Genomic DNA, 56,248 nt, shown 5'->3' on the forward strand with positions numbered 1-56,248 from the left:
GTCGAGACGGGGCTGAAAAAGACGCCCCAGTTCCAGTGGTAAGACATGGGCAAGACTCCAGCAAAAAGAAACGGAAGAAGCGTGGCCTCTTCCGTTTCAATAGCGTCATTTCTGCATCAACGACCGCTTGGTCAGTCGAGCGCCTTGTCGTTCGGGTTCGCGTACAGCTTCTTCATCGACTCGGACAGCGGGAAGTTCAGGTTCAGCCCCTTCGGCGGGATCGGGCTCTCGAACCACTTCGCGTAGATCTTCGCGGCTTCGCCCGACTTCTCGACTTGCGAGATCGCGTCGTCGACGACCTTCTTGAAGTCCGCATCACCCTTGCGCATCATGCAGCCGTACGCCTCTTCCGATTGCGGCGTGCCGACGATCACCCACTCGCCCGGCTGCTTCGCCTTCGCGCGCTCGCCCGCGAGCAGCGCGTCGTCCATCATGAACGCGACCGCGCGGCCCGACTCGAGCGTGTTGAACGAGTCGCCGTGGTCCTTCGCGCTGATGATGTTCATGCCCATCTGCTTCTCGTTGTTCATCTTGCGCAGCAGGCGCTCGGACGTCGTGCCGGCGGTGGTCACGACCGTCTTGCCCTTCAGGTCGCCGAAGTCCTTCACGCCGGAATCCTTCTTCGTCATCAGGCGCGTGCCGATCACGAAGATCGTGTCGGAGAACGCGGCTTGCTGCTGACGCTCGGCGTTGTTGGTGGTCGAGCCGCACTCGATGTCGACCGTGCCGTTCTGCACGAGCGGGATGCGGTTCTGCGACGTGACCGGGATGTTCTTGACCTGCAGGTTCGGCAGGTTCAGCTTCTTCTTCACCGCGTCCACGACCTTCATCTGGAATTCGCGCGAGTAGCCGACCACCTGCTGGTTCTGGTCATAGTAGGAGAACGGGATCGACGATTCGCGGTGGCCCAGCGCGATCACGCCCGTGTCCTTGATCTTCTTCAGCGTGCCGGTCTCCTGGGCATGCGCGCCGCTTGCGAACGCGCACAGCGCCGCGACCATCAGGACTGCCTTGTGGTATTTCATTTTGGTCATCTCCTTGGCTTGAACCCGCGCCAGTGTATCAAAGTAATATTTTTGAAAGAACTGGTTGTTTACCGCACTACGAATTGCCCTGTGCGAAGCCGTCCTCCCGGCTTCGGGCACCCGTTGCCGCATATGAATGCGCACGCGGGCGGTGCCGGATTCGGCACCGCCCGCGAGGGTTCATGCACGCAATCGGGTGGATTGCGTCATGCTTTGATCGTAGTCAACCGAACGTGGATCGGCAATGACGGATCAGGGACGCCCGATCAGGGGTACAGGCCGCGCATTTCGCGCGCCATCAGGATGCGCTTGCACGCGACGATGAACGCCGCCGTACGCACCGATACCTTGTGCTCTTCCGCGACCGCCCACACGCCGGCGAACGCTTCGCGCATCACGCGCTCGAGACGGTGGTTGATCTCGTCTTCCGTCCAGAAGAAGCTCGAGAAGTCCTGCACCCACTCGAAGTACGACACGGTCACGCCACCCGCGTTCGCGATCACGTCGGGGATCACCAGCACGCCGTTCGCGCTCAGGATGTCGTCGGCCGCCGTCGTCGTCGGGCCGTTCGCGCCTTCGACAATGATCTTCGTGCGGATCTTCGCCGCGTTCTTCTCGGTGATCTGGTTTTCCAGTGCCGCCGGGATCAGGATGTCGGTCTCGACCGTCCAGAACTCGTCGTTCGGCATCGGTTCAGCGCCTTCGAAGCCCGCGACGCCGCCGGTGCGTGCCACGTGGTCGAGCAGCTTGCTCGAATCGAGGCCGGCCGGCTGGTAGATCGTGCCCGTGTGATCCTGCACCGCGATCACCTTCGAACCCGCTTCCTGGAACAGCTTCGCCGCGATGCCGCCGACGTTGCCGAAGCCCTGCACCGCGATGCGCGCGCCTTCGATTTCCAGGCCCTTCTTCTTCGCCGCTTCGGAGCCGACGACGAACACGCCGCGGCCCGTTGCTTCCTTGCGGCCGAGCGAACCGCCGAGCGCGATCGGCTTGCCGGTCACGACGCCGGTCGACGTCTGGCCCTGGTTCATCGAGTACGTGTCCATCATCCACGCCATCACCTGTTCGTTGGTGTTGACGTCCGGTGCCGGAATGTCGGTGTTCGGCCCGATGATGATGCCGATTTCGCTGGTGTAGCGGCGCGTCACGCGCTCGAGCTCACCACGCGACAGCTTGCGCGGGTCGACGCGGATGCCGCCCTTCGCACCGCCGTACGGCACGTTCACGGCCGCGTTCTTCACCGACATCCATGCGGACAGTGCCATCACTTCCGACAGCGTCACGTCCTGGTGGTAGCGCACGCCGCCCTTGCCCGGACCCCGCGACACGTTGTGCTGCACGCGATAGCCTTCGAAGTGCGCGACGGTGCCGTTGTCGAGTTCGATGGGGCAGTCGACGATCAGGATGCGCTTCGGACGCTTCAGCGTTTCCAGCCAGCGCGACAGCGAACCGAGGTACGGTGCGACGCGATCGACCTGCTGAAGGTAGTTGCCCCACGGGCCGAGATCGTCGGCGTGAAGGTAGGACGGGATGGACTGCAGTTGCGAAGACATGGATGCTCCAACGTTCAACGGATTGCGCACATTGTCGAAAAACCCGTTTTTTTTATCCAATGCCGTTTGCTTATTCGATTATGCGTTTCTTGCATGATCGGGATTTTTCGCAAATCTGCGGTCGATTTACGCAAGAACGCCCGCGATCGATCGTGCATCGCGTGCGGGAAAAATCGTCGGAGAAGGACATGGGCCGGCCGCCAGACAGGCATCCGACAGGCGTCGCAAGCTGGCCGTCAGCGGTTCGCGCGTGACGGCGCGGTTAACCGGCCACGGTTAACCGGTGGTTTCGCGCAATTCGTCGCGCACGACGTCCCACAGCGCGCGCACGAGCTTCTGGCGCGGATCCTCGCCCTGCAGCGCGAGCTTGTCGCAGTACAGGCGGATTTCCATCGTCAGCGTGAACGGATGCGTGCCGCCGCGCGCGGAGCGATCGAGCCGGATCAGGCGGCCGCTGGCCACCGCATCCTCGACCGCGCTGTGCGGCAGGAACGCGACGCCGTGGCCCGCCAGCGCCATCGCCTTCAGCCCCTCGGCCATGTCGGTTTCATACACGCGATCGAGGAACAGCGAGGTCGGTGCGTTCGCAACGATGACTTCGGTCATCCGGCCGAGATACGCGTTCGGCGTATACGACAGATACGGCACGCGCGCATCGGCCGTGCCCGGCAGCGTGTAGCGCGGCCGCCCCGCACGGCCCGGCGCCGAAAACGCGCTGATCGGCTCGCTGCCGAGCACCAGCATGTCGTAGCGGGCCGGATCGAGCGCGACCGGATGGCTCGGATGGTGATAGCCCATCACGAGATCGCAGCCGCCCTCGACGAGCGACAGCACGGCGTCGTGCACGTTCAGCGCGCGCAGCCGCGTGTGGACCTGCCCCATCTTCGCCTCGATCCGCTGCAGCCAGCGCGGGAAATACGTGAGCGACAGCGTGTGCGGGACCGCGAACTCGATCGTGGGCACCGGCGCGCCCACGTGGCCGCGCAACAGCGTGCGCGCCTCGTGCGCCTGCGACAGCATCGTCAGGGCCTGCTCGTAGAAGATCTGGCCGGCCTGCGTGAGCCGCGTCGGATAGACCGACCGATCGATCAGTTCGGTCGCGAGCCACGCCTCGAGTGCCTGGATGCGCCGCGAGAACGCCGGCTGCGACACGTGCCGCAGTTCGGCGGACCGGCTAAAGCTGCGCGTTTCCGCCAGCGAGACGAAGTCTTCGAGCCATTTCAGTTCCATGCGGGCGGGCGCGGCAGGCGGCGATCGGGTAGAAGCCTGCATTCTACCGGCGGGCGGGCCCCGCCGGCGGCGTGGCGGGCAGCCCGGCGCGCCGGCGCCCACGTCGGCAGGCAGCCCGGCCGACCGTCGGCGGGCCGCGCGGGCGCGCGGACGGGACGATTTCGACGCGCCGCGCGCGCGGTTTGTGCGCGGTTTGTCCGCGCCGGCGCCGGCCGGACCGGTTCGGCCGGGATCGGCCCGCGCCAATGGTAAAATGCCGGATTCTCCTCCCCCCTCGTTCGTCCGGCCCCAAGGCCCCGCCCGATCATGTCCGACACTCGTCCCGATACGCTTTTCGCCCTCACCGCGCTCTCGCCCATCGACGGCCGCTACGCCAGCAAGACCGAAGCGCTGCGCGACTGGCTCTCCGAAGCCGCCTTCATGCGCCACCGCGTCACCGTCGAGGTGCACTGGCTGATCGCGCTGTCGCGCGCCGGCTTCGCGGAAGTCCCGCGCTTCTCCGATGCGTCCGAACAATTCCTGCTGCAGCTCGCCGAGCGCTTCACCGCGCACGACGCCGCGCGCATCAAGGAAATCGAGCGCGTGACGAACCACGACGTGAAGGCCGTCGAATACTGGCTGAAGGAATCGGTGAAGGGTCAGGCCGAACTCGAGAAGGCCAGCGAATTCATCCACTTCGCGTGCACGTCCGAGGACATCAACAACACGTCGCACGGGATGATGCTCGCCGGCGCGCGCGAACACGTGATCGTGCCGGCGCTGCGCACCGTCCACCAGCGCCTCGTCGCGCTGTCGCACGCGCTCGCCGAGCAGCCGATGCTGTCGCGCACGCACGGCCAGCCGGCCAGCCCGACGACGCTCGGCAAGGAACTCGCGAACGTCGCCGCGCGTCTCGCCCGCGCAATCGCGCGCATCGAGAAGGTCGAGATCCTCGGCAAGATGAACGGCGCGGTCGGCAACTTCAATGCGCATCTGTCCGCGTATCCGGAATTCGACTGGGAAGCGTTCTCGCGCGACGTGATCGAAAACCGCCTGAAGCTGACGTTCAACCCGTACACGATCCAGATCGAACCGCACGACTACATGGCCGAACTGTTCGACGCGGTCGCACGCGCGAACACGATCCTGCTCGATCTCGACCGCGACGTGTGGGGCTACATCTCGGTCGGCTACTTCAAGCAGAAGACGAAGGCCGGCGAGATCGGCTCGTCGACGATGCCGCACAAGGTCAACCCGATCGACTTCGAGAACTCGGAAGGCAACCTCGGCCTCGCGAACGCGACGCTGCGCCACCTGGCCGACAAGCTGCCGGTGTCGCGCTGGCAGCGTGACCTGACCGACTCGACGGTACTGCGCAACATGGGCGTCGCGCTCGGCTACTCGCTGCTCGCGTACGACTCGCTGATCCGCGGCCTCGACAAGCTCGAAGTGAACCCGCAGCGCCTGAACGACGATCTCGACAACTGCTGGGAAGTGCTCGCGGAGCCGGTGCAGACGGTGATGCGCCGCTACGGCATCGAGAACCCGTACGAGCAGCTGAAGGAACTGACGCGCGGCAAGGGCATCACGCGCGAAGCGCTGCAGGAATTCGTCGGCACGCTGGCGATCCCGCAGGACGCGAAGGACCGCCTGCTCGCGATGACGCCTGCGTCGTACATCGGCAAGGCCGTCGAACTCGCGAAGCGGATCGCGTAAGCGCCGCCTTCGCCTGACGGAAAAAAGCCCGATGCGAAGCCATTCGCATCGGGCTTTTTGTTGCCTGCCGCAGTCCGGTCGGAACGAGATCATCCGCCCCGGATTCAGCGCACTCATCACGCTCAGCGCCGCCTTCGCCGCGGGAATCGCGATCGGCGACAGCTGCCGGCCGAGCGGAATCTCGCGATGGTCGATGCCGGCGTCCCGCGCCTGGCGCTGCCGTCCGTGTGCGTCGGCTGGCATGCGAGCGTGATCGGGCTGGCCGCCGCCGAGGCCGGCGGCCTCACGCGGCCCGCGAACGACGTCGGGCTCGCGGAAATGAACGCGCTGTCCGACACCGCGCACCCGCTCGTCAAATCGGCCGCCCCGCTCCATGCGCAACTCGATCCGGCCGCCGTACACGACACGATGCTCGACGTGCTGCTCGACGGCATCACGCAACATGCGCGCGCGGCCTGAGCAGCTCGCTCACCGCCGCCCATGAAAAAAGGCGCCCCGAAGAGCGCCCTTTCACTGTGGCATGACGATTGCCGCGAACCGCGCTCAGTGCTGCTGCGCGATGCCGATCTTCAGCATGACCTGATCGACGATCTGTTCGGGCGTCAGCTCGATGCTGACCTCGATCGCTTCGTCCGGGCCCGGCTCCTCGAGCGTGTCGAGCTGGCTCTTCAGCAGCGACGGATCGAAGAAGTGGCCGGTGCGGCTCTTCAGGCGCTCGTGCAACACCTCGAACGAACCCTTCAGATACACGAACCGCACGTCGGTATCGGTGCCGCGCAGCACGTCGCGGTACGAGCGCTTCAGCGACGAGCACGTGAACACGGCCGTCTGGCCCGCACGCTGCTTTTCCTCGATGGCCTCGCGAATCGTGCGCAGCCAGGGCCAGCGGTCATCGTCGTTCAGCGGAATGCCGCGGTGCATCTTTTCCTTGTTCGCCGCGCTGTGAAACGCGTCGCCATCGGTATAGGTGCACGACAGGCGTTCCGCCAGCATTTCGCCGATTCGCGACTTGCCCGCGCCCGACACGCCCATTGCGATCAGAATCATTGACTACCCCTTGTTACAAAACCATGCTCAGCAGCAACGTGAAACTGAGACCGAGCACCGAGATGATGGTTTCAAGCAGCGACCAGGTCTTGAACGTCTGACCGACCGTCATCCCGAAGTATTCCTTGATCAGCCAGAAACCGCCGTCGTTCACGTGCGAGAAGATCAGCGAACCCGAGCCGGTCGCGAGCACCAGCAGCTCCGGGCTGACCGTCGTGCCGGCGGCCGCCGCGATCGGTGCCACGATGCCGCAGGCCGTCGTCATCGCGACCGTCGCCGACCCCGTCGCGAGACGCATCAGCGCCGCGACGAACCAGCCGAGCAGCAGCGGCGACAGGTGCGCGTGCTTCGCGGTCTCGACGATCTGCTGCGAGATCCCGCTGTCGCGCAGGACGCCGCCGAAGCCGCCGCCCGCACCGACGATCAGCGTGATGCCGGCGATCGGCGCCAGACACTCGCCGCAGAACTTCTGGATCTGGTCGCGGTTGAAGCCCTGCAGCTTGCCGAACGTGAAGAAACTCACCAGCACGGCGATCAGCAGCGCGACGTCGGAGTTGCCGGCGAAGCGCAGCAGGTTGTTCGGCAGCGACTTCGGCGCGAACACCAGGTCGGCCCAGCTGCCGATGAGCATCAGCACGACGGGCAGCAGGATCGTGAACAGCGTGATGCCGAAGCTCGGCAGTTCGCGCTTGCCGCCTTCAACGTGCGACTCGACGAACTGCGCGGCGAGCGGGTTGTTGTTCGGCAGCTTCACGTACTTCGAGATCGTCAGCGCGAACAGCGGACCGGCGATGATCGCGGTCGGCACGCCGACGATCAGGCCGAACGCGATCGTCTTGCCGATATCGGCGCCGTATTGCTGGACGGCCAGCAGCGCGGCCGGGTGCGGCGGGATCAGCCCGTGCACCACGGACAGGCCGGCCACCATCGGCAGGCCGACGACGAGCAACGACTTGCCGGTGCGCTTCGCGACGTTGAACGCGATCGGGATCAGCAGCACGAAGCCGACTTCGAAGAACACCGGCAGGCCGACGATGATCGCGACGAACATCATCGCCCAGTGGATGTTCTTTTCACCGAACCAATCGATCAGCGTGGTCGCGATCCGTTCGGCGCCGCCCGATTCGGCCATCATCTTGCCGAGCATCGTGCCGAGACCGACGACGATCGCGATGTGGCCGAGCGTGCCGCCAGTGCCCGCTTCGAACGACTTGACGATCTTGTCCATCGGCATGCCGACGACGAGACCGAGGCCGAGCGAAACGATGATCAGCACCAGGAACGGGTAGATCTTGAAGCGCGCAATCATCAGGATCAGCGCGGCAATCGCGATCAGCGTGAATACGAGCAGCATGCTGCCTTGGACAGCCCCCATGTGGCACTCCTCCTTGGATTGTTCGAAACCGGGCGAGTGGTAGCGAGTATGCCCGGCTATGCAGGTCTCCGAAACACGGGGGGACCCACCCCGTCAGGACGCTGAATTTTACTTATCTTTGCGGCCGACGGATAGAACCGGTTCCATCAGCAAAAACCCTCGGTAAAACAAGCATCTAAGCACTTGTCTCCCGAGGGTCGGCCTGTCATTTCGTACAAGTCTTAACGGGGAAGCTGGCTCGCGGCTTGCGCGAGGCGCGTGACTTCGGCCCAGTCCTGCGCGGCGAGCGCGGCCTTCGGCGTGAGCCACGAGCCGCCGACGCACACGACGTTCGGCAGCTTGAGGAAATTCGGCGCGGTGTCGACCGTGATGCCGCCCGTCGGGCAGAACTTCAGCGCCGGGAACGGGCCGTGGAACGCCTGCAGCATCGGCACGCCGCCGGCCTGCTGCGCGGGGAAGAACTTGACGATCTCGTAGCCGAATTCGAGGGCCTGGATGATGTCGCTCGGCGTCATCACGCCCGGCAGCAGCGGCAGGCCCGCGTCGAGCGACGCGAGGTGCAGGTCCTTTGTCAGGCCCGGCGACACGCCGAACTTCGCGCCTGCGCGCTTCGCCTGCGCGCAGTGCTCGGGCTTCGTGATCGTACCGACGCCGACGACGATGTCGTCCGCGAGCTGGCTCGCGCGCTGGATCGCCTCCAGGCCCGCCGGCGTGCGCAGCGTGATCTCGAGCACCTTGACGCCGCCCGCGTGCAACGCGTGCGACACGTGTTCGCCCTGCTCGACCGAGTCGAATGCGAGCACCGGAATCACCGGGCCCAGCTTCACGATTTCAGCAATCGTCTTCATTGATTTGGCTCCTTGAAATTCATGCGGCGACGCGGACGGCCGCTTCGCCGACCAGCGTCCCGAAAACCGATGCGCCCTGCTCGGCCGGTGCGGCCGCCGCGCGGAACACGCCGAACAGTTCGCGCCCGAAACCCGTTTCGTTGTCGGCCTGGTGCAGCGGCTGCGCGACCGGACGCGCTTGCCATTCGGCGTCGTCGACCTCGATGTCGAGGATGCCGGCCTCCGCGTCGATCACGAGCGTGTCGCCCGTCTTCACCTTGCCGAGGGGGCCGGCCAGCAGCGCTTCCGGCGACACGTGGATCACCGCCGGCACCTTGCCCGACGCACCCGACATGCGGCCGTCGGTCACCAGCGCGACGTGGAAGCCCTGATCCTGCAGCACGCCGAGCAGCGGCGTCAAACGGTGCAGCTCGGGCATCCCGTTCGCGCGCGCGCCCTGGAAGCGCACGACCGCGACGAAATCGCGCTTCAGCTCGCCGCGATCGAAGGCCTCCTGCACGGCTTCCTGCGAATCGAACACGATCGCGGGCGCCGTCACCTTGCGGTGCTCGGGCGCGACCGCCGAAATCTTGATCACGCCGCGGCCGAGCCGGCCCTGCATCAGGCGCAGGCCGCCGTCCGGCTGGAACGGGTCGCGAATGCCGCGCAGCACCTTCGTGTCGTGGCTCTCGGCCGTACCGTCGACCCACGTCAGCTTGCCGTCGATCAGCTTCGGCTCCTGCGTGTAGTGCGACAGGCCGCGGCCCGCGACCGTCGTCACGTCTTCGTGCAGCAGCCCGCCCTCGAGCAGGTTGCGCACCAGGAACGCGACGCCGCCCGCCGCGTGGAAGTGGTTCACGTCGGCCTTGCCGTTCGGGTAGATCTTCGCGAGCAGCGGGACGACCGCCGACAGTTCGTCGAAGTCGTTCCAGTCGATCAGCACGCCGGCCGCGCGCGCGATCGCGACGAGGTGCAGCGTGTGGTTGGTCGAGCCGCCCGTCGCGAGCAGCGCGACGATCCCGTTGACGATCGCCTTCTCGTCGACCACATGGCCGATCGGCGTGTAGTGACCGCGCTCCACCGTCAGGTCGAGCACGCGGCGCGCGGCCTCGGCCGTCAGCGCGGTCCGCAGCGGCGTGTGCGGATGGACGAACGCCGAGCCCGGCAGGTGCAGGCCCATCAGTTCCATCAGCATCTGGTTGCTGTTCGCGGTGCCGTAGAACGTGCAGGTGCCGTGGCCGTGATACGCGGCCGATTCGGCTTCGAGCAGCGCGTCGCGGCCGACCTGGCCGGTCGCGAACTGCTGGCGGATCTTCGCCTTGTCGTCGTTCGACAGGCCGCTCGTCATCGGGCCGGCCGGCACGAAGATGGTCGGCAGGTGGCCGAACTGCAGCGCGCCGATCAGAAGGCCCGGCACGATCTTGTCGCAGATGCCGAGGCAGAGCGCCGCGTCGAACATGTTGTGGGTGAGCGCGATCGCCGTGCCCATCGCGATCGCCTCGCGCGAGAACAGCGACAGCTCCATCCCCGGGTTGCCCTGCGTGACGCCGTCGCACATCGCCGGCACGCCGCCCGCGAACTGCGCGACGCCGCCGTTCTCGCGCGCGGCGGCCTTGATGATGTCGGGGAAATCCTTGTACGGCGCGTGCGCGGACAGCATCTCGTTGTACGAGGACACGATGCCGATGTTCGGCTCGCGGATCGCCTTGATCTGGAACTTGTCGTTGCCTTCGAGACCCGCAAAGCCGTGCGCGAGGTTCGCGCACGACAGCGCGCCGCGCGCCGGGAACTTGCCTTGCGCGCCGTCGATGCGCTGCAGATAGGCGGAACGGGTCGATTGGCTGCGGGCGATCACGCGTTCGGTGACTTTCGCCAGAGTGGGGTGCAGCGACGTCATGCTGGGCGCTCCTGTATGCCGGACGACACCGGCGGTTGGAATCGTGGGGACGGTCGAGCTTCGTCGAACGAACGAAAGCAGTCTAGTAGAAAAACTACACGCATGCAATGCAGATCAACGTGCCCGCAACCCTTATTCCCGCCACCAGCAAGGAATTACCTAGTGAAAACCCTAGTCATCGCCCTTATCTGCCCTATGAATTATCGACAATTGAGCTAGCATTTTTATGTAGATTTTCTACAATTCGATTGCGATACACTCGCTCATCCGAACCCGATTTCCATTGGCCGTCCCATGCTGCCCCGCATTGAAGCGATCCGCGCCGAGTTGCGCCCGTCCGAGCGCAAGCTCGCCGACTACATCCTCGCCGCGCCGCGCGAGGTGCTTGACCTCGCGATGACTGAACTGTCGACCCGCGCGGGCGTCAGCCAGCCGACCATTGCGCGCTTCTGCCAGGCGCTCGGCTGCAGCGGCTTTCGCGAATTCAAGATCCGGCTCGCGCAGAGCGTCGCGCCGGGCGTGTCGTCGGTGTATCGCGACGTCGAGCCCGACGAGCCCGCGCCCGGCATCATCGGCAAGGTGTTCGACCGCACGATCGGCGCGCTGATCGAGGTGCGCAACAGCCTGTCGGCCGGCAGCGTCGCCGACGCGATCGCGCTGCTGTCGAACGCGTCGCGCATCGAGTTCTACGGCGCCGGCGGCTCGGGCATCGCCGCGCAGGACATCCAGCACAAGTTCTTCCGGCTCGGCGTGCCGAGCGTCGCGTACTCGGACCCGCACACGTTCTCGATGTCGTCCGCGCTGCTCGGGCCGCACGATGTCGTCGTCGCGATCTCGAACACCGGCCGCACGCGCGACATCGTCGATGCCGCGCGCTCCGCGCTCGCATGCGGCGCGAAAGTCGTCGCGATCACGCAGAGCCATTCGCCGCTCGCGAAGCTCGCGACGGTGAGCCTCGCGTCGAACGTGGCCGAGGAAACCGACGTGTTCTCGCCGATGACGTCGCGGATGTCGCATCTCGCGATCGGCGACATCCTCGCGGTCGGCGTCGCGCTGTCGCGTGGGCCGGCGCTGATGGAGCGCGTCGGCCGCGCGAAGGAAGCGATCACGCGCCGCCGGCTCGACGATCCGGCGAAGGAATGACGCGTACGACGCGCACATGAAAACGGCGCCCCGAGGGGCGCCGTTGCGCATCGATCGATCGCCGGCATGCTCGCCGACGGCGCCACCGGAAGGTTCAGAACGGCTTGATCACGACCAGCGCGACCGCCGCGAGCATGCCGAGCACCGGCAGCTCGTTGAACACGCGATACCACTTGTCGGTACGACGGTTCTCGCCGCGCTCGAACACCCGCAGCAGGTGCCCGCAATACGCGTGGTAGATGATCAGCAGCAGCACCACCGTCACCTTCGCGTGGATCCACCCCTGCCCCTGACCGATGCCGATCACGAGCCACAGCCACAGCCCGCATGCGAGCGCAGGCACCGCGATCATCGTCATGAAGCGGAACAGCTTGCGCGCCATCAGCAGCAGACGGCGCACCGCGGCCGGATCGGTCTCCATGGCCAGGTTCACGTAGATGCGCGGCAGGTAGAACAACCCGGCGAACCACGCGGCGATCAGCACGATATGGAACGTCTTGACCCAGAGCATTGCCATCGGTTGTGCGCCTCGCTTTACTGACGGCCTTCGCCGTGTCCGAGCACGACGTACTTCAGCGACGTCAGCCCTTCCAGGCCGACGGGGCCGCGCGCGTGCAGCTTGTCGTTCGAGATGCCGATTTCCGCGCCGAGGCCGAATTCGAAGCCGTCCGCGAAGCGGGTCGACGCATTGACCATCACGCTCGCCGAATCGACTTCGCGCAGAAAGCGCATCGCGCGGTCGTGATCTTCGGTGACGATCGCATCGGTGTGATGCGAGCCGTAGTGATTGATGTGCTCGATTGCCGCGTCGAGGCCGTCGACGACCTTGATCGCGAGCACCGGCGCGAGATACTCGGTGTGCCAGTCTTCCTCGGTTGCGTCGACCAGCGGACCGACACCCGCGCTGGCGAGCACCGCGCGCGCGGCCGCATCGACGCGCAGTTCGACCTGCTTGTCGCGATACAGCTTGCCGAGCGGCGGCAGCAGCGCCGCCGCGATGCCGCTCGACACGAGCAGCGTCTCCATCGTGTTGCAGGTGCCGTAGCGGTGCGTCTTCGCGTTGTCACACACGGTCAGCGCCTTCGCGACATCGGCGCGATCGTCGACGTACACGTGGCAGATGCCGTCGAGGTGCTTGATCATCGGCACACGCGCCTCGTTGATCAGGCGCTCGATCAGGCTCTTGCCGCCGCGCGGCACGATCACGTCGACGAATTCGGTCATCGTGATCAGCTTGCCGACCGCCGCGCGATCGGCGGTCGCGACGACCTGCACCGCGTCCTGCGGCAGGCCGGCCGCCTCGAGCCCCTCGCCGATCAGCTTCGCGAGCGCCGCGTTCGATTCGAGCGCCTCGGAACCGCCGCGCAGGATCGTCGCGTTGCCCGACTTCAGGCACAGCGCGGCCGCGTCGATCGTCACGTTCGGGCGCGACTCGTAGATGATGCCGATCACGCCGAGCGGCACGCGCATCTGGCCGACCTGAATCCCGCTCGGACGGTACTTGAGATTGCCGATCTCGCCGATCGGATCGGCCAGCGACGCGACCTGGCGCAGGCCTTCGACCATCGTCTTCAGCGCCGTGTCCGACAGCGTCAGGCGGTCGATGAACGCCGCATCGAGCCCCTTTTCGCGGGCACGGGCGACGTCGCGCGCGTTGGCATCCTTCAGCGCCTGCGCGTCGCGCTCGATCGCGCGGGCCACCGCGTCGAGCGCCGCATTCTTCGCGGCCGTGCTGGCGCGCGCCATCGCGCGGGAAGCGTGCCGGGCACGGCGGCCCAGGTCCGTCATGTACTGGTCGATATCCATCGTGTGACTCGAGAAGCGAGCCGCTTGGCGCGGCGTGAATTCGTGGGGAGGCGTACGGCGCGGCAGCAGGAAGGCCGCGCCGGTTATCCGATTATTGTAAGCGGGTTGCGATGCGTGCGCTGAAGGCCCGGACGGGGCTTAACGCCGCACGCGACCCGCGGTCGGCGGTCGCTCGCCGCGGGCGCCGGCGACCGTCATCGCGAGCTGGAACAGGCCGTCCCACGGATCGGGCGGCGGATCGTCGTGCGCGCGGCGGCCCGGCGTGACGGCCGACAGCCCTTTCACCTGCCGGTCGAGCTTCGCGGCAAACGCGAGCGCCTTCTCGAGCATGGGTTCCGACACGCGGCTCAGCGCGGGGCCGATCAGCCGTTCGCGCGGGCCCCACACGCGGTTCTCGCGCAGCAGCGTGGCCAGCGGCTTGCCGGCCGTCGCGCCGCGCTTGATCCGCAGCAGCGTGCGCAATTCCTCGACGACGGCCCACATCACGAGCACGATCGCCTCGCCCTCGCCCTTCAGCCCGTCGATCATCCGTGCGAGCCGGGCGGCGTCGCCCGCGAGCATCGCCTCGTTCAGCTTGAACACGTCGTAGCGCGCGACGTTCAGCACCGCGTCGTGCACCTGCTCGAACGTCAGCACGCCCTGCGGATAGAGCAGCCCGAGCTTCTGGATTTCCTGGTGCGCGGCGAGCAGGTTGCCCTCGACGCGCTCCGCGATGAACTGCAGCGCGCGCCGGCCGTCGTCGCCGGACGCGACGCGCTGGCCCTGCATCGAAAGACGCTGGCCGATCCAGTTGGGCAGTTGCGCGCGATCGACCGGATCGATCTTCAGCGCGACACCGCCGTTCTGCAGCGCGGTAAACCACACGGATTTCTGCGTGGCCGCGTCGAGGCGCGGCAACGTGACGAGCATCAGCGCATCGGGATTGGGCGTCGCCGCGAGGGTCTTGAGCGCGTCGGCGCCTTCCTTGCCGGGCTTGCCGGACGGAATGCGCAACTCGATCAGCTGGCGCTCGCCGAACAGCGACATCGCCTGGGTCGCGCCAAGCAGCACGCTCCAGTCGAAGCCGCGCTCGACCGTGTGCACCGAACGCTCGGTGAAACCGCCCGCGCGTGCGGCCGCACGAATGCGGTCGCACGCTTCCTGCGCGAGCAGCGGCTCGTCGCCGTAGACGGTGTAGAGCCCGGCCATCCCCTTCGCGAGGTGCGGCTCCAGCGCATCAAGTCGCAATTGCATCGGTACGTGCGCCGGCGATCAGAGCGGCGGCGGCGGCAGCGGCGCACGCGGCGCCACGCCCGGCACCACGTCTTCCGGCGCCGGCGTCAGCGAATGGACGATCGCGAGACGCCGCATCAGCTGGTCGACCGCGTCGTTCTGCATGTCGGCGTACAGGATGTCGGCTTCCTGCGCCTTCGCGTTGGTGTACTGGTCGCTGTACGTCATCGCGCGGTTCAGTGCGATCGCGCTCGGCGGGATCAGCACGGTGCCGTCCTTGCTCGTCAGCGTGTAGTTCAACGTGTAGTAGAGCGCATATTCCTGCGCCGAGCCGTACTTGTTGAGCGTCAGCGTGTTCTGCCCGCGCGATTCCCACATGCGCAGCACGGCGTCGGCGTCGTCCGCCAACTTGACGATCTTCGTGTCGCTGCCGGCCTCGACGAGGCGCGTCAGCCGTGCCGCGACAGCCGGCGGCGCACCCGCGATCATCAATTGCTTGAACGCGTAGTCCTGCCGGCCGCGCAGCTGGAAACCGCATGCCGACAGCGCAACCGCGCTGCCGACGGCGAGCATCAAAAACGATCTGCGGATCACCTTCGCTCCTTCTGTGTGCGCCCGACGGCCAACGGCCGTCAGACGACGATGTTCACGAGGCGGCCCGGCACGACGACGATCTTCTTCGCCGGCTTGCCGTCGCTGAACTTCGCGAACGCTTCGTCGGCCACCGCCGCGGCTTCGATCGCGTCGCGGCTCGCATCCTTCGCGACCTTCAGCGCGCCGCGCACCTTGCCGTTCACCTGCAGCACGAGTTCGATCTCGGCCTGCTCGAGCGCGGCCTCGTCGACCTTCGGCCACGGGGCGTCGAGCAGCGGACCGAATTCGTCCGCGTAGCCGAGCGCCTTCCACAGCTCGAACGTGACGTGCGGCACGACAGGGTACAGCACGCGCAGCAGCACGCCGTACGTCTCGCGCAGCACGCCGGGCGTCGCGCCCTTCGCGCCGTCGATCGCGTTCAGCATCTTCATCGCGGCCGACACGACCGTGTTGTACTGCAGGCGCTGGTAGTCGAAATCGGCCTGCTTCAGCACGCTGTAAATCTCGCGGCGCAGCGCCTTGTCGGCATCGCCGAGCGACGCGGCGTCGAAACCGGCGCGTGCGGCGAGCGCTTCGCGATTGCCGGCGCCGAAGCTCCACACGCGGCGCAGGAAGCGGCTCGCGCCTTCGACGCCCGCACCCGACCACTCGAGCTGCTGCTCGGGCGGCGCGGCGAACATCGTGAACAGGCGCGCGGTATCGGCACCGTACTGGTCGATCAGCAACTGCGGATCGACACCGTTGTTCTTCGACTTCGACATCTTCTCGATGCCGCCGAGCACGACCGGCTGGCCGTCCGCATTCAGCGTCGCGCCGACCGGGCGGCCCTTGTCGTCGTGCGTGACCGTCACGTCGAGCGGGTTGTACCAGGTCTTCTTGCCCGACGCGTCCTCGCGGTAGTACGTCTCGTTCAGCACCATCCCCTGCGTGAGCAGGTTCTTCGCCGGCTCGCCGAACTTCACGAGGCCGAGGTCACGCATCACCTTGGTCCAGAAGCGCGAATACAGCAGGTGCAGGATCGCGTGCTCGATGCCGCCGATGTACTGATCCATCGGCATCCAGTAATCGGTGCGCGCGTCGACCATCGTGTCGGCGTCCGGCGCCGTGTAGCGCGAGAAGTACCACGACGAATCGACGAAGGTGTCCATCGTGTCGGTTTCGCGCTTGGCCGCCGCGCCGCACTTCGGGCACGCGCAGTTCAGGAACGCTTCCGACTTCGCGAGCGGGTTGCCCGAGCCGTCCGGCACGAGATCTTCCGGCAGCACGACCGGCAGGTCCTGCTCCGGCACCGGCACGTCGCCGCACGACGGGCAGTGGATGATCGGGATCGGCGTGCCCCAGTAGCGCTGGCGCGATACGCCCCAGTCGCGCAGGCGCCACGTGACCTGCTTGTCGCCGAAGCCGCCGGCGTTCAGGTCGGCCGCGACCGCGTCGACGGCTTCCGCGTAGTGCAGGCCGTCGTACTTGCCGCTGTTCACGCAGACCGCGGTGTCCTTGTCGCCGTACCACTCCTGCCACGCGTCCAGCGAGTACGTCTGGCCTTCGCTCGCAATCACCTGCTTGATCGGCAGGTCGTACTTCTTCGCGAACGCGAAATCGCGCTCGTCGTGGCCCGGCACGCCCATCACCGCGCCTTCGCCATAGCTCATCAGCACGTAGTTGCCGATCCACACCTCGACCGGCTCGCCGGTCAGCGGGTGCGTGACCGAGAAGCCCGTCGCGACGCCCTTCTTCTCCATCGTCGCGACGTCGGCCTCGGCGACGCCGCCGCGCTTGCATTCGTCGATGAACGCCTGCAGCTCCGGCTTGCCCTGCGCGAGGCGCGTCGCGAGCGGATGCTCGGCCGCGATCGCGCAGAACGTGACGCCCATGATCGTGTCGGCACGGGTCGTGAACACGCGCAGCAGCTTCTTCTCGCCGTCGAGCTCGTACGGGAAGCCGAAGTTCACGCCGAAGCTCTTGCCGATCCAGTTCTGCTGCATGATCTTCACGCGCTCGGGCCAGCCGAGGCCGTCGAGGTCGTTCAGCAGCTCATCCGCGTACTGCGTGATCCGCAGGTAGTACATCGGGATCTCGCGCTTCTCGACGAGCGCGCCCGAACGCCAGCCGCGGCCGTCGATCACCTGCTCGTTCGCGAGCACGGTCTGGTCGACCGGGTCCCAGTTCACGGTGCCCGTCTTCTTGTACGCGATGCCCTTCTCGAGCATCTTCAGGAACAGCCACTGGTTCCACTTGTAGTAGTCGGGCTTGCACGTCGCGATTTCGCGCGACCAGTCGATCGCGAGGCCCATCGACTGCATCTGGCCCTTCATGTAGTCGATGTTGTCGTAGGTCCACTTCGCGGGCGGCACGCCGTTCGCCATCGCGGCGTTCTCGGCCGGCATCCCGAACGCATCCCAGCCCATCGGCATCAGCGTGTTGTAGCCGTTCATCCGCAGATAGCGATACATCACGTCGTTGATCGTGTAGTTGCGCACGTGACCCATGTGCAGCTTGCCGGACGGGTACGGCAGCATCGACACGCAGTAGAACTTCGGCTTCTGCGAGTCTTCCTTCGTCTTGTAGGCATCGGCTGCGCGCCAGTCGCCCTGGGCGGCGGCTTCGACGTCGGCGGGTACGTATCTCTCGTGCATGGTGTGGTTCGGACTAGGCTTTAAGCGGCGCGCCACGGGGCGTGGCACGCGGAAGTGAACGAAAAATCGGGCAGCCCGGCGGCGGGAGCAGGCTCACGGTTCTCGGGCCTGCCTGATGGTTTCCGGATATTCGCCGGGTAACCCGGAGAGTCTCCAGGTTACCCGGCGAAACCCTGCCGACCGGGCGGAAACGACGATTATACCGTCCGTGGCGGGCGGTACGGCCGGTCTCGCCGGTCGCGGCGCATTCTTGCCCGCACCGGGCGCGCGGGCGGCCGGCGCGTCAGCGTTTCGCGCCCGCGGCAACGCCCGCCGGCGGCACGTCGGTGACGAAGCCGATCCGCGTGAGCCCGGCGGCCTGCGCGGCGCCCATCACCTGCGCGATCACGTCGTAGCGGGTCGCACGCGACGCGCGCAGCCGCAACTCGGCCGGCGCGGCGCCCGCGGCGGCGGCCCGCAAGCGCGCGGGCAGCGCGTCGAGCGCGACCGGCGCGTCGTCCCAGTACAGCTTGCCGGCATCGTCGATCGACAGCGTGACCGATTGCGGCGTGTCGCGCGCGACGCTGGCCGCGACCTTCGGCAGGTCGAGCCGGATCGCGTGCGTCATCAGCGGCGCGGTGATGATGAAGATGACGAGCAGCACGAGCATCACGTCGATCAGCGGCGTCATGTTGATCTCCGCCATCGGCGCGGACGTCTTGTGGTGCTCCAGTCCGCCAAATGCCATGATCGTTCCTCCCGGCCGCGCGTCAGGCGCCCTGCGCGCACACGAATACGTGCAGGTCGCGCGCGAAGCCGTCGAGTTCCTCGGCGAGCTGGCGCACGAGCCGCCCGAGGATGTTGTAGGCGAGCACTGCGGGAATTGCGACGACGAGCCCGAACGCGGTCATGATCAGCGCCTCGCCGACCGGCCCCGCGACGTTCTCGATCTGCGCCTGCCCGCTCGCGGCGATACTGCCGAGCGCGTGATAGATGCCCCAGACCGTGCCGAGCAGCCCGACGAACGGCGCGGTGCTGCCGATCGACGCGAGCAGCACCTGGCCGAATTCGAGACGTCGCTGCGAGCGCAGCATCGCGTGACGCAGCGCGCGCAGCACGCGTTCGTTGCGTTCGACACGCGCGGCCAGCGCGGCCGGATCGTGTGCGTCGGCCGCATCGCGCGCGGCTTCGGCGAGCGGCACGAACACGCGCTCGCGATCGGCGCCGGCCAGCGCCGTGATGCCCGCGTCGAGCGATGCCGCACGCCAGAACGCGGCGAGCGCGCGCGGCCCCTGCCGCTTCGCGCGGACCAGGAGCCAGGCCTTCATCAGGAGGAAGCACCAGCTGGCGACGGACATCGCCAGCAGCACGTAGGCGACGGCGTGCGTGATCGCATCGCCGCTTTCGAGGTAGTGGACAACGCCGGTGGGAATGGCCATCGGAGTTTCCCCGTGAAGGTCAGCGCAGGCCGAGCACGTCCTGCATGTCGAACAGGCCGGCGTCGCGCGCCGACAGGAAGCGGACCGCACGCAGCGCGCCCTGCGCGTACGACACGCGGCTCGACGACTTGTGCGTGATCTCGATCCGCTCGCCGATCCCGGCGAACAGCACGGTGTGATCGCCGACGATGTCGCCGCCGCGCACGGCGGCAAAGCCGATCGTCGACGGATCGCGTTCGCCCGTCACGCCCTGGCGGCCGTACACCGCGCATTCGTCGAGCGAGCGCCCGAGCGCGCCAGCCACGGCTTCACCCATCATCAGCGCGGTGCCCGACGGCGCATCGACCTTGTGACGGTGGTGCGCCTCGATGATCTCGATGTCGTAGCCGTGCGAGAAATGCTTCGCCGCGAATTCGAGCAGCTTCAGCGTGACGTTCACGCCGACGCTCATGTTCGCCGCGAACACGATGCCGATCCTGCCTGCCGCGGCCTGCAACTCGGCCTTCTGTTCGGCGGTGAAACCGGTCGTGCCGATCACGAGCTTCACGCCGTGGCGCAGCGCGGCCGCGACGTGCGCGATCGTGCCTTCCGGCCGCGTGAAGTCGATCAGGTAGTCGGCCTGCGCGAACACGGCATCGAGGTCGTCGGTCAGCTTGATCCCGGTTTCCTTGCCGAGGAACGCACCGGCGTCCTGACCGAGGAACGGCGAATCGGTGCGGTCGAGCGCGCCGACGAGCTGCGCGTCGGCATCGTTGAGAACGGCTTCGATCAGCATCCGGCCCATACGGCCCGATGCACCGGCAATCGCAATCTTCATGGCTTTCTACACGACAAGTCTAAAGGCGGGCGGCGCATGCCGCCCTGCTTCCGCATGCCGGCCGCTTATTGCGACTGGGCCGGCGCGGTGAGCGGCTGGTTCTGCAGGTTGTCCGAGCCTTGCGGGCCAACGGGCGGCGGCGCCTCGTTCGACACGTTCGGCTGCGGCGGACGATGGAACTGGAACTGCGGCTGGATCGCCGGCGCGGCGCCCGGCGGCTGGCCGCCCGGCACCGGCGCGCCGCCCGAAGCCTGCGCGGACGGCGTGAAGCGGCGGGCGGCCGAACCCTGGCCCGGCACCTGGTTGGTCGCCCGGTTCGCCGCGCGTGCGGCCTGCGCGTTCGCATCCTGGTCGACCGCCGCGGCGGACGCCGGCTCGGCGGACGGGCTCGCGGCAGCAGTTGCCGCGGCAGCACTCGCGGCGGCGGCTTCGGACGCCTTCTTCGCCGCGGCGGCGGCCTTCGCCTTCTTGCCGCCGCGGTCGCCGTCGATGTCGGCCAGCAGGTCGAGTTCGGACGGCAGGTTGTCGGCGCCCGCCCAGCTCGCGAGGCGATCGCCCGAGAACGTCAGCACAAGATCGCGCTGCTGGACGACGGACGTCGAGCCGCGCTTGAAGTAGAAGAGGTAATCCCAGCGGTCGGCATGGAACATGTCCGACAGCAGCGGCGTGCCGAGCAGCGCGCGGACCTGCTCGCGCGTCATACCGGCCTGCAACTGCGCGGCCTTCTCCTGCGACACGAAGTTGCCCTGCACGACAGTGATCCGATAGGGCGTGATGCTCTGCGCGATGCGCTGCGTCACGCTGTCGTACGACGAACAACCAGCCAGCGCGGCAACGGCGGCGGCAGCGATGATGGCACTCCGCATGCGACTCCTCTGAAGGTGCGAAAGAAATTCCGGGAACATTTCCGTCACCGTGCTGGCCCGCGTCGCGAGCCGCGCGTGTTTCTGGAACGGCGAAAAGCCGGTAACATTGAAGCCCTGCATTGTACTCTAGGGATGCCTAGCCATGACCAATCCGACGGATCTCAAGAATATCGGGCTAAAGGCCACCCTACCGCGCCTCAAGATTCTCGAGATCTTCCAGCAAAGCCCGGTGCGTCACCTGACGGCCGAAGATGTCTACCGCAACCTGCTCAACGAGCAGCTCGACATCGGGCTCGCCACGGTTTACCGCGTGCTGACGCAGTTCGAGCAGGCCGGCCTGCTCACGCGCAGCAACTTCGAATCCGGCAAGGCCGTGTTCGAACTGAATGAAGGCTCGCACCACGATCATCTCGTCTGCCTCGATTGCGGCCGCGTCGAGGAGTTCTTCGATGCCGAGATCGAAGGCCGCCAGCAAGCGATCGCGAAGGAACGCGGCTTCCGGCTCCAGGAACACTCGCTCGCGATGTACGGCTCCTGCACGACCGAGAACTGCCCGCACCGCAAGCACTGATCCGCACCCTGCGCGCACGCGCGACGGCCCGGCCGGCATCTCGCCGCCCGGGCCGTGTCGTTTTCGGGACCAGAATGAAAACGGCCCGCACATCGCGTGCGGGCCGATTCAGGAACGTTTTCAATCGATCCCCGCGGCGGCGCGCGTTGCTGCCGCCGCGCGACGCCTGATCCGCCTGATCCGCCTGATCCGCCTGATCCGCTTGATCCGCCTGATACCCGACGCCTGATACCGCCCTCGCCGCGCGTCAGGCCGCGCTCGCGCAGGCCGGCTCGAACTCGAGCGCCCACGCGTGGTCGAGCGGGATCTCGTCGCAGTTCGGCTGCGAGCCGCCGCGGTCGACGATCACGAAGTCGCTGACCGCGTCGAGCGCGAGCAGTGGATGGTGCCAGACGCCCTTCGCATAGTTCACGCCCTGCCAGCCCTCGGCCAGGAACGCACGCATCGCGTCGGGGCGGAACTCGCCGGCCGGCGCGACGACGATCGCGTAGCGCGACACGGCCGCGAGCGGGATGAACGCCTGGCTGCCGTGCGGATGGCGCTCCATCAGCGTGATCGCGACCGGCAGCGCGCGCGGCTGCGCGCGGAACACGCTGACGAGCGGCCGGCCGCCGTCCGCGCAGACGTCGATCGTCGCGAGATCATGGAAGCGCTCGGTCGTGCCGCCGTTGATCGGGAAGTGCCGCGCGCCTTCGAGCGCGATCACGTCGCCGAACGGCGCGAACGCGTCGCGGGTCAGGCGCTCGACGCGCAGGATGTGGGGTCCGCTCATGCCGTTGCCTCCTTCAAGCCGGCTCGCCCCACAGACGCAGGCGCGACACGCCGCCGTCCGGGAAGATGTTGAAGCGCACGTGCGTGACGGGGCCGAGCGCCGCGAGCTGGTCGAACGTATGCACGTGGTCCATCTGCAGCTTCTGTTCGCCGAGCAGCTCGGCCCAGAACATCGCCTGCGTGACGAGCGAATCGTCGGTGCCGCCCGCCACCCGCGCGGCCTGCAGCGAACAGCGGTCGGGGAAGTTGCCCTTGAAGAACGCCGTATCGACCTCGACGCGGCGGATGATGCCCGGCCGCGCCAACGCGACGATCGCCCAGTCGTTGCCAGGCTCGCGGCGGCGCCGCGTTTCCCAGCCGTCGCCCATGTTCGCGCCGCGCCCCGGCATCAGCATCTGCGAGGCCGGACCAAAGTGCTGGTTGTTCGCCGCCACGAGATGGCCGCCGTTCTCGATCGCCGCGAGATCGACGAGCTCGCCGGCCGGCACATCGCGCCAGTCGCGCTGCGGCTGGCCGTACACGCGCAGCCGCGCGAGGCCGCCGTCCGGATACAGGTTCACGCGCAGGTGCGTGACCGGCTGCCCATCGTCGACACTCACGTAGTGATGCGAATTGCCCTGCAGCGTCGTCGCGGGGACGATCGTGCGCCACTCCGCGTCGTCCGGCGGCGAGTCGCCGTCCACCGCGCACGCCTCGATCGACGCGGCCGGCGGGAAGTTGCCGGTGAAATGGCTCGTATCGAGATCGACGCCGTGGATCACGCCCGGCCGCGCGAGCCGCACCACGCAGAAGTCGTGGCCGGTGGTGCGCTTGCGGCGCGTTTCCCAGCCGTCCATCCACTTGCCGTGGTCGTCGTATTTGCCGGGAATGAACACGGCCGGCTCGGGATTCAGCATGCGCTCCTTCGGTGCGAAGAATTCGTCGCTGGCGAAGAGCGCCTGCGCGCCCAGGCGCGGGTCGGCGAGGTTCATGTAGCGCCGCGTGAAGGCCGGCGCGTTCGGATCGAGGATGGGGGCTGCCATGTCGTCTCCACTATTTTGAGTAGCGCCGGCGCGTCGTCGCGCCGGCCGCGGGAAATTCGCTTCGCGCGAAGCGGTCGGTGAAACCGCTGCGCGCGGGGGTGCGCTCAGAGCGCGTGGGCCTGGTCACCGGCGATCGGTGCGGCGCTGCCCGGCGCATCGGCCACGTAGCGCAGTTCGCGGTTCAGCACGCGCTTCGCGCGAGCCCGGTCGATGTCGTTCTCCCACACCGCGACGACCACCGTCGCAACGCAGTTGCCGATCAGGTTGGTCACCGCGCGGGCGATGCCGACGAACCAGTCGACCGGCAGGATCAGCACGAGGCCGAGCACCGGAATCGCGGGAATCGCCGACAGCGTCGCCGCGAGGATCACGATCGCCGAGCCCGGAATCCCGTGCGCGCCCTTCGACGTGACGAGCGACACGAGCAGCACGACGATCAGGTCATGCGTGGACAGTGGCGTATTGGTGGCCTGCGCGATGAACAGCACCGCGAGCGTCAGGTAGATCGAGAAGCCGTCGAGGTTGAACGAATAGCCGGTCGGGATCACGAGGCCGACCGTCGAATCCTTGATGCCCATGTATTCGAGCTTGCTCATCACCTGCGGCAGCACCGCGTCCGACGACGCCGTGCCGAGCACGATCGACAGCTCCTCGCGCAGGTAGCGGATCAGCTTGAACACCGAGAAGCCCGCGAGCCGCATCACCGCGCCGAGCACGACCGTGACGAACACGAAGCAGCTCAGGTAGAACACCGCGACGAGGTAGCCGAGCTGCTTGAGCGACGCGACGCCGTACTTGCCGGTCGTGAACGCGATCGCGCCGAGCACGCCGAGCGGCGCGAGCTTGATGATGAAGCCGATGATCCGGAAGAACACGTGCGACAGTTCCTCGATCAGGCTGTTCACGCGCTGCGCCTTGTCGCCGAGCAGCGACAGCGCGGAACCGAACAGCACCGCGAACACGAGGATCTGCAGGATGTCGCCCTTCGCGAACGCGTCGATCGCGGTCTCGGGGATGATCTTCATCAGGTACCCGGCCGTGTCCTTCAGGCTTTCGGCGTTCTTCGCGTACGACGCGAGCGACGCCGCGTCGAGCGAGCGCAGGTCGATGTTCATCCCGACGCCCGGGCGTGTGAGCCACGCGAGCACGAGCCCGATGCCAAGCGCGATCGTCGTCATCACCTCGAAGTAGACGATCGCCTTCAGGCCGACCCGGCCGACCTTCTTCAGGTCGCCCGCATTGGCCATCCCGCTGACCACGACGCAGAACACGATCGGGCCGATGACCATCTTGATGAGTTTCAGGAAGCCGTCGCCGAGTGGTCGCAACGACTCGGCAAAATGCGGGAAGAACGCGCCGAGCGCGACCCCCAGGATCAATGCGACGACTACCCGGCCAAACAGCGAATTGAGGAATTTCGACACGGCGCTCTCCCGATCCAACGGTTGCAGTTTCGTCTGTTCATACTGGTAAGACCAGTGATGTTATGGTGGATAGTAGGAAGCCGATATAGTCGCGTCAAGGACAGATCAAATAGGGATTTCCCGCCCTTCCCCGCTCGCGTCGGACGCACCGGAAAGGGGCGGATCGTGGCTTTCCCGTAGGGCGGTCGTGCACCGCACGCGTGCGGATTACAATGCTGGTCAGACCGGCCATCGTTCACATCATGAAAAACGTTCCGCATACCGTGACCGACGCCGCCATCGCGACGATCCGCGACCGGATCGAAGCAGGCGTGTATCCGGTCGGCAGCCTGCTGCCGGCCCAGCGCCAGCTCTCCGAGGAGCTGGAGATCAGCCGCGCGTCGCTGCGCGAGGCGCTGTCGACGCTCGAGGCGCTCGGGATGCTGCGCATCCGCGCCGGCAAGGGCGTCTATGTCGAAAGCGCGCAGGCCACGGCCGCGCATCCGTGGCAGTTCGCCGAGCAGTCGTCGCCGCCCGACACGTACCAGATGCGCTACGCGCTCGAAGGGTTCGCCGCGCGGATGGCCGCGCACGTCGTCAGCGACGACGACATCGCGTGGTTCGAGGACAACCTCGCCGACCTGCACGTCGCGCTGACCGACAGCGCGCTCGACGAAGCGTCGCGGCTCGACTTCGACTTCCACATGCGGATCATCCATCTCGCGGGCAATGCGGCGATCGAGTCGGTGCTGCGCAGCAGCGCGGACATCATGAAGGAAAGCCAGCGCATGCCGTTCTACCGGCGCGAGCTGCTGCTGTCGACCTGGCACGAGCACCGTGCGATCGTCGACGCGCTGATCGCCCGCGATGCGGCCGCCGCGGGCACCGCGATCGAAACGCACATCGCGAACGCCGCGCAGCGCGCGGGCATCTTCTTTCCGACGCCGGGCGCCTGAGCGCCAACGCGCGCGGCCGCCGCGGCCACCGCTCCCCGGTCGTACCGGTCATCCCCCTGAAGGATCGCGATACGCGAGCGCGCGCTCGATGAACGCGCGCGCCGCGACGCTGCGGTACGCACCCTTGCGCGTGAGCAGCGCGGCCGTGCGCGTCGGCAGCGGCGGATCGAGCTCGAGCGCGCACAGGTCGCCGCTCTCGCGCGCGACCGCGTCCGGCAGCACCGTCGCGAGCCGCCCGCAGCGCACCAGCTCCAGCACCGCGCTGACCGTGTTCGTCTCGATCGCGATCTTCGGCTGCGCGCCCTGTTCGATGAAATAGCGGTCGATGCTTTCCCGCGTCGCGAACGCGCAGCTCAGCAGCACCAGCGGCTCGCCGGCAAGTTCGGTCGCGCTCAGCGCGCGGCGGCGGCGGGCGAGCCGGTGCGTGCGTCCCGTCACGAGCGCAAGCGGTTCCTCCCACAACGGCAGCGCGTCGATCTCCGGCGCGCGCGGCGGCACGAACGCGAAACCCGCGTCGAGCCGGTCGTCGGCGAGCAGCGCCTCGATGCGCTCCTGCGGCATCGCGTCGATCGTCAGCGCGACGTTCGGAAAATCCGCGTGGAATGCGTCGATCAGCGAGCCGCTCAGGTAGGCCGCGAAGGTCGGCATCATCGCGAGCCGCAGCGAACCGCTGCCGAGATCGGCGACGTCATGCAACGCACGCTGCCCGGTCTCGAGCTCGTGCAGCGCCGCGCGCGCATGGCGCGCATAAACCTCGCCGAATTCGGTGAGCCGCACCGTGCGGCCCGAGCGGTCGAACAACTGCACGCCGAGCAGGTCCTCCAGCTGGCGGACCTGCTGCGACAGCGTCGGCTGCGACACGTGCAGCGCGTCGGCCGCGCGCGTGAAGCTGCGCTGCTCGGCGACAGCCAGGAAATAGCGGATATGACGGAGAAGCATCGCGGCTCAGGTATTGGTGATGCCAATGGATACCATAATGATCCAGTCTTGGACGCTATGATTCGATTCCCGCATCATACGCACTTCCGCTCCCACACACGGCGCCTGGCCGCCGCACCGGAGCGGCACGCCCGGGCCGCCCTCCCCTCGCCCGCCGCACGACGCTCCGCCGCCGCCTCATCCAGGCGCCGGCCACGCTCCGCCCGGCGCGCACCGGTTCATCGCCGACTCGTTGACGCCGGCCCCGATTTCCGCCACCCCGCGCAGCCGGGCGCTCACGCCGCCGGCCGGCGCCGCTGCTTATTCGCGACCATGGAACCGCATCAAGACAACCATCCTCCGCTGACCCGCGCCATGACGCTGCTGTTCGCCTGCGCGTGCGGCATCGTCATCGGCAACATCTATTACGCACAGCCGCTGCTCGCGGCGATCGCGCACAGCTTCGGCCGCGCGCCCGCCGAACTCGGCTATCTCGTCACACTGACGCAGCTCGGCTATGCGGCGAGCCTGCTGCTGATCGTGCCGCTCGGCGACGCGGTCAACCGCCACACGCTGATCGTGCGGCTGCTCGTGCTCAACGTCGTCGCGCTGGTGGCGGTGGCATTCAGCACGAACTTCACGATGTTCGTCGCCGCGAACATCGCGCTCGGCTTCGTCACCTGCTCGACGCAGCTGCTCGTGCCGTTCGCCGCGTCGCTCGCCGATGCGCGCACGCGCGGCCGCGCGGTCGGCACCGTGATGAGCGGGCTGTTGCTCGGCATCCTGCTCGCGCGCGTCGCGGCCGGTGCGATCGCCGACGGGTTCGGCTGGCGCACGGTGTACGGCGTCGCCGCGGTGATGATCCTCGCGCTGACCAGCGTGCTCGCGCTCAAGCTGCCGAAGGATCGCCGCCACGCGCGGCTCGACTACGCGGCACTGATGAAGTCGCTCGTCGCGCTGCTGCGTGCGCAGCCGCTGATCGCGCTGCGCTCGGCCTACGGCGCGCTCGTGTTCGCGTGCTTCAGCCTGCTGTGGACCGGCCTCACGTTCCTGCTGAGCCAGCCACCGTACGGCTACTCCGAAGGGCAGATCGGCCTGTTCGGGATCGTCGGCGCGGTGGGCGCGCTCGCGGCCACGTCGGCCGGCAGGCTCGTCGATCGCGGCCACGGCAATGCGGCGACCGGGCTGTTCGCGGCCGCGGTGCTCGCGTCGTTCGCGCTGATCGCGACCGGCGCGCATTCGCTCGTCGCGCTGATCGCGGGCATCCTGCTGCTCGACGTCGGCGTGCAGGGCATGCACATCTCGAACCAGAGCGTGATCTATGCACTCGCCGGCAACGCACGCAGCCGCGTGACGACGATCTACCTGACGAGCTACTTCGTCGGCGGCGCCTTCGGGTCGTTCGCGGCGAGCGTTGCGTATGGCCTCGCCGGCTGGCGCGGCGTGTGCATCGCGGGGGCGGCGCTCTCGGGCGTGCTGATCGCGCTGTGGCTCGCGTCGCAACGCGTCGGCGCAAGGCAAGTCACGCAGTAGGCGGCTTGCGCGCGCCGGCCAATGAAAAAGCCCGGCCGGAAAAACCCGGCCGGGCTCGTTCGCCGTGCAGGCCGCCTTGCGGCGGCCGCGCGACGTGCGGGATTACTTCGCGTTCGCGAATGCGACTGCCGTATCCAGCATGCGGTTCGAGAAACCCCACTCGTTGTCGTACCAGCTCGACACCTTGACGAGGCGGCCCGACACCTTGGTCAGCGTTGCGTCGAACGTCGACGAAGCCGGGTTGTGGTTGAAGTCGATCGACACCAGCGGTGCGTCGTTGTAGCCGAGGATGCCCTTCAGCGCGCCTTCCGATGCTTCCTTCATGATCGCGTTGACTTCCTCGACCGTCGTGTCGCGCTTCGCGATGAACGACAGGTCGACGACCGACACGTTGATCGTCGGCACGCGGATCGCGTAACCGTCGAGCTTGCCGTTCAGTTCCGGCAGCACGAGGCCCACGGCCGATGCAGCACCCGTCTTCGTCGGGATCTGGCTATGCGTAGCCGAACGCGCGCGGCGCAGGTCTTCGTGGTAGACGTCCGTCAGCACCTGGTCGTTCGTGTACGCGTGGATCGTCGTCATCAGGCCGGTTTCGAGGCCGATCTTGTCGTTCAGCGGCTTGACGAGCGGCGCGAGGCAGTTCGTCGTGCACGATGCGTTCGAGATGACGGTGTGCTCGGCCTTCAGCACGTTGTGGTTCACGCCGTAGACGATCGTTGCGTCGACGTCCTTGCCGCCCGGCGCCGAGATGATCACCTTCTTCGCGCCGCCCTTCAGGTGCGCGCTCGCCTTTTCCTTCGTCGTGAAGAAGCCCGTGCATTCCATCACGACGTCGACGCCGAGTTCGCCCCACGGCAGTTCAGCCGGGTTGCGGTTCGCCAGCACGCGGATCTTGTCGCCGTTCACGACGAGGTAGTCGCCGTCGACCGACACTTCGCCCGGGAACTTGCCGTGTGCGGTGTCGTACTGGGTCAGGTGCGCGTTGGTCTTCGCATCGCCCAGGTCGTTGATCGCGACGATCTCGAGATCGTGCTTCTTGCCGTTTTCATAAAACGCGCGCAGCGTGTTGCGGCCGATACGGCCGTAGCCGTTGATTGCGACGCGGATCGTCATGGTCTATCTCCTGATGGCTGAAAAAAATTCGTGTCGTGCAGCTTCACGGTGCGACGCGCGCGAGGGGTAGCGCGCGTCGCGAATGCTGTTAGGCCAGCACGGCCTTCGCGGTCTCGACGACGTGCTCGACGGTGAAGCCGAAGTACTTGAACAGCACGCCGGCCGGCGCCGATTCGCCGAACGTGTCGATCCCGACGACGCCGCCTTCGAGGCCGACGTACTTGTGCCAGAACGCGGTCACGCCCGCTTCGATCGCGACGCGGCGCACGCCGTGCGGCAGCACGCGTTCGCGGTATTCCGCATCCTGGCGGTCGAACACGTTGGTCGACGGCATCGACACGACGCGGGCCGCGATGCCTTGCTGGGCGAGCGGCTCGATCGCCTTCATCGCGAGTTCGACTTCCGAGCCCGTCGCGATCAGGATGATCTTGCGCGCGACGATCTCTTCGTCCCAGTCCTTCAGCACGTAGCCGCCCTTCTCGATGTTCGCGATCTGCGCGTCGGTACGCGGGTTGAACGCGAGGTTCTGGCGGCTGAAGATCAGGCTCGACGGACGGTCGGCGGCGATCGCGTGGGTCCAGGCAACGGCCGTCTCGACCGTGTCGGCCGGACGCCACACGTCGTGGTTCGGGATCAGGCGCAGGCTCGACACGTGCTCGATCGACTGGTGCGTCGGGCCGTCTTCGCCGAGGCCGATCGAATCGTGCGTGAACACGAAGATCGACGGGACCTTCATCAGCGATGCGACGCGCAGCGCGTTGCGGCTGTAGTCGGAGAACGTCAGGAACGTGCCGCCGAACGGCTTGTGGCCGCCGTGCAGCGCGAGGCCGTTGATCGCGGCGCTCATGCCGAATTCGCGCACGCCGTAGTTGATGTGGTTGCCGAGCAGCACGCCCGCGCCTTCCGGATTCGCGCGCACCGCCTTCGATGCCTTCCAGTTGGTCAGGTTCGAACCGGTCAGGTCGGCCGAGCCGCCGAGCAGTTCCGGCAGTGCGGCGGCGAGCCCTTCGATCGCCTGCTGCGACGCCTTGCGGGTTGCCACCGTCTCGCCGCGCTCATTGGCGCCGGCGATGATCGCCGCGGCCTTCTCGGTCCAGTCGGCCGGCAGCTTGTTGGCCATCCGGCGCTCGAATTCGGCGGCTTCTGCCGGGAATTTCGCGCGATAGGCGGCGAACGTCGCGTCCCATTCGGACTCGGCGCGCTTGCCGGCTTCCTTCGCGTCCCATGCCGCATAGACTTCCTGCGGAATCACGAACGGCTCCCAGGTCCAGCCGAGTGCCGCGCGCGTCTTCGCGATTTCTTCCGCGCCGAGCGCCGCGCCGTGCACGTCGTGGCCGCCGGCCTTGGTCGCCGCGCCCTTGCCGATCACCGTCTTGCAGCAGATCATCGTCGGCTTGTCCGACAGCTTCGCCTTCGCGATCGCCGCGTCGACCGCGTCGACGTCATGGCCGTTCACGTTCGGGATCACGTTCCAGCCGTAGGCCTCGAAGCGCTTCGGGGTATCGTCGTGGAACCAGTTCACGACGTCGCCGTCGATCGAGATGCCGTTGTCGTCGTACAGCGCGATCAGCTTGTTCAGCTTCAGCGTGCCGGCGAGCGAGCAGGCTTCGTGCGAGATGCCTTCCATCAGGCAGCCGTCGCCGAGGAACACGTACGTGTGGTGATCGACGATCTTCGCGCCGTCACGGTTGAACTCGTCGGCCATCAGCGCTTCGCCGAGCGCCATGCCGACCGCGTTCGCGAGACCCTGGCCGAGCGGGCCGGTGGTCGTCTCGACGCCCGGCGTGATGCCGTATTCCGGGTGGCCCGGCGTCTTCGAGTGCAGCTGGCGGAAGTTCTTCAGCTCTGCCATCGGCAGGTCGTAGCCGGTCAGGTGCAGCAGCGAGTACAGCAGCATCGAGCCATGGCCGTTCGACAGCACGAAGCGGTCGCGGTCTGCCCAGTGCGGGTTCGTCGGGTTGTGCTTCAGGTGGCGCGACCAGAGCGCGACGCCGATTTCGGCCATGCCCATCGGCATGCCGGGGTGGCCGGAGTTCGCTTGCTGAACGGCGTCCATCGCGAGCGCACGGATCGCGTTGGCCATCAGGGTGGTGGAGGCGGGAGACGAAGTCGTCATGTCGAGTCCGGAGAACGAGTCGAGGAAACGGGGGCACGGCGGCATCCGGAAGCTCGAGCGTCAATCGTTCCCGGCGCACGGTGCGGCGCCTGACGGACGCGAAGCGGACGGAGCCTACGGACGAGGCTGCAAAGCTCGACATTTTAACAGATGGGCTGACATTTCCCTTGTCGGCGCGTGGTGTTCCGGCACCCTTTTCCGCGAAACCGCACGCCTCCTATAATTCAGACGTCGGAACTGCCCGCCCCGAGTGGCCCCCGCCCTTGAGCACGACCCTTCTTTTCCATCCCACGCCCGACGCCGCGTACGGCTTCCCGAACGCTCGCCGGCTCGCGCACGTCGCGTCGCCGCACCAGCACATCGAGGTCTGGGAAACCCCGCAGCTCGGCCGTCTGTTTACGCTGGACGGCCGGCCGATGACGTCGGTCGGCGACGAATACGTGTACCACGAGTGCATGACGCACCCGGCCGCGCTCGCGCATCCGTGTCCGAAGAAGGCGCTCGTGCTCGGCGGCGGCGACGGCGGCGCCGCGCGCCAGTTGCTCAAGCACGCGTGCATCGAACGGATCGTCGTCGCCGAGCTCGACGACGAAGTGGTCGGCATGGCGCGTCGCTATCTCGATGACGTGCACCAGGGCGCGCTCGACAACCCGCGCGTCGAGGTCGTGATTGGCGACGCCGCACATTTCGTCACGTCGACCGTCGAGCATTTCGATCTCGTCGTGTTCGATCTCACGCCGCCCGATTCGCCGGCGGCCGGCCTCTATACGCGCGAGTTCTATGCGCGGCTCAAGCGGATCCTCACACCGTGCGGCGCGATCTCGATCCATCTCGGTTCGCCGGTGTTCCACGCGGCGCGCATCGCCGCGCTGCTGGCCGACCTGCGCGCCAGCTTCGCGGTCGTCGATCCGCTGTCCGCGCATGTGCCGCTGTACGGCTCGCAATGGCTGATGGCGATCGCGAGCGACACGCTCGATGCGGCCGCGCTGTTCGCGCATGACGTCGACGAACGTCTCGCCGCGCGCCGGGTGCAGGGCCTGCGCTACTACGATGCGCGGCTTCATGCGGCCCTCTTTGCCCTGCCGTGCGCGCTGCGCGATACACTGGGCGTTCGCCGCTGAGCTTCCGGGCACACGCATCGTTCCGCACGCCGGTCGCGATGTCGCGCGCGCCCGGCCCGCGACGCACCGGCCCGGAACGATTGGGGCACCCGCCGGCGTACCCGCTTGCCCGAGTTGCCCGGGGTGCCCATACCCGCCGAACCGCCATGCATGGAACCGGAGTAGCCGCTCAAGCGCCAACCGTGTTCAACAGGAGATTTTCATGACCGATCCACGTCCGGCCAACGTGCCTTGGTTGACGCCTTATCTGGCCGTGCACAACGCGCCCGCGGCCATCGAGTTCTTCAAGGCCGCATTCGGCTTCGAGCTGCGCGACGTCCTCGACGAGGACGGCGCGATCATGCACGTCGAGATGACCTACCGCGGGCAGCTGATCGTGATGTTCGCGCCGGAAGGCGCGTTCGGCTCGATCGCGCTCACGCCGAAGAGTGCGCACGCAACCGCTCCGCAGTCGTTCTATCTGTATGTCGACGACGTCGACGCGACCTGGCAGCGCGCGCTCGACGCGGGCGCGAAATCACTGAGCGCGCCGCAGGACCAGTTCTGGGGCGACCGCTTCGCGCAGATCGAGGATCTCGACGGCTACCGCTGGGCGCTCGGGTGCCGCCTGGACGCATGAACGGAGCCGCGATACAGATGAGTGAAGCCACCACCACCGCGGCCGTGCCGCGCTTTTTCGTCGAAGCGGCGCTGCGCGCCGATGCGACGCTCGCGTTGCCGGCCGACGTCGCGCGTCACGCGCAGGTGCTGCGACTGCAGCCCGGCGACGCGCTCGCGCTGTTCGACGGCAGCGGCGGCCAGTATCGCGCGCGCATCGTCGAGATCGACAAGCGCAGCGCACTCGCGCAGATCGAAACGTTCGACCCGGCGGAAGCCGAGCCGCCCTATCGCGTGACGCTTGCGCAAGGCATCGCCGGCGGCGACAAGATGGACTGGGTGATCGAGAAAGCCGTCGAGCTCGGCGTCGCGGCGGTCGTGCCGCTGTCGACCGCACGCGGCGTCGTGAAGCTGTCCGGCGAGCGCGCGGACAAACGCGTCGCGCACTGGCGCGGTGTCGTGCGCGCGTCGTGCGAACAATGCGGCCGCAACCGCGTGCCCGACGTCGCGCCGGTACGCGGCTTCGGCGCATGGCTCGACACGCTGCCGGCCGCACCGGCCGATGGCGAGTTGCGGCTGCTGCTGTCGCCGCGCGCGAGCATCCCGTTCGCCTCGCTGCCCGACGCGCCGCCCGCGGCGGCCGTCACGCTGCTGATCGGGCCGGAAGGTGGGCTGTCGCCGGACGAGGAAAACGCGGCCCGCGCATACGGGTTCACCGCGCTGTCGCTTGGGCCCCGCGTGCTGCGCACCGAGACGGCTGGCGCGGCCGTGCTCGCGGCGCTGGCCGCGCGCTGGGGCGGCTGGTGATGCGCTGAGCATGCCGGGCAGCGGCTCGGCTCCGGCACTGCCCGAGCCGGACCGCTGCCGGAGCGCGACGTCACGCGCGGGCCCGGATCGCCGCACGATGGTTTGTTTTGGTGCTCCGGCGCGGCGGTTGCCGCCGTCGGGCCGACCGAGATTGTCCCGAAAAACGGCGCCAGATGAAAGGCGAGTGTCAGAAAACGATGTCTGGCGCCGGCCGGCCTGCGCCGCGCGGACGCAAAAAAGCCCGCACGAGGCGGGCTTTTTTGCCAAACCGGCCGTAGCCGACGGATGCGCGGCTTACGCGAACGAATAGAACACGCGGAACGCGACCTTGCGCTCGCCCCAGAACTCGGCGGCTTCGCGGAACACGTCGAGCAGCGTCTCGCGCCCTTCCTTGTCGAACTTCTGCGCGATCGGCAGCCCTTCGAGGACGATCACGAAACCGGGCTGCGCACCGGCCTTCGCGACGAGATCGGTCAGGCAGTCGTACAGCGCGTCGTAGTTCTTCCCGAAATGTTTCGGAAACAGGAACGACGTCGCGATCGTCTCCATCACTTCCTGCTTCGACTGCGCGGCACCGCAATACGCGTACAGGAAATGCTGGCCGAGCCGACCGGCTTCGTCGGCGAGATCCTGCACGCGGAACGCGCGGATCGACTGCACGAGATTGGGTCGCACGGTCGTGAAAAGGCTCATAGGCTCCTCGTTCGATGAAAGCCCGGGTTCGGCTTCCTGTTGCTCCGGCGCGCCGCCGGCCTGTGCCGCCGCGTTCAGTTCGATCACGCGCTGAAACAGATTGCCGTCGCCGGCCGCGAACAGTTCCGCCGCCGCCGTATCGTGCGCGTAGATGGAGTCGCTCATGCCATTCGTCCCGAAGTCATTCAACAATACGTTTAAAACTGTTGTAGTGGTCGTCCGTGTAATAACAGTTGTCGACCCGGCGCAACGGCCCGCCACAGACGATCCGGCGCGCGCCGCGATTGCGTGCGCGTGGCGTCGGCACCGTGTACTCGTGGTAGAAGCCGCGCTTCGCCTTCGGCAGGATCCGCTCGCGGTTGCCGAAGACGACGCCGTCTTTCTCGTACGGATAGGGGCCACCGGCGCCGATCAGACCGAGCGTGGTCACGGCCTCGCGCGGCAGGCGGGCGGTCGGGATCGTATCGACCCCGCCGACGGCCAGGTCGGCCGAAACGGCCTGCCGTGCGTAAGCGGCGGAAACCAGACTGCCCGTCGGTGTGCCGACGATACCCATCGCGAACATCGCGAAGACGGACGCGAGCGCGCCGTTGCGGAGCCACTTGCGTGCCATGAACCAGGGTTCCCGCTGTTAAATCAAGTAGTTGACGACCATCCAAAGGCGTTAGCGTAGCGCTATTGTCCGCGCGAATCAATGTTCGTTTGGGAATCGAAAGGCTGACGCCGCACGGAATCGCGCATTTTTTACCGAAATAAGACTACATTTATCTTGCATGAGATAGAATACGGGCGGCATCTCTCGCATGGCAAGACCCTGCCTCCTTGCCGCGCTCACTACCCGGAGTGGAGAGATGCTGCTGTTGCTTATGGGAAGCGCGTGTGCGCCCTGCCCGACGGCGTGCCCATTGCGGGCACGCCTCTTTTTGCTTTTGTTTACAATTTCGCCCGCCGCGCGGCCCCGGTTCGACCGGTGCCGCGCGTTCGTCTTGCGCCCGGGGTTCAGCGCGTGGCGTTCACGTCGGCAACCAGCAGCGCCGCCATGTTGACGATGCGGCGAACGGTCGCCGATTCGGTCAGCACGTGCACCGGCTGAGCCGCGCCCAGCAGGATCGGCCCGATCGCGATGTTGTTGCCGGCGGCCGTCTTCAGCAGGTTGTACGCGATGTTCGCGGCGTCGATGTTCGGCAGGATCAGCAGGTTCGCTTCGCCTTCCAGCGTCGATTCCGGCAGGATTTCCTTGCGCAGCGCCGCGTCGAGCGCGACGTCGCCATGCATTTCGCCGTCCACCTTCAGCTCCGGCGCACGTTCCTGCAGGATCGCGAGCGTATCGCGCATCTTCTTCGCCGAAGGTGCGTTGCTCGTGCCGAAATTCGAGTGCGACAGCAGCGCGACCTTTGGCTCGATGCCGAACCGGCGCACTTCTTCCGCGGCCATGATCGTGATCTCCGCGAGCTGTTCCGGGGTCGGATCGACGTTCACGTGCGTGTCGACGAGGAAAATCTGGCGGCCCGGCAACACGAGGCCGTTCATCGCCGCGTACACGCTGCAGCCCGGGCGCTTGCCGATCACCTGGTCGATGAAGTGCAGGTGGCGGTGCGTGGTGCTGATCGTGCCGCAGATCATCCCGTCGGCTTCGCCCTTCTTCACCAGCATCGAGCCGATCAGCGTCGTGCGGCGGCGCATCTCGACGCGGGCAAGCTGCTCGCTGATGCCCTTGCGCGCCATCATCTTGTAGTACGTCTGCCAGAAATCGCGGTAGCGCTCGTCGTGCTCGGTGTTGACGACCGTGAAATCGGTGCCCGGCGTGAGGCGCAGGCCGTAGCGCTGAATACGGTGCTCGATCACCGACGGGCGGCCGATCAGGATCGGCTTCGCGAGTTTCTCGTCGACGATGATCTGAACGGCGCGCAACACGCGCTCTTCCTCGCCTTCCGCGAACACGACGCGCTTCTTCTCTTCCGGCGCGGCGCGCGCGATCTGGAAGATCGGCTTCATCGTCGTGCCGCTGTGGTACACGAACTGCTGGAGGTGAACGCGGTACGCCTCCATGTCCTCGATCGGGCGCGTCGCCACGCCGCCGTCCATCGCGGCCTGCGCGACGGCCGGCGCGATCTTGACGATCAGGCGCGGGTCGAACGGCTTCGGAATCAGGTATTCGGGCCCGAACGACAGATCCTGGATCCCGTACGCGGTCGCGACGATGTCGCTCTGCTCGTGCTGCGCGAGTTCGGCGATCGCGTTGACGGCCGCGATCTCCATTTCACGCGTGATCGTCGTCGCGCCGACGTCGAGCGCGCCACGGAAGATGAACGGGAAGCACAGGACGTTGTTGACCTGGTTCGGGTAGTCGGTGCGGCCGGTGGCCAGCACGGCGTCCGGGCGCACTTCGAGTGCGAGTTCCGGCAGGATTTCCGGCGTCGGGTTCGCGAGCGCGAGGATCAGCGGGCGCTCGGCCATGCCCTTCACCATCTCCTGCTTCAGCACGCCGGCGGCCGACAGGCCGAGGAAGATGTCCGCGCCGTCGATCACCTCGGCCAGCGTGCGGGCTTCGGTTTCGCGGGCGAAACGCTCCTTGTCCGGGTCCATCAGCTCGGCACGGCCCTTGTAGACCACGCCGGCCAGGTCGGTCACCGTGATGTTCTCGATCGGCAGGCCGATGTCGACCAGCAGGTCCAGGCATGCGAGTGCGGCCGCGCCCGCGCCCGACGCGACCAGCTTCACCTTCTTGATGTCCTTGTTGACGACCTTCAGGCCGTTCGTGACGGCCGCGGCCACGACGATCGCGGTGCCGTGCTGGTCGTCGTGGAACACCGGGATCTTCATCCGCTTGCGCGCTTCGCGCTCGACGATGAAGCAGTCGGGCGCCTTGATGTCTTCCAGGTTGATCCCGCCGAAGGTCGGCTCCAGCGCGGCGATCACGTCGACCAGCTTGTGCGGGTCCGACTCGTTCAGCTCGATGTCGAACACGTCGATGCCGGCGAACTTCTTGAACAGGACCGCCTTGCCTTCCATCACCGGCTTCGACGCGAGCGGGCCGATGTTGCCGAGCCCGAGCACCGCCGTGCCGTTCGTGACCACGCCGACCAGATTGCTGCGCGCGGTGAAGCGCGCGGCGTTCAGCGGGTTCTCGACGATCTCCTCGCACGCATACGCGACACCCGGCGAATACGCGAGCGCGAGGTCGCGCTGGTTGATCATCTGCTTGGTCGGAGCAATCGCGATCTTCCCGGGCGTCGGGAATTCGTGATAATCGAGAGCGGCTTCGCGAAGCTTGGCTTTGGAGGAGGCTTGGGTCGACATGTGTCTCTTGACGGGCGGATTAGAATAACTGTTCGACGGCATTGTAGCGCCAATCGAAGGCCGCCAGACCGGCGATTCGGGTGCAACAGCCGCGACAAAAATGGGCCGAACGGTGCGGGAACGGCGCCGTTCGCCTCGTACAATGCCGTTCCCTTCCACCGCTTTCCGGGTCCGTCCGCCGTGCCAGCCGCCTTGTCCGAGTTTTCGCTGATCGATCGCTTCTTCGCGCGCCGCGCAGCCCGGGGGGCGCGTGCGTCGACGCTCGGCATCGGGGACGACTGCGCGCTGGTCGCGCCGCGATCCGGGAAATTGCTGGCCATTTCGACCGACATGCTGGTCGAAGGCCGCCATTTCTTCCCCGATGTCGCGCCCGACGCGCTCGGCCACAAGACCCTCGCGGTCAACCTGTCGGATCTCGCCGCGATGGGCGCCGAGCCGCGCGCGTTCACGCTCGCGTGCGCGCTGCCGCGCGCCGACGCCGCCTGGCTCGAGGCGTTCAGCAACGGCCTGTTCGCGCTCGCCGAGCGGTTCGGCTGCGAGCTGATCGGCGGCGACACGACGAGCGGGCCGCTGAACCTGTGCGTGACCGTGTTCGGCGAAGTCGCGCCCGATGCGGCGCTGCGACGCGATGCCGCGCGCGACGGCGACGACGTATGGATCTCCGGCACGCTCGGCGATGCCCGCGCGGGGCTCGGGCTCGCGCGCGGCGAATGGACCGCCGGCGCGGCCGAAGCCGCCGCGTTCCAGCAGGCGCTCGAGCGTCCGGAGCCGCGCATCGCGCTCGGTCTCGCGCTCGCGGGCGTCGCGCATGCGGCGCTCGACCTCTCAGACGGCCTCGCCGGCGACCTGCAACACATCCTGACCCGCTCGAACGTGCGCGCCGACATCGATGCCGACGCGGTGCCGCGCTCGGCCGCGCTCGCGACGCTGCCGCCCGACGTGCAGCGCCGCTGCACGCTGGCCGGCGGCGACGACTACGAACTGTGCTTCACCGCACCGGCCGCGGCCCGCGCGGCGGTCGATGCGGCGGGCGCGAGCGCCGGCGTCCGAGTCACGCGAGTCGGTACAATACATGCGTTGTCCTCGCCGTCGGAACAGCCCGCGATCGCGTGGCGCGACGCCGTCGGCGCGCCCCTGACTCTCACGTTGCACGGTTTCGACCACTTCCATGCAGACTGACCCGACGACCGCGCCCCCCGCGGCCACGCCCGGCGCCGAACGGAACGTGCCGCGGCGCGCCACCGCGCGCTTCATGCTGTCGCACCCGGCGCACATCGTGTCGCTCGGCTTCGGCAGCGGGCTCGCGCCGTTCATGCCCGGCACGTTCGGCTCGCTGTTCGGCTGGCTGTCGTTCGTCGTGCTCAACCGCTACCTGACGGTGCCCGAATGGTGGGCGCTGATCGCGGCCGGGTTCGTCGCCGGCACGTGGATCACCGGCTTCACCGCGCGCAGGATGGGCACGACCGATCCGGGCCCCGTCGTCTGGGACGAAATCGTCGCGATCTGGCTCGTGATGCTGTTCGTCACGCCCGCGACCTTCGTCGGCCAGCTGTGGGCGTTCGTCGTGTTCCGCTGCTTCGACATGCTCAAGCCGCCGCCGATCCGCTATTTCGACCGGCGTGTGAAAGGCGGCCTGGGCATCATGGTCGACGACCTGATCGCCGCGTTCATGACGTTGCTCGTGATCGCGCTCTGGCGCTCCGTCGTCGGCTGACCGATTTCCCGACTCCCGTTTCCCGACGCGCATGCCAACCGATTCCGTCGTCCATCAGCTTGCGATCCGCGCAGGCAACAAGCTGCGTGACGAGCACCTGTCGCTCGCCACCGCCGAATCCTGCACGGGCGGCATGATCGCCGCCGCGATCACCGACATCTCCGGCAGCAGCCAGTGGTTCGAGCGCGGCTTCGTCACCTACTCGAATCAGGCCAAGATCGACATGATCGGCGTGCCGCACGACCTGATCGACAAGCACGGCGCCGTCAGCGAACCGGTCGCGCGCGCGATGGCCGAGGGCGCGCTGCGCAACAGCCGCGCGCAGGTCGCGCTGTCCGTCACCGGCATCGCCGGCCCGGCGGGCGGCAGCGAGAAGAAGCCGGTCGGCACCGTGTCATTCGCGTGGAGCAACCGGCTGCATACCGACGTCGAAACCCGGGTGTTCAAGGGCGACCGCGAGCAGATCCGCACGCAGGCGGCCGCGCATGCGCTGCGCGGGCTGCTGACGCTGCTCGACGAACGCGAAGGCTGAACCGCCCACGCAACCGGCGGGGCGGCCAGCGCCCCGCCCCGCTTACTGGATCGCGTCGGGCTTCACGACGATCCAGTTCCGGTCCGCCGTGACCGGCAGGCCGAGCGCCTTCTGCCGTGCGGCCGATTCGTCCGACCACGCGCGGATCTGCGCCATCTGCTTGTCCTTCTTGTTCACCCACACGCGCACGCCGCCGCGCGCGACGTCGGTCGCATTCAGCAGCATGTAGCCGTCGGACGCCGGTGTGTCGCCCGCGACCAGCACCGGCTTCTTCCACTGGTCGATCCAGCCGACGATCGAGCCGAGCTTGCCTTCGTACCACGTCATCGGGTTCATCAGGAACGGCGTGATCACGAGGTTGCGGTTCGCCGCCTCGTCGTACTTGCCGGCCTTGATCTGCAGCCGCGACGTGGTCAGCGCGCCCGTCGCCGGATTGCGCAGCAGCGTCGTCACGCCGATCACGTTCTGCGGCTTCACGTTGTAGCCGTACTTCGGATCGGCCAGCACGAGCCGCGCGAGCTCCTCGTGCGCGGCCGTCATCACGTAGACCTCGATCCCGTTCTCGCGCAGCGCGTTGTACAGCTCCTGCATCCCGCGGAAGAAGCGCGGCGGGTTCGCGGTACCGTCGACGACCTTGTCGCCCTGCCAGTAACGGATCGGCACCGGCTTGCCGTCGGCGAGCATCGCGTCGACGTGGCGCTTCAGGTCCGCCAGCGACAGCCCCGCGAACGCCTGCGCGATCCACGGGTAGCAGACCAGGTCGTCGATCTCGCAGAGCCGGTAGTAGTAGCTCGTCAGCGACTCTTTGTAGTCAGCGGAATCCTTGAACGGAATCAGCTTCAGCGACGGATCGAGCGAGTCGCGCGTGAGCACGCCATGGTTCTCGAGATACGGCAGCAGCGATTCCTCGAGGTCGTAGCGATAGGTCGTGTTGTCGGCGTCGAACACCGCGTAGTCGCCGCGATGCGCATGCTCGGCAATCATCGCGTTCAGCGCCTTCGCGCTCTCGGCCGGCCAGTGCGACAGGTCCGCCGCGTGGGCGAACGACATGCACAACGACGCGGCAAGCGCGCTCAGGAGATGGCGGGACAGCTTGGGCATGGCGTCGCTCCCTTTCTTGACATTTTGGTTACGGATCGATGACAAACGGCAGCATCGCGCGAACAAATTGCCGACATGCGGTACGGAAGCGACGGGAAGTTGTCGGCGCGCGCCAGCGCGGGGAGGCCAAGCGAGGGAACGGGAGGAGACAGCGCCAGCCCGCGTGCGCGGGGCCGGTGCCAACCGCCCGGCCAGGCGGCCGGGCGGCGTGATGCGATACGGTGTCGTGCGATTCGATCAGCGATACGCGTTGATCGTGTCGCGCGTCTTCTGCGCGGCGAGCGCCGCGGCTTCGGCGAAATCCTCGCCCTTGCTCGCGTACAGGATCGCGCGCGACGAGTTGATCATCATGCCGGTGCCGTCGGCGGTGCGGCCCGCGTTGACGGTCGCCCGCACGTCGCCGCCCTGCGCGCCGATGCCGGGGATCAACAGCGGCATGTCGCCGACGATCCCGCGCACAATCTCGATTTCGTTCGGGAACGTCGCGCCGACCACGAGACCGAGCTGGCCGCTCTTCGCGTTCCACTTGTTCGCCGCGAGGTCGGCAACGACCTGGTACAGCGGCCGGCCGTTCGTGTCGAGGAACTGCAGGTCCGAGCCGCCCGGGTTCGACGTGCGGCACAGCACGATCACGCCCTTGCCTTCATGCTCGAAGTAAGGCTCGACCGAGTCGTAGCCCATGTACGGGTTCACGGTGACCGCGTCCGCGCGATAGCGCTCGAACGCTTCGCGCGCGTACTGCTCGGCGGTGCTGCCGATGTCGCCGCGCTTCGCGTCGAGGATCACGGGCAGGCCCGGATGCTGAAGGTGGATGTGCGCGATCAGGCGCTCGAGCTGATCTTCGGCGCGGTGCGCAGCGAAGTACGCGATTTGCGGCTTGAACGCGCTCGCATACTCGGCGGTCGCGTCGACGATCTGCCGGCAGAATTCGAAGATCGCGTCGGGCTGGCCGTCGAACTGCACGGGAAAGCGCGACGGCTCGGGATCGAGGCCGACGCACAGCAGCGAATTCGTGCGCTGCCACGCGGCGCGCAGCGATTCGATGAAAGTAAGCGGGGAAGACATGGCGGAGACTCGCGGCAAACCGTTGGTAGACCGCGTATTTTACCCGCGTCGCCGGCGTCCCTCGCGCGCGACCGCATCGACGCGCGCATCGGCCCGCTCGACGGTGAACGCGAACCGCCGCGTGAGCCGCTCGCCCGGCGCGAGCAGCGTCATCCCGTGCGCGGCCGCGCCGCCCGGCAGGTTCACCGCATTGATCGGATGATCGACCGGCTCGAAGCAGAAGAAATCCTGGTCGGGCGGCGTGAACAACACGTACGCATCGGTGTCGGCCGCGACCGTCAGCGACAGCGCGCGGCGCGGCCAGCTCACCGTCGCGTGGCCGCCCCAGCCGGTGAACGCGTGATTCACGAGCGTCGACGGCAGCGGATACGCGACGCCGAACTGCCAGGCCGGCGGCACGCTCACATGCCGCATCGGCAGGAAATCGGCGCCCGACAGCCACAGGCCGCCCGCCGCCGCCGCCAGCTCGGTCGCGTCGTCGCGCACGAGGAACGGATGCAGCCCGAGCCCGAACGGCAGCCGCGCGCGGCCCGCGTTCTCGATCGTCAGCGCGATCGACAGCGTCGTGTCGTCGAGCGCGAACGACTGGATCGCGCGGAATGCATACGGCGCGCCGCGCGTGCGGTCGAGCGACAGCTGCAGCGCCGTATCGGTCGCGTCGTCCACGTGCCACGGCGCGAGCCAGCCGTCGCCGTGTATCGGCAGCGGCTCGTCGCGGCGATTGCGCGGCACCGCGATGCTGCGCCCGTCGCATTCGAAGCGGCCGTTGGCAATCCGGTTCGAGTACGGCAGCAGCGGATAGCACGCGAGCTGGTTCGGATCCGTCGCCGTTTCCGGGTGCTCGCAGCGGCGGAACACCGGCACCAGCGCACCGTGGTCGCCGCGCCAGTCGAAGCGCGCGATGCCGCCGCCGAGGTGCGGCAGCACGTCGAGCCGCAGCGACGCGTTCGACAGCGTGACGGCCGCCGCATGCGCGGCGCCGACACCCTGCGCGAACGCAGCGGTCTGCGGGCCGGCGCTGACCGGCTGCGCGGCGGCAGCCAGGCGCGCACGGCGCGACTGACTCGTGGACGACGATGCGCGCGAGGACGTGGCGGTCATGGTGAGCTCCTTTCCTTCGTCGATGAAACGATACGGGTCGTCGCGCGGCACCGCGCGAGCGCGAACTCCGGCAATCAGGCCCAGCCGCCGTCGACCACCACGTCCTGCGCGGTGATCATCCGGCTGTCGTCGGCCGCGAGAAACAGCGCCATGCGCGCGAGATCGTCCGGCAGCAGCTCGGCGTCGATGCACTGGCCGGCCTTGATTGCGGCACGACCCGCGTCGTCGAGCCACAACCTGCGCTGCTTGTCGGTCATCACCCAGCCGGGCACCAGCGAATTCACGCGAATCCCGAACGGGCCGAGATCGCGCGCGAGCCCGCGCGTGAGCCCCTGCACGGCCGCCTTCGCCATCACGTAGACGGGATAGCCGCCGTTCTTCAGCATCCAGCTGATCGAGCCCAGGTTGACGATCGCGCCGCCGCCGCGCTGCTTCATGTCGTCGATCACCGCCTGCGCGGCGAAGAACTGGTGGCGCAGGTTCACCGCGATGCCCGCGTCGAACGACGCGGGCGTCACGTCGCCGATCGCGTGGCGCGTGTCGTTCGCCGCGTTGTTCACGAGCACCGCGATCGCGCCGATCCGCGCGCGGATCGCGTCGATCGTCCGGCGCAGCGCGTCGATGTCGGTCAGGTCGCACGGGAGGAACAGCGGCGCATGGCGGACGCCCTGCTCACGCGCGAGGCGCTCCGCCAGCACGGTGCCCGCGTCCGCATCGAGGTCGACGAACGCGACGCGCGCGCCCTGCCGCGCGAAGTGCTCGACGAACGACGCGCCGATCCCGGTCGCGCCGCCCGTGATCAGCACCGCGCGATCCTCGAGGCTCGGGTAGCGCGCATAGCGCGTGTCGCTCGCCGCGGCGTGCGGAGCCTGCGCGGGTGTTTCGAAGGTCATGCGAATCGTCTCCGTGGAATCGGTCAGTCGCGTACGCCGCGGTTCTTCAGCTGGTCGAGCAGCACGGCCGCGAGCAGGATCGCGCCGCGCACCAGGTACTGATAGAACGCGTCGATGTTCAGCAGGTTCATCACGTTCTCGACGGTGCCCATGATCAGCACGCCGATCACGACGCCCGAGATCGTCGCGCGGCCGCCCATCAGCGACACGCCGCCGAGCACGCACGCGGAGATCACGTTCAGTTCGAAGCCCTGCGCGGCGTTCGGCTGGCCCGACGTGATGCGCGACGCGAGGATCACGCCGGCGAGCGCCGTCACCGCGCCCTGGATCAGGAAGATATACACGCGCGTGCGTTCGACGTTGATCCCCGCGAGGCGCGACGCCTCGGGGTTGCCGCCGATCGCGAGCGTGTTGCGGCCGTACACGGTCTGGTTCAGCAGCACGCCGAACACGATGAAGCACAGCAGCGTGACCCAGATCGGCAGCGATACGCCGAAGAGCGACAGCCCGCCGAGCGCGATGAACGTATCCGACGACACGCCGACCGCCTGCCCCTTCGACACGATGAAACCGAGCCCGCGCACGATTTCCATCGTCGCGAGCGTCGTGATCAGCGCGTTGATGCGCAGGTACGCGATCACCGCGCCGTTCACGAAGCCGATCGCCGCGCCGGCCGCGACCGCCGCGATGATCGCGACGAACGTGTTGTCGGTCGCGTTGAGCACCATCGCGCACAACACGCCGGAGAACGCGACGGTCGAGCCGATCGACAGGTCGAAGTCGCGCGACGCGAGACAGAACATCATCGTGCACGCGACCATCCCGATCTGCGAGATCGACAGCGCGAGGCCGAGCATGTTGTCGATCGAGAAGAAGTGATCGACGGTGAGCGACATCGTGATGAACATCACCGCGAAGATCGCGATCAGGCTGTATTCGGTGAGGTGCTGCCACCACTTCTGGCGGTCGCCCTGCTGTGGAACCAGCGCGTCGGCCGATGGCTTCACGGTCGCGCTGGCGAGGTTTTCCCTGACTTGCATGGTTGTGTCTCCTGCTCCTGCATCGCGCGGCCCGCGCCGCGCGTGATCGATTCGATTCTCGTGTGTCGCCCGGGGCGACCCCAACCACCTCAAGCCGCTTCGACGACGCTCGTCTGCGGCAGCGCAAGGTTCAGCACCGCATGCTCGTTCGCCCGGTCGCGCGGCAGCTCGCCCGCGATCCGCCCTTCGCGCATCACGACGACGCGATCGGACACGCCGAGCACTTCCGGCAGTTCCGACGACACCATCACGATCGCGCAGCCGCGCTCCGCGAGCCGGTAGATCACGTCGTAGATCTCGTGCTTCGCGCCGACGTCGATACCGCGGGTCGGCTCGTCGAGGATCACGACCTTCAGGTCGGGCTCCGCGAGCCAGCGCGACAGGATCGCCTTCTGCTGGTTGCCGCCCGACAGGAAGCGGATCTTCTGCCGCCGGTTCGGCGTCTTGATCTTCAGCCGCTGGATGAAGCGGTCGGCCGTTTCGCTCTCGGTCTTGCGGTCGATGAAAAGCCCCGCGCGCAGCGAATGACGACGGCAACTGATGTTGATGTTCTCCGCGACCGACGCCATCGCGATGATCCCCTCCTCCTTGCGATCTTCCGGGCACAGCACGATGCCGTGACGGATCGCGTCGCCGGCGCGCTTCACGTCGATCCGCTTGCCGTCGAGCGTCAGCACGCCCGCGCGCCGGCGGTCCACGCCGTAGATCAGCCGCATCAACTCGCTGCGGCCCGCGCCGACCAGCCCGAAGAAGCCGACGATCTCGCCCGCGCGCACCGAGAAGCTCGCGGGTTCGCGCAGCGCCGGGCCGTCGACGCCTTCCGCGGAGAACCGCACGTCGCCGAGCGCGCGCGGCGCGTAGTGGTAGATATCCGAAATCTCGCGGCCGACCATCTCGGCGACCAGCCGCTCCCGCGGCACGTCGGCGAGCGCTTCGTGCGACGCGATCTTGCGCCCGTCGCGGAAGATCGTGCACGCATCGCACAACCGGTAGATCTCGTCCATCCGGTGCGAGATGTAGATCAGCGCGCGGCCCTGTGCACGCAGGTCGTCGACGAGCTTGAACAGCACCTCGGTCTCGCGATGCGACAGCGAGCTCGTCGGCTCGTCGAGCGCGATCACGCGGGCGTTGCGCATCAGCGCCTTGCAGATCTCGACCATCTGCCGCTGCGCGATCGACAGCCGCCCGAGCCTCGCGTCGGGATCGAGATCGACACCCATCGCGGCGAGCCGCTCGCGCACGTGGCGCTTCGCCTCGCCCTTCCTCACCCAGCCGAGCGCATTCGGCAGGCGGCCGAGCAGCAGGTTTTCCGCGACCGTCAGGTCGGGCACGTACTGCAACTCCTGGTGAATCACCGCAATGCCGGCCGCGATCGACGCAGCCGCACTCGAGAAATGCACGGGCTGGCCATCGACCAGCACGCTGCCCGCATCGGGCTGGTATTCGCCGCCGAGAATCTTCAGCAGCGTCGACTTGCCCGCGCCGTTCTCGCCCATCAGGCCATGCACCTCGCCCGCATGCACGTCGAACGAGATGCCGTCGAGTGCGCGCACGCCGGGAAATACCTTGCCGATATTGTCAAAACGCAGTGCCGCTGACACGTCGTCTCCCCACTTGCAGATCCATCGATCGCCGGCCGCCGCATCGCCGCGGCAGCCGGCAAGCCGCTTACTTCGATGCGAGCCCCATCTCCTCGCGCACCTTCGACACGTTGTCGCGCGTCGCGAGCATGCCCGTGGTCAGCGTCAGCGGCGGCGGTGCCTTGCCCTGCGTGATCCACGTGTACATCAGGTCCGAGGTTTCCTCGCCGTGGCGCTTCGGGCTGATGATCACGGTGCCGTAGAAGCCCGTCGGCTGCGGCTTCTTGAACTCGTTGAGCGCCGAATCGGAACCGCCGATGCCGATGCCGATCATGTTGTCCGCCTTGAAGCCGCGCCCTTCGGCCGCGCGCACCGCGCCGAGCACGGCCTCGTCGTTCAGGCCGTACGCGACCCAGTGCTTGAACTGCGGGTTCTTGGTGAGCGCGATGTTCGCCGCGTTGAACGCGTTCTCGGTGTCGGTCTTCGCCTGCGGCGCCGCGATCACGTTCGCCTTCGGGAAGCCGGCGGCGACCAGCGCGTCGGTCGCGCCGCTCGTGCGGTCATGCGCGGTCGGCAGCTGCTCGTACGTGATGTCGATCGCGCCGACGTCCTTCATGTTCCAGCCGCGCTTCTTGATCTCGGCCGCGATGCCGTCGCCGACCTGCTTGCCGATGTTGTACGCGGAAATCCCCATGTGCGGCACGGACTCGATCGGCTTGCCGGCGCCGTCGACGAGGCGGTCGTCGACCGTCATCATCTTCAGGTTGTGCGACTTCGCCTTCGCGACGATGCCCGGCCCGAGCTTCACGTCGGGCGTGCAGATGATGAAGCCCTGCGCCTTCTGGGCAGACAGGTTGTCGATCGCGCTCATCACCTTCTCGCCGGACGGCGCGCCGATCTTCACGAGCGTGAAGCCCTTCTCCTTCGCGGCCATTTCGGCGAACTTCCATTCGTCCTGGAACCATGGCTCTTCCGGCTGCTTCACGAGGAAGCCGATCTTGACCGGATCGGCCGCGTGCGCGACCGGGCTCCCCATCACCACCGCGGCCGCGGCGGCCAGCGTTACGAACGTTCTGCGTTTCATCTCCAGTGTCTCCTTGTCTTCATCGATCAGGATGCAGCCGCTTGTTGGTTTCGACGCAGCGTGCGCGCGGCCGTCGCACGTGCGGTCTTTCGAATCGTTGCGTCAGTCGTGGTACAGCGCCGCGCGCCCACCGTCGACGGTGATGCATGCGGCATTGATGAACGGCGCCTCGTCGGACGCGAGGAACACGGCCGTCATCGCGACCTCCTCCGGTTGGCCGATCCGCTTCATCGGCTGCAGGGCGAGCGTCTCGGCGCGCGCGGTAACCGGGTCGGCCTGCGCGTCCCACCAGTCGCGCGTGAGCTGCGTCTCGATGTAGCCGGGCGCGATGGCGTTCACGCGCACGTTGCGCGCCGCGTATTCGATGCCGAGCGCACGCGTGAGGCCGAGCACGCCGTGTTTCGCGACCGGGTACGGAAAGCAGCCCGGGATGATGCGGAACGCATGCGTCGACGCGATGTTCACGATGCTGCCCCGGCCGCGCTCGACCATCCCCTCCAGCGCCGCGCGGCAGCCGTGCCACACGCCGTCGAGGTCGACCGCGAAACAGCGGCGCCAGTCGTCGTCCGTCATCGTCAGCGGATCGGCGAACACGTTGATGCCCGCGTTGTTCACGAGCACGTCGAGCGGGCCGAACGCGGCTTCGGTCCGCGCGAGCGCATCGCGCACCGAGTCCTGCCGCGCGACGTCCGCATGCAGCGCCAGCGCGCGGGCGCCGTCGACGTCGGCGGCGAGCGCCGCGGCCGTGCGCTGCGCTTGCGGGAAGTCGAGGTCGACGAGCGCGACGGCCGCGCCTTCGCGCACGAACGCCAGCGCGATTGCGGCGCCGATCCCGCGGCCCGCGCCCGTCACCATCGCGACCTTGCCCGCGAGGCGTCCCATCATGCTGCTCCGCCGCGCGCCGCGCGCAGGCCGGCCTGGAACGCGCGCGCATTCGCCGCGGTCGCGTCCGCCGACTGGCCGGGCCGATACAGCGCCGAACCCAGGCCGAAACCATTGGCACCGGCCGCGAGGAACGGCTGCATGTTGTCCGGCGCAACACCGCCGACCGGAATCAGCGGCACCGCGCGGTCGATCACCGCGCGCCACGCCTTCACGACGGGCACGCCGAGCTGTTCGGCCGGAAACATCTTCAATACGTCGGCGCCGTTCGCGAGCGCGGCGAAGGCCTCGGTCGGCGTCGCGACGCCCGGCGCGCTCGCCAGCCCGCGCTCGCGCGCGCGGCGGATCACGGCCGCGTCGCTGTGCGGCATCACGATCAGCGTGCCGCCCGCGTCCTGCACGCGGTCGACGAACTCGGCGCGCAACACGGTGCCCGCGCCGACGACCATGTCGTCGGGCAAGGCGCGGCGCAGCACCGCGATGCTGTCGAATGGATCGGGCGAATTGAGCGGCACCTCGACGATCCGGAAGCCGGCTTCATGCAACGCAAGGCCGTGGTCGACCGCTTCGGCAGGCGTGATCCCGCGCATGATCGCGATCAGCGGGCACGCGTCGAAGGCACGCATCAGTGCGGCGTTCGGCGTGTACGGCGCGGGCAGCGTAAGGTCGGACGGCATCGGCAATTCCTCTTCAATCGGTTCGTTGATCGGCGCAGGCGGGTTCGCCGTCCGCGCGCACGAGCCCGGCGCGCGACGCGATCCACCACAAGCCGCGTTCGGTCGCCTGTGCGACGACGCGTGCGTGCGTGCAGCCGAACAGGTTCAGCGCGTCGACATAGCGCGCGCACAATCCGTCGTCGCCGATCAGCAGCAGCGGCTGGTTCGCGAGCGTCGCGCCGCGCTCCGCGAGCATCGCGTCGAGCGCATTGAGCTCATGGCCGATCAGCAGACCGGACAGGTAATCGCCCTGCGCATCGGCCGCGAGCCGGTCGGTCAGGCCGAGCGTGCGCGTGCTGAAGATCGTCGCGAGCAGTCCCGTGCGATGCGCGCCGCGAGCCACCGCGACGCCGCGCACGAACGCCGCGCGGTCCGGCGATTCACTCGGACGCATCGTGCGCCCGAGGATCGTATGGTCGCGCAGCGCCGCGTACAGCTCGCCCGTCATGAAGGTCTGGAAGCGCTCGATGAGCCCGCCCTTCACCCACGCCCACTTCGCATGCGTGCCCGGCAATCCGATCAGTACCCCTGAACGATCGGCATCAAGCATGGGATCGTTCGCGAGTGCACCGAATATCTGGGTTTCTTCGCCGCGCATCACGTCCGGCAATTCACCCGCCGCGATCACGCCCGGCACGATCGACACCGTCGTGCCGCGCGCCGTCGTCACCGTGACGAGGCCCGCGACGAGCGCGTCCGCGCCGGCCGGCACCGCGACGTACGGCGCCTCGCGCCAACCCTGTGCGCTGCCGACCATCCCGGCGGCCAGCACCGGCACGTCCGGCGCGCGGTCGAGCCAGTCGCCGCACGCTTCCTCGAACACGACGTCGAACGCACGCGCGCCGCCGGCCGGCACGTGCATCACGCCCGCCGCGCGGCTGCGCGTGTCGATGAGCGCGCCGCGCGCGTCGAACAGATACGCGCGCAGCGACGTCGTGCCCCAGTCGAGCGCGATCAGCGACGGTGCGGCGGCGTTGGCATCCGGAGCGGTCCGGGTCGAATTGGTCATCGTTTGATCCTGCGGGTACCCTGCGGCGGGCTCCAGCCCAGCTCCGCGGAAATGGCTCGCGCTTCGCGCTGCACGAGCGGAATCAGTTCGTCCATCCGGTCGTGCGGCATGTACGGAATCGTGCTCGCGACCGACACGGCCGCGACGACCGCGCCCGATGCGTCGCGGATCGGTGCGGCCACGCAGCGGATCGATGCTTCGTTTTCCTCGAGATCGAACGTGTAGCCGCCGGCCGCGTAATGCGCCATGCGCTGCAGGAACGCGCTCGTCTCGGGCCGGTTGTCCGGCTTGAAATTGACGCCGGCCAGCGCGCGCCGCGCGGCTTCGAACAGCGAGCGCCACAGGTCCGGATCGAGGTCGAGCATCATCGCCTTGCCAATGCCGGTCGATGCGAGCGGCATCCGGTGGCCGACGCGCGAGCGCATCTCGAGGCCGCGCGTGCCGGGAATCTTGTCGATATACAGCACGTCGTCGCCGTCGCGCACGCCGAGGTGAATCGTGTCGAGCGTCGCTTCCGCGAGCGCTTCGAGGTGCGGCCGCGCGACCGCCGTGAGCGGCATCTGTTCGAGCGCGATCGTGCCGAGTTCGATCAGCTTCGGGCCGAGCAGGTAGCCGCCCTGCACCTGGCGCAGGTAGCGCGCCTGCACGAGGCTGCTGACGAGACGGTGCGTCGTGCTGCGCGTCGTGCCGAGCGCGGCGCCGATCGCCCGCATGTCGCGTGCGCCGTTCGCGATCGCCTCGAGGATCGCTAGACCGCGCAACAGCGTCTGCGTGCCGGCCTGCTGCGCGGCCAGATCGAGCGGCGTGCTGGTCGCGCCGATGCTGTCGGTGAGCGGTGCGTCGTCCGGCGTCGCGCGCCGGGTATCGAGAGCAAGGGTGTCGGGCATCTTGGTCATGGAACAGGCTTCTTCAACGGAATCGGTGAAGCCGCTGTCGCGAGGCCGGCACGAGGTCGGGCGTCGCGGCAACGCGGCGGTCGATGCACCGAGGAAAGCGCCCGGCGAACTTCATGGAATGTGTCTCCGTGTGCGTCGGGCGCCGCGCGGTGCGTGGGTCCGAAGCTGTCGATGTGCTTCGGATTGTAGGAGCGCACGCACTCGTCTCCAATATTTGAATGCGTTGTCCAGATAATGAGAAATGCAACGGGAAGGCCGCGACCTGCGTCGCAAAACGGCCGCGCCATGCGCAAGGGGGCGGAACCCGACGCATCGCGGGTTCCGCCCCCGTTATCCACGCGCGCCGCGCTTACTGCTGGGTCGTGCCGCGCGCCTGCATGTAGCGCTGCACGTCGGAGAACGACACGCGGCCGCTGCCGCTCGAATCGATCTGCCGGAAGTGGTTCGCGACGTAGCCGAGGCCGGCCGCGCGCGCCTGCGCTTCGGTGATCGAACCGGTGTTCTGCGTGTCGGCCGCGCCGAACTGCCGCGCGAGCTTGCGCACCACCTGCGCGTGCAGCGCGGCGCCGGTCGTCTGCGTGCCGGCGGCGGGCTTGCGCGCGGCCGGCGGCACGTAGGGATCGCCAAGCTGCGCCTGGCGCGCGCGCGCCGGGGTGGCGGCATCGCTCGCCTGCGCGAACGCGGATGCGGATGCGGATGCTGCAATGCCGGCGCAGGCAAGCGCGGCGGCAACGACGATGAAACGTTTCTTCATGTCAGGCTCCAGTCTGGAATGGGGTCGTCGACGGCCGGCGAACGGCGCCGCCACGGGCGCGCGTCGCCGGGCCCGTCCATCGCATCAGTGCGCGGCCGCGTTGTAGAAAGTCACGAGGTCGGCTTTCTCCTGCGGACGCGACGTATCGTCGAGATAGACCATGTGTCCACCCTGATAGTCCTTGATCGTCAGGTTCGGTTGCGAGCCCAGCCGCGCGAGGTCGAGCTCGGTCTGGTAGAACGGCGTCGCGATGTCGTGATACCCGTTCAGCGACAGCACCTTCAGCGACGGATTCAGCGTCAGCGCCGCGGCGAGATCCGGGATCGTGTCCGGCATCGCGAGGCCGTCGTGCGTCCAGTCCCACGTGTTGATCGCGTTGCTGCTCAGCGAATAGGCGGACTGCGCGCTGTACTTCAACACGTTCGGCAGGTAGCTGCCGATCGTGTCGGTGAACGGCTTCGTGATGAACGTGCTCGACGGATCGCCGTCCGCCGCGAGCGGGCTCGACGACGGCACGTTCACGCGCGCGTCGTAGCGGCCGATCAGCGTGCCCGGGATCAGCGACACCTGGAAGCTGTTGTCGAAGAAGGTCGGCACGACGTTGAAGTTCGCATTCCACAGCGGCTGCTTCACGCCGGTCGCATTCACCATCGTCGAGACGAGCGTCGGCGATGGCGGCGTATGGCTCGCGAGATACGCGTTCACGGCGGGCGCGTAGCTGCCGGCCGTCAGCAGGCGCATCTGGTCCGCGTACTGCGGCAGGCTCGACGGGTTCGGATTGTCGAGCTGGTAGTACGCGCCGACGGTGCCGTAGGACGGCACGAAGCCCGCGCAGCTCACCGGGCTCGCCCCGTTGTTCGAGTTGCCGACATAGTCGCTCGCCATGTCGCAGTTCGCGTTGTAGTTCAGAATCGACGACTGCAGCACGATGCCGGCGAGCTTCACGCCGGCCGTCTCGAGCAGGTTCGCGAGCACGTCGGTGCGCGGCGTGCCGTACGACTCGCCGAACAGGTATTTCGGCGAAGCGTCGCGCTGGTTCACGGCGAGGTAGCGCGTCACGAAGTCGCGGAACGCGCCGCCATCCTGGTCGACGCCCCAGAACGTCTGGTTCGTGTTCGGCGCGATCGCCTCGGAAAAGCCGGTGCCGATCGCATCGACGAACACGAGGTCGGTCGTGTCGAGCAGGCTTTCCGCGTTGTCGACGAACGGGAACGTCGACGTGTTCGCGTTCGGGTCACCCGTCTGGATCCGCTTCGGGCCGAACGAGCCGAGATGCAGCCACACCGACGCGGAGCCGGGGCCGCCGTTGTACAGGAACGTGACGGGCCGCTTCGCCGCGGGCTGGTTGTCGGCGGTGTACGCGACGTAGAAGAACGATGCTTCGGGCGCGCCCGTCTGCGGGTTGCGCGCGACGAGGTGGCCGGCGGTGGCCGTGTAACGGATCGTCTGGCCGTTCAGCGTGATCGTGTGATGGGTGACGGCGGCCTTTTCGACCGCGGCGGACGCGTCGAGCGACGCGGTCGCGCTCGACGAATAACTGTTGGGATCGTTGTACGGCCTGTCCACCTGAGCGGCGGGATCGGCTGAATTGTCGGACCCTGCTGCGGCGGACGACGTCACGTCGTCGTTGCAGGCCGTCAGAATCAGCGAAGAGAACACAACCCCCAACAACAGCTTCGCTTTGCTCGCTGGCATCGTTGCTTTCCTTCTCTCAAATGTTTTTATGTCGAGCAGCCGGGTAAGCCGCCCCCCGCCTCGATTGCGGCCGATAAGCCGAGGCGCCGGCCAATATACGCGAGCGGGTTGGCTTTGAAAAATTTGGAAATATTCGAGCGACAGCCGGTGCAGCGCACACCTTTCAGAAATGCTTCGATTCGCGAACCGTTGCATTTCACATAGCTTTCAATGCATTGCGCGTTTACCTGGCGACACTAAAATCGTGCGGATTTCGTGCCATGTCGGCAAACAAAATCGCCCGCCTGCCGGCATTGCTCAGCAAACCGAAATAGACGAATTCGTCTAATGGATGTGTCCCGAAATGCCGGCGACACGAATGCGCTGCAGCGCACCATCGGCGCGCCGGCGACGGAATGGTCAATGCGACGGCGCGAGCGCGCCGCTCACTGCGATTGCGGCAACTCGGCCGCGCCCATCCGGCGGGCAATCACGGCCGCGCGCTGCGCCTGGTAGGCCGAGCCGCGGTGTGCGTCGAACCAGCGCGGCTTCGGCAGCATCACCGCGAGGCGCGCCGACTGCCACGCGCCGAGCCGGCTCGCGGGGATCTTGTAGTAATAGCGTGCGGCAGCTTCGGCGCCATACACGCCGCGGCCCCACTCGACCGAATTCAGGTAGATCTCGAAGATCCGCTCCTTGTCGAGCACCGTCTCGAGCATCCACGTGATGATCAGCTCCTGCCCCTTGCGGATGTAGCTCTTCTCGCGCGACAGGAACAGGTTGCGCGCGAGCTGCTGCGTGATCGTCGAACCGCCCGCGACGATCCGGCCGCGCGCCTTGTTCTTCTCCCACGCCTGCAGGATCGCGTCGACGTCGTAGCCGTTGTTGGTCGCGAAGGTCGCATCCTCCGACGCGATCAGCGCGCGCTTCAGGTTGCGCGAGATCTGGTCGTACGGCACCCACTGGTGTTGAACCTGGGCGGGCGGCTTGTCGCGCGACAGCCACCATGCGTCGGTGCGCATGAACGCGGTCGAACCAGGATTGATGAACGACCACGCCGCGATCTGCACGAGATAGAACAGCTGCGTCGCGAGCCAAGCGAGCGCGAACACCGAACCGGCATAGACGAGCCAGCGGGTCACGCTGACCGTGCGCGTACGCTGCGTGCCGCTGACCGCCACCATCTGCCGCGCTCCGCTCAGGCCGCCGCGAGCGCCTGGCGCAGCGCGACCAGCACCGGTGCGCCGTCCGGCCGCACTCCGCGCCAGATGAAGAACGATTCGGCCGCCTGCTCGACCAGCATCCCGAGCCCGTCAGCGGTGCGCGCGCCGAGCGACGCCGCATGCTGCATGAATACGGTCGGCTGCGCGCCATACATCATGTCGTACGCGAGCGTGCCCGCGCCGAACGCGGCCGCGTCGCACGCCGGCAGCGCCGCATCGAGGCTGCCGGCCGTCGCGTTGACGATCACGTCGTACGGTTCCGCGCGCACGACGTCCGGGCCGCCGCCCGACAGCACGCAGCCGGCATCGTGCGCAGCCTGCGTGAACTGGCCGACGAGCGTCTCGGCCTTGCTCGCGGTGCGGTTCACGATCGTGATCGACAGCGGCGCGCGGTCGAGCATCGGCAGCACGACGCCGCGCGCCGCGCCGCCCGCACCGAGCAGCAGGATGCGCGCGCCCGCGAGCGACACGCCGAGATTCAGTTCGATGTCGCGCACGAGGCCGACGCCGTCCGTGTTGTCGCCATGGATGCTGCCGTCGGCGTCGATGCGCAGCGTATTCACCGCGCCGGCCGCCGCCGCGCGCGGCGACAGCGTATCGGCGAGCGCATGCGCGTCGAGCTTGAACGGCACCGTCACGTTCGCGCCGCGGCCGCCTTCGGCGACGAACGCGCGCACGGCAGCCTCGAACCCGTCGACCGGCGCGAGCCGGTGCTGGTAGTCGATCGCCTCGCCCGTCTGCGCGGCGAACTGCGCGTGGATGAACGGCGACTTGCTGTGCGCCACCGGGTTGCCGAACACCACGTAGCGGTCGGCGCCGCTCGTCGATGCGACTGCGGTCATGACGCGCGCCCCTGCTCGCCTTGCGCACTTTCCTGGCCGTTGCCGTTCGCGGCATCGCCGCCTTCGGCCGCCCCGCCGTCCGA

General features: G+C 67.6%; 53 protein-coding genes and 1 pseudogene (2 of these 54 cut by a window edge). 12 read left to right on the forward strand and 42 right to left on the reverse strand.

Annotation, left to right across the window (positions count from 1 at the left end):
• The 4 genes from ACTJKF_RS10105 to ACTJKF_RS10120 all read right to left on the reverse strand — a co-directional run.
• Positions 1–47, reverse strand: the 5' end (the start) of a protein-coding gene (locus ACTJKF_RS10105; protein WP_440623398.1) for an amino acid ABC transporter permease. Its footprint begins 694 nt before the window's first position; the window shows 47 of its 741 coding nt (coding positions 1–47); its start codon is at positions 45–47; its stop codon lies off the left edge, out of view.
• Between the two features lie 84 nt (positions 48–131).
• On the reverse strand, positions 132–1,025 hold the full coding sequence (locus ACTJKF_RS10110; protein WP_440623399.1) for a glutamate/aspartate ABC transporter substrate-binding protein: 894 nt from the start codon (positions 1,023–1,025) through the stop codon (positions 132–134).
• Positions 1,026–1,291: 266 nt separating this feature from the next.
• Positions 1,292–2,578, reverse strand: coding sequence for a Glu/Leu/Phe/Val family dehydrogenase (locus ACTJKF_RS10115; RefSeq protein WP_440623400.1), 1,287 nt, complete (start codon positions 2,576–2,578; stop codon positions 1,292–1,294).
• 276 nt (positions 2,579–2,854) lie between these two features.
• The gene (locus ACTJKF_RS10120) at positions 2,855–3,808 is read right to left on the reverse strand and encodes a LysR substrate-binding domain-containing protein (RefSeq protein WP_440623401.1); all 954 of its coding nucleotides are present in this window, start codon (positions 3,806–3,808) and stop codon (positions 2,855–2,857) included.
• A gap of 306 nt (positions 3,809–4,114) precedes the next feature.
• Between ACTJKF_RS10120 and purB the strand changes: the two genes are divergently transcribed.
• Entirely contained in the window at positions 4,115–5,503 is a 1,389-nt protein-coding gene (gene purB / locus ACTJKF_RS10125) for an adenylosuccinate lyase (protein ID WP_121858457.1), read from the forward strand.
• A gap of 183 nt (positions 5,504–5,686) precedes the next feature.
• Positions 5,687–5,962 (forward strand): annotated as a pseudogene (locus ACTJKF_RS10130) (TetR/AcrR family transcriptional regulator); the annotation flags it as partial.
• Positions 5,963–6,046: 84 nt separating this feature from the next.
• Here the strand turns inward: ACTJKF_RS10130 and ACTJKF_RS10135 are convergent.
• The 4 genes from ACTJKF_RS10135 to edd all read right to left on the reverse strand — a co-directional run bounded on the left by ACTJKF_RS10135 (position 6,047) and on the right by edd (position 10,649).
• Complete coding sequence (locus tag ACTJKF_RS10135; protein WP_440623402.1) at positions 6,047–6,550, reverse strand: gluconokinase; 504 nt, start codon at positions 6,548–6,550, stop codon at positions 6,047–6,049.
• A gap of 13 nt (positions 6,551–6,563) precedes the next feature.
• Positions 6,564–7,925, reverse strand: coding sequence for a GntP family permease (locus ACTJKF_RS10140; protein ID WP_440623403.1), 1,362 nt, complete (start codon positions 7,923–7,925; stop codon positions 6,564–6,566).
• A 221-nt stretch (positions 7,926–8,146) separates the two neighbouring features.
• A complete protein-coding gene (gene eda, locus ACTJKF_RS10145) occupies positions 8,147–8,773 on the reverse strand; it encodes a bifunctional 4-hydroxy-2-oxoglutarate aldolase/2-dehydro-3-deoxy-phosphogluconate aldolase (protein ID WP_440623404.1) in 627 nt (208 codons plus the stop codon).
• A gap of 19 nt (positions 8,774–8,792) precedes the next feature.
• On the reverse strand, positions 8,793–10,649 hold the full coding sequence (gene edd, locus ACTJKF_RS10150; RefSeq protein ID WP_440623405.1) for a phosphogluconate dehydratase: 1,857 nt from the start codon (positions 10,647–10,649) through the stop codon (positions 8,793–8,795).
• Positions 10,650–10,943: 294 nt separating this feature from the next.
• Between edd and ACTJKF_RS10155 the strand changes: the two genes are divergently transcribed.
• Positions 10,944–11,792, forward strand: a complete 849-nt coding sequence (locus ACTJKF_RS10155; protein WP_440623406.1) for a MurR/RpiR family transcriptional regulator — start codon at positions 10,944–10,946, stop codon at positions 11,790–11,792.
• Positions 11,793–11,886: 94 nt separating this feature from the next.
• Here the strand turns inward: ACTJKF_RS10155 and ACTJKF_RS10160 are convergent, their stop codons facing one another.
• From ACTJKF_RS10160 to ACTJKF_RS10200, 9 genes are all read right to left on the reverse strand, one after another.
• Positions 11,887–12,309, reverse strand: coding sequence for a CopD family protein (locus ACTJKF_RS10160; RefSeq protein WP_212106231.1), 423 nt, complete (start codon positions 12,307–12,309; stop codon positions 11,887–11,889).
• Positions 12,310–12,326: 17 nt separating this feature from the next.
• Positions 12,327–13,598, reverse strand: a complete 1,272-nt coding sequence (locus tag ACTJKF_RS10165) for a glutamate-5-semialdehyde dehydrogenase (RefSeq protein ID WP_440623407.1) — start codon at positions 13,596–13,598, stop codon at positions 12,327–12,329.
• Between the two features lie 138 nt (positions 13,599–13,736).
• Positions 13,737–14,831: a DNA polymerase III subunit delta gene (gene holA, locus ACTJKF_RS10170; RefSeq protein WP_440623408.1), complete on the reverse strand. Its 1,095-nt coding sequence runs from the start codon at positions 14,829–14,831 to the stop codon at positions 13,737–13,739.
• Between the two features lie 18 nt (positions 14,832–14,849).
• A complete protein-coding gene (locus ACTJKF_RS10175; RefSeq protein WP_440623409.1) occupies positions 14,850–15,404 on the reverse strand; it encodes an LPS-assembly lipoprotein LptE in 555 nt (184 codons plus the stop codon).
• A 38-nt stretch (positions 15,405–15,442) separates the two neighbouring features.
• Positions 15,443–18,037 (reverse strand): leucine--tRNA ligase, encoded by a 2,595-nt coding sequence (gene leuS / locus ACTJKF_RS10180; protein ID WP_440623410.1) that lies wholly within the window; start codon positions 18,035–18,037, stop codon positions 15,443–15,445.
• 283 nt (positions 18,038–18,320) lie between these two features.
• Complete coding sequence (locus tag ACTJKF_RS10185; RefSeq protein WP_440623411.1) at positions 18,321–18,764, reverse strand: ExbD/TolR family protein; 444 nt, start codon at positions 18,762–18,764, stop codon at positions 18,321–18,323.
• Between the two features lie 22 nt (positions 18,765–18,786).
• Positions 18,787–19,455 (reverse strand): MotA/TolQ/ExbB proton channel family protein, encoded by a 669-nt coding sequence (locus tag ACTJKF_RS10190; RefSeq protein WP_440623412.1) that lies wholly within the window; start codon positions 19,453–19,455, stop codon positions 18,787–18,789.
• Between the two features lie 19 nt (positions 19,456–19,474).
• Positions 19,475–20,272, reverse strand: a complete 798-nt coding sequence (gene dapB, locus ACTJKF_RS10195; protein WP_440623413.1) for a 4-hydroxy-tetrahydrodipicolinate reductase — start codon at positions 20,270–20,272, stop codon at positions 19,475–19,477.
• A gap of 65 nt (positions 20,273–20,337) precedes the next feature.
• Entirely contained in the window at positions 20,338–21,138 is an 801-nt protein-coding gene (locus tag ACTJKF_RS10200) for an outer membrane protein assembly factor BamE (protein ID WP_440623414.1), read from the reverse strand.
• Positions 21,139–21,280: 142 nt separating this feature from the next.
• Here ACTJKF_RS10200 and fur point away from each other — a divergent pair, with 142 nt between their 5' ends.
• On the forward strand, positions 21,281–21,709 hold the full coding sequence (fur, locus tag ACTJKF_RS10205) for a ferric iron uptake transcriptional regulator (RefSeq protein ID WP_011350926.1): 429 nt from the start codon (positions 21,281–21,283) through the stop codon (positions 21,707–21,709).
• Positions 21,710–21,956: 247 nt separating this feature from the next.
• Here the strand turns inward: fur and ACTJKF_RS10210 are convergent, their stop codons facing one another.
• From ACTJKF_RS10210 to ACTJKF_RS10220, 3 genes are all read right to left on the reverse strand, one after another.
• Positions 21,957–22,481 (reverse strand): ureidoglycolate lyase, encoded by a 525-nt coding sequence (locus ACTJKF_RS10210; RefSeq protein WP_440623415.1) that lies wholly within the window; start codon positions 22,479–22,481, stop codon positions 21,957–21,959.
• A gap of 13 nt (positions 22,482–22,494) precedes the next feature.
• The gene (gene alc / locus ACTJKF_RS10215; protein WP_440623416.1) at positions 22,495–23,502 is read right to left on the reverse strand and encodes an allantoicase; all 1,008 of its coding nucleotides are present in this window, start codon (positions 23,500–23,502) and stop codon (positions 22,495–22,497) included.
• Positions 23,503–23,606: 104 nt separating this feature from the next.
• Entirely contained in the window at positions 23,607–24,926 is a 1,320-nt protein-coding gene (locus ACTJKF_RS10220; RefSeq protein ID WP_440623417.1) for a C4-dicarboxylate transporter DctA, read from the reverse strand.
• A gap of 212 nt (positions 24,927–25,138) precedes the next feature.
• Here ACTJKF_RS10220 and ACTJKF_RS10225 point away from each other — a divergent pair, with 212 nt between their 5' ends.
• Positions 25,139–25,861, forward strand: coding sequence for a FadR/GntR family transcriptional regulator (locus tag ACTJKF_RS10225; protein ID WP_440623418.1), 723 nt, complete (start codon positions 25,139–25,141; stop codon positions 25,859–25,861).
• Positions 25,862–25,909: 48 nt separating this feature from the next.
• On the opposite strand, the gene cynR is transcribed toward ACTJKF_RS10225, so the two are convergent.
• Positions 25,910–26,800, reverse strand: coding sequence for a transcriptional regulator CynR (gene cynR / locus ACTJKF_RS10230; protein WP_440623419.1), 891 nt, complete (start codon positions 26,798–26,800; stop codon positions 25,910–25,912).
• Positions 26,801–27,112: 312 nt separating this feature from the next.
• Here cynR and ACTJKF_RS10235 point away from each other — a divergent pair, with 312 nt between their 5' ends.
• A complete protein-coding gene (locus tag ACTJKF_RS10235; protein ID WP_440623420.1) occupies positions 27,113–28,312 on the forward strand; it encodes an MFS transporter in 1,200 nt (399 codons plus the stop codon).
• 102 nt (positions 28,313–28,414) lie between these two features.
• On the opposite strand, the gene gap is transcribed toward ACTJKF_RS10235, so the two are convergent.
• Together gap and tkt are read right to left on the reverse strand one after the other, a co-directional pair.
• A complete protein-coding gene (gene gap, locus ACTJKF_RS10240) occupies positions 28,415–29,425 on the reverse strand; it encodes a type I glyceraldehyde-3-phosphate dehydrogenase (protein ID WP_014898111.1) in 1,011 nt (336 codons plus the stop codon).
• A gap of 88 nt (positions 29,426–29,513) precedes the next feature.
• Positions 29,514–31,586: a transketolase gene (gene tkt, locus ACTJKF_RS10245; RefSeq protein WP_440623421.1), complete on the reverse strand. Its 2,073-nt coding sequence runs from the start codon at positions 31,584–31,586 to the stop codon at positions 29,514–29,516.
• A gap of 218 nt (positions 31,587–31,804) precedes the next feature.
• Here tkt and speE point away from each other — a divergent pair, with 218 nt between their 5' ends.
• The 3 genes from speE to ACTJKF_RS10260 all read left to right on the forward strand — a co-directional run bounded on the left by speE (position 31,805) and on the right by ACTJKF_RS10260 (position 34,066).
• Complete coding sequence (gene speE, locus ACTJKF_RS10250; RefSeq protein ID WP_440623422.1) at positions 31,805–32,662, forward strand: polyamine aminopropyltransferase; 858 nt, start codon at positions 31,805–31,807, stop codon at positions 32,660–32,662.
• Positions 32,663–32,864: 202 nt separating this feature from the next.
• Entirely contained in the window at positions 32,865–33,281 is a 417-nt protein-coding gene (locus ACTJKF_RS10255; protein ID WP_440623423.1) for a VOC family protein, read from the forward strand.
• Positions 33,282–33,298: 17 nt separating this feature from the next.
• Entirely contained in the window at positions 33,299–34,066 is a 768-nt protein-coding gene (locus ACTJKF_RS10260) for a 16S rRNA (uracil(1498)-N(3))-methyltransferase (RefSeq protein ID WP_440623424.1), read from the forward strand.
• Positions 34,067–34,360: 294 nt separating this feature from the next.
• Here the strand turns inward: ACTJKF_RS10260 and ACTJKF_RS10265 are convergent, their stop codons facing one another.
• The 3 genes from ACTJKF_RS10265 to ACTJKF_RS10275 form a co-directional block, all read right to left on the reverse strand.
• Complete coding sequence (locus tag ACTJKF_RS10265) at positions 34,361–34,924, reverse strand: barstar family protein (RefSeq protein ID WP_440623425.1); 564 nt, start codon at positions 34,922–34,924, stop codon at positions 34,361–34,363.
• A gap of 16 nt (positions 34,925–34,940) precedes the next feature.
• Positions 34,941–35,372: a ribonuclease gene (locus ACTJKF_RS10270; RefSeq protein WP_440623426.1), complete on the reverse strand. Its 432-nt coding sequence runs from the start codon at positions 35,370–35,372 to the stop codon at positions 34,941–34,943.
• 386 nt (positions 35,373–35,758) lie between these two features.
• The gene (locus ACTJKF_RS10275; protein WP_440623427.1) at positions 35,759–38,059 is read right to left on the reverse strand and encodes an NADP-dependent malic enzyme; all 2,301 of its coding nucleotides are present in this window, start codon (positions 38,057–38,059) and stop codon (positions 35,759–35,761) included.
• Between the two features lie 180 nt (positions 38,060–38,239).
• Here ACTJKF_RS10275 and thiL point away from each other — a divergent pair, with 180 nt between their 5' ends.
• Genes thiL through ACTJKF_RS10290 form a run of 3 tightly spaced genes read left to right on the forward strand, consistent with a single transcriptional unit; the run spans position 38,240 to position 40,305 of the window.
• Positions 38,240–39,238 (forward strand): thiamine-phosphate kinase, encoded by a 999-nt coding sequence (gene thiL, locus ACTJKF_RS10280; RefSeq protein ID WP_440623428.1) that lies wholly within the window; start codon positions 38,240–38,242, stop codon positions 39,236–39,238.
• Complete coding sequence (locus ACTJKF_RS10285; RefSeq protein ID WP_440623429.1) at positions 39,228–39,773, forward strand: phosphatidylglycerophosphatase A family protein; 546 nt, start codon at positions 39,228–39,230, stop codon at positions 39,771–39,773. The genes thiL and ACTJKF_RS10285 overlap by 11 nt, the downstream gene beginning before the upstream one ends.
• Positions 39,774–39,804: 31 nt before the next feature.
• The gene (locus tag ACTJKF_RS10290; RefSeq protein WP_440623430.1) at positions 39,805–40,305 is read left to right on the forward strand and encodes a CinA family protein; all 501 of its coding nucleotides are present in this window, start codon (positions 39,805–39,807) and stop codon (positions 40,303–40,305) included.
• A gap of 42 nt (positions 40,306–40,347) precedes the next feature.
• Here the strand turns inward: ACTJKF_RS10290 and ACTJKF_RS10295 are convergent, their stop codons facing one another.
• From ACTJKF_RS10295 to ACTJKF_RS10370, 16 genes are all read right to left on the reverse strand, one after another.
• Entirely contained in the window at positions 40,348–41,406 is a 1,059-nt protein-coding gene (locus tag ACTJKF_RS10295) for a haloacid dehalogenase-like hydrolase (RefSeq protein WP_440623431.1), read from the reverse strand.
• Positions 41,407–41,643: 237 nt separating this feature from the next.
• Entirely contained in the window at positions 41,644–42,471 is an 828-nt protein-coding gene (gene pyrF, locus ACTJKF_RS10300; protein ID WP_440623432.1) for an orotidine-5'-phosphate decarboxylase, read from the reverse strand.
• 39 nt (positions 42,472–42,510) lie between these two features.
• Positions 42,511–43,572, reverse strand: coding sequence for an aldose 1-epimerase (locus ACTJKF_RS10305; protein ID WP_440623433.1), 1,062 nt, complete (start codon positions 43,570–43,572; stop codon positions 42,511–42,513).
• 74 nt (positions 43,573–43,646) lie between these two features.
• A complete protein-coding gene (locus tag ACTJKF_RS10310; RefSeq protein WP_440623434.1) occupies positions 43,647–44,465 on the reverse strand; it encodes an SDR family NAD(P)-dependent oxidoreductase in 819 nt (272 codons plus the stop codon).
• A gap of 23 nt (positions 44,466–44,488) precedes the next feature.
• A complete protein-coding gene (gene araH, locus ACTJKF_RS10315; protein WP_440623435.1) occupies positions 44,489–45,505 on the reverse strand; it encodes an L-arabinose ABC transporter permease AraH in 1,017 nt (338 codons plus the stop codon).
• Between the two features lie 89 nt (positions 45,506–45,594).
• A complete protein-coding gene (gene araG / locus ACTJKF_RS10320) occupies positions 45,595–47,106 on the reverse strand; it encodes an L-arabinose ABC transporter ATP-binding protein AraG (protein ID WP_440623436.1) in 1,512 nt (503 codons plus the stop codon).
• Positions 47,107–47,173: 67 nt separating this feature from the next.
• Positions 47,174–48,169: an arabinose ABC transporter substrate-binding protein gene (locus tag ACTJKF_RS10325; protein ID WP_440623437.1), complete on the reverse strand. Its 996-nt coding sequence runs from the start codon at positions 48,167–48,169 to the stop codon at positions 47,174–47,176.
• Between the two features lie 102 nt (positions 48,170–48,271).
• Entirely contained in the window at positions 48,272–49,051 is a 780-nt protein-coding gene (locus tag ACTJKF_RS10330; RefSeq protein WP_440623459.1) for an SDR family oxidoreductase, read from the reverse strand.
• On the reverse strand, positions 49,051–49,728 hold the full coding sequence (locus tag ACTJKF_RS10335; protein ID WP_440623438.1) for a 2-dehydro-3-deoxy-6-phosphogalactonate aldolase: 678 nt from the start codon (positions 49,726–49,728) through the stop codon (positions 49,051–49,053). Before ACTJKF_RS10335 ends, ACTJKF_RS10330 begins: the two co-directional genes overlap by 1 nt.
• 13 nt (positions 49,729–49,741) lie before the next feature.
• Positions 49,742–50,776, reverse strand: coding sequence for a 2-dehydro-3-deoxygalactonokinase (locus ACTJKF_RS10340; protein WP_440623439.1), 1,035 nt, complete (start codon positions 50,774–50,776; stop codon positions 49,742–49,744).
• Positions 50,773–51,672, reverse strand: coding sequence for an IclR family transcriptional regulator (locus ACTJKF_RS10345; RefSeq protein WP_440623440.1), 900 nt, complete (start codon positions 51,670–51,672; stop codon positions 50,773–50,775). Before ACTJKF_RS10345 ends, ACTJKF_RS10340 begins: the two co-directional genes overlap by 4 nt.
• Before the next feature lie 349 nt (positions 51,673–52,021).
• Entirely contained in the window at positions 52,022–52,426 is a 405-nt protein-coding gene (locus ACTJKF_RS10350) for an EF-hand domain-containing protein (protein WP_440623441.1), read from the reverse strand.
• Positions 52,427–52,510: 84 nt separating this feature from the next.
• A complete protein-coding gene (locus tag ACTJKF_RS10355; protein ID WP_440623442.1) occupies positions 52,511–54,121 on the reverse strand; it encodes a S10 family peptidase in 1,611 nt (536 codons plus the stop codon).
• Between the two features lie 425 nt (positions 54,122–54,546).
• Positions 54,547–55,284, reverse strand: coding sequence for a monofunctional biosynthetic peptidoglycan transglycosylase (gene mtgA / locus ACTJKF_RS10360; protein WP_440623443.1), 738 nt, complete (start codon positions 55,282–55,284; stop codon positions 54,547–54,549).
• 14 nt (positions 55,285–55,298) lie between these two features.
• Positions 55,299–56,165 carry a shikimate dehydrogenase gene (gene aroE / locus ACTJKF_RS10365; protein ID WP_440623444.1) on the reverse strand — a complete coding sequence of 289 codons (867 nt, stop codon included), beginning with the start codon at positions 56,163–56,165 and terminating at the stop codon, positions 55,299–55,301.
• Positions 56,162–56,248, reverse strand: partial view of a ribonuclease catalytic domain-containing protein gene (locus ACTJKF_RS10370; RefSeq protein ID WP_440623445.1) — the 3' end only. Its footprint extends 2,013 nt past the window's final position; only the last 87 of its 2,100 coding nucleotides appear in the window; the start codon falls outside the window, past its right edge — the gene reads right to left on this strand; the stop codon is at positions 56,162–56,164. Before ACTJKF_RS10370 ends, aroE begins: the two co-directional genes overlap by 4 nt.

The sequence above is a fragment of the Burkholderia sp. 22313 genome (assembly GCF_052045245.1).
Lineage (GTDB): Bacteria > Pseudomonadota > Gammaproteobacteria > Burkholderiales > Burkholderiaceae > Burkholderia.

Bases quoted from the DNA above. Each gene is read 5' to 3' on its own strand.
- ACTJKF_RS10110 (WP_440623399.1), bottom strand. From the start codon at position 1,025: ATGAAATACCACAAGGCAGTCCTGATGGTCGCGGCGCTGTGCGCGTTC.
- ACTJKF_RS10115 (WP_440623400.1), bottom strand. From the start codon at position 2,578: ATGTCTTCGCAACTGCAGTCCATCCCGTCCTACCTTCACGCCGACGAT.
- ACTJKF_RS10120 (WP_440623401.1), bottom strand. From the start codon at position 3,808: ATGGAACTGAAATGGCTCGAAGACTTCGTCTCGCTGGCGGAAACGCGC.
- purB (WP_121858457.1), top strand. From the start codon at position 4,115: ATGTCCGACACTCGTCCCGATACGCTTTTCGCCCTCACCGCGCTCTCG.
- ACTJKF_RS10135 (WP_440623402.1), bottom strand. From the start codon at position 6,550: ATGATTCTGATCGCAATGGGCGTGTCGGGCGCGGGCAAGTCGCGAATC.
- ACTJKF_RS10140 (WP_440623403.1), bottom strand. From the start codon at position 7,925: ATGGGGGCTGTCCAAGGCAGCATGCTGCTCGTATTCACGCTGATCGCG.
- eda (WP_440623404.1), bottom strand. From the start codon at position 8,773: ATGAAGACGATTGCTGAAATCGTGAAGCTGGGCCCGGTGATTCCGGTG.
- edd (WP_440623405.1), bottom strand. From the start codon at position 10,649: ATGACGTCGCTGCACCCCACTCTGGCGAAAGTCACCGAACGCGTGATC.
- ACTJKF_RS10155 (WP_440623406.1), top strand. From the start codon at position 10,944: ATGCTGCCCCGCATTGAAGCGATCCGCGCCGAGTTGCGCCCGTCCGAG.
- ACTJKF_RS10160 (WP_212106231.1), bottom strand. From the start codon at position 12,309: ATGGCAATGCTCTGGGTCAAGACGTTCCATATCGTGCTGATCGCCGCG.
- ACTJKF_RS10165 (WP_440623407.1), bottom strand. From the start codon at position 13,598: ATGGATATCGACCAGTACATGACGGACCTGGGCCGCCGTGCCCGGCAC.
- holA (WP_440623408.1), bottom strand. From the start codon at position 14,831: ATGCAATTGCGACTTGATGCGCTGGAGCCGCACCTCGCGAAGGGGATG.
- leuS (WP_440623410.1), bottom strand. From the start codon at position 18,037: ATGCACGAGAGATACGTACCCGCCGACGTCGAAGCCGCCGCCCAGGGC.
- ACTJKF_RS10185 (WP_440623411.1), bottom strand. From the start codon at position 18,764: ATGGCATTTGGCGGACTGGAGCACCACAAGACGTCCGCGCCGATGGCG.
- ACTJKF_RS10190 (WP_440623412.1), bottom strand. From the start codon at position 19,455: ATGGCCATTCCCACCGGCGTTGTCCACTACCTCGAAAGCGGCGATGCG.
- dapB (WP_440623413.1), bottom strand. From the start codon at position 20,272: ATGAAGATTGCGATTGCCGGTGCATCGGGCCGTATGGGCCGGATGCTG.
- ACTJKF_RS10200 (WP_440623414.1), bottom strand. From the start codon at position 21,138: ATGCGGAGTGCCATCATCGCTGCCGCCGCCGTTGCCGCGCTGGCTGGT.
- fur (WP_011350926.1), top strand. From the start codon at position 21,281: ATGACCAATCCGACGGATCTCAAGAATATCGGGCTAAAGGCCACCCTA.
- ACTJKF_RS10210 (WP_440623415.1), bottom strand. From the start codon at position 22,481: ATGAGCGGACCCCACATCCTGCGCGTCGAGCGCCTGACCCGCGACGCG.
- alc (WP_440623416.1), bottom strand. From the start codon at position 23,502: ATGGCAGCCCCCATCCTCGATCCGAACGCGCCGGCCTTCACGCGGCGC.
- ACTJKF_RS10225 (WP_440623418.1), top strand. From the start codon at position 25,139: ATGCTGGTCAGACCGGCCATCGTTCACATCATGAAAAACGTTCCGCAT.
- cynR (WP_440623419.1), bottom strand. From the start codon at position 26,800: ATGCTTCTCCGTCATATCCGCTATTTCCTGGCTGTCGCCGAGCAGCGC.
- ACTJKF_RS10235 (WP_440623420.1), top strand. From the start codon at position 27,113: ATGGAACCGCATCAAGACAACCATCCTCCGCTGACCCGCGCCATGACG.
- gap (WP_014898111.1), bottom strand. From the start codon at position 29,425: ATGACGATCCGCGTCGCAATCAACGGCTACGGCCGTATCGGCCGCAAC.
- tkt (WP_440623421.1), bottom strand. From the start codon at position 31,586: ATGCCGCCGTGCCCCCGTTTCCTCGACTCGTTCTCCGGACTCGACATG.
- ACTJKF_RS10255 (WP_440623423.1), top strand. From the start codon at position 32,865: ATGACCGATCCACGTCCGGCCAACGTGCCTTGGTTGACGCCTTATCTG.
- ACTJKF_RS10260 (WP_440623424.1), top strand. From the start codon at position 33,299: ATGAGTGAAGCCACCACCACCGCGGCCGTGCCGCGCTTTTTCGTCGAA.
- ACTJKF_RS10265 (WP_440623425.1), bottom strand. From the start codon at position 34,924: ATGAGCGACTCCATCTACGCGCACGATACGGCGGCGGCGGAACTGTTC.
- ACTJKF_RS10270 (WP_440623426.1), bottom strand. From the start codon at position 35,372: ATGGCACGCAAGTGGCTCCGCAACGGCGCGCTCGCGTCCGTCTTCGCG.
- ACTJKF_RS10275 (WP_440623427.1), bottom strand. From the start codon at position 38,059: ATGTCGACCCAAGCCTCCTCCAAAGCCAAGCTTCGCGAAGCCGCTCTC.
- ACTJKF_RS10285 (WP_440623429.1), top strand. From the start codon at position 39,228: ATGCAGACTGACCCGACGACCGCGCCCCCCGCGGCCACGCCCGGCGCC.
- ACTJKF_RS10290 (WP_440623430.1), top strand. From the start codon at position 39,805: ATGCCAACCGATTCCGTCGTCCATCAGCTTGCGATCCGCGCAGGCAAC.
- ACTJKF_RS10295 (WP_440623431.1), bottom strand. From the start codon at position 41,406: ATGCCCAAGCTGTCCCGCCATCTCCTGAGCGCGCTTGCCGCGTCGTTG.
- pyrF (WP_440623432.1), bottom strand. From the start codon at position 42,471: ATGTCTTCCCCGCTTACTTTCATCGAATCGCTGCGCGCCGCGTGGCAG.
- ACTJKF_RS10305 (WP_440623433.1), bottom strand. From the start codon at position 43,572: ATGACCGCCACGTCCTCGCGCGCATCGTCGTCCACGAGTCAGTCGCGC.
- ACTJKF_RS10310 (WP_440623434.1), bottom strand. From the start codon at position 44,465: ATGACCTTCGAAACACCCGCGCAGGCTCCGCACGCCGCGGCGAGCGAC.
- araH (WP_440623435.1), bottom strand. From the start codon at position 45,505: ATGCAAGTCAGGGAAAACCTCGCCAGCGCGACCGTGAAGCCATCGGCC.
- ACTJKF_RS10325 (WP_440623437.1), bottom strand. From the start codon at position 48,169: ATGAAACGCAGAACGTTCGTAACGCTGGCCGCCGCGGCCGCGGTGGTG.
- ACTJKF_RS10330 (WP_440623459.1), bottom strand. From the start codon at position 49,051: ATGGGACGCCTCGCGGGCAAGGTCGCGATGGTGACGGGCGCGGGCCGC.
- ACTJKF_RS10335 (WP_440623438.1), bottom strand. From the start codon at position 49,728: ATGCCGTCCGACCTTACGCTGCCCGCGCCGTACACGCCGAACGCCGCA.
- ACTJKF_RS10340 (WP_440623439.1), bottom strand. From the start codon at position 50,776: ATGACCAATTCGACCCGGACCGCTCCGGATGCCAACGCCGCCGCACCG.
- ACTJKF_RS10345 (WP_440623440.1), bottom strand. From the start codon at position 51,672: ATGACCAAGATGCCCGACACCCTTGCTCTCGATACCCGGCGCGCGACG.
- ACTJKF_RS10350 (WP_440623441.1), bottom strand. From the start codon at position 52,426: ATGAAGAAACGTTTCATCGTCGTTGCCGCCGCGCTTGCCTGCGCCGGC.
- ACTJKF_RS10355 (WP_440623442.1), bottom strand. From the start codon at position 54,121: ATGCCAGCGAGCAAAGCGAAGCTGTTGTTGGGGGTTGTGTTCTCTTCG.
- mtgA (WP_440623443.1), bottom strand. From the start codon at position 55,284: ATGGTGGCGGTCAGCGGCACGCAGCGTACGCGCACGGTCAGCGTGACC.
- aroE (WP_440623444.1), bottom strand. From the start codon at position 56,165: ATGACCGCAGTCGCATCGACGAGCGGCGCCGACCGCTACGTGGTGTTC.